Source organism: Bacillus sp. DE0042, from assembly GCF_007680225.1.
In the GTDB taxonomy this organism is placed as follows: Bacteria; Bacillota; Bacilli; order Bacillales; family Bacillaceae_G; genus Bacillus_A; species Bacillus_A wiedmannii.
Genome location: NZ_VEJP01000005.1, coordinates 1 through 57,671, shown reverse-complemented (window position 1 = coordinate 57,671; position 57,671 = coordinate 1). Strand labels below are relative to the sequence as shown.

Genomic DNA, 57,671 nt, shown 5'->3' with positions numbered 1-57,671 from the left:
ATATTTTTTTACTAATCTCTACGCTGCTAATCATCCTATTATTTTTATCCATCCCTATTATTCTCCCTTTTCCTCTGTATATATTTATTAAATTCCTTTTTCATATCTTGATCCGATAGGTGTACGTAAGTATTAAGCGTTGTTTGTACATTGGCATGTCCTAACCTTTTCTGAACATAAGAAACGTCCCAACCACTTCTAATAAGTTCTGTGGCATGTGTGTGTCTAAGTATATGAGCTGTAAATTCTATTCCTGTCTTTTTATTCAATCTACGAATAAGATCTAATACACTTTGATATTTTAATGGTCTTCCAAAAAAATTATCTTTTAGATTAATAAATACATAGTCATGATTCAGGTCATCTCCGTACTCATGTATAAGGTAGTCTGTATATAAAGACATTATTTCTTTGCTAATATGTAAAACTCTTTCCTTTCTTTGCTTTATATAAGAACCATTTTCATTCTCATTTCTTGGTGTTATATGAATCTCATTATCCCAAGTAATTATGTCTTCAATTCGGAGAGAGAGAACTTCTCCAATTCTTAATCCCCCTTCATACATAATCATTATTATTAGTTTATCCCTTCTCGTATTACAAGCATCTACAATTTTTTTGACATCCTCATGTGATAATATTTTTAGTTTCTTCTTTTTTACTTTTAGTTTAAGTATATTATTTTGATAAGGCTTACTTTTATTTATATGGTGTAATATACCCTTGAAATTTCTCCCATTTAATCCCTTATAGGTATTTATTTTTTTGAAATCTTCAGAACGATACAAGTATTCAAGAAAGATAATCGTAGCATTAAGTATCGAATTAACTGTCGTTTCTTCCCTCTTAGCTTCTTTTTCCCTAAGATCAACAACCTTTATATCACCACTTGGATTTCTCAACCACCCTACAAATTCTGCAAGAATTTCAAAGGTTAAATCCTCTAATATTATCCTCCTTTGTCCCATATACTCATAAAATAACTTTAAATGATAACAATATGTTTTGATTGTATTAGGTGCCTTGCCAGTGTTATCTAAATATTTTATAAATCTTAATACCCGCTGTACTACTTCATAATTATTATCTATAAGTATATATAATGGATACTGTTTATTCTCCAACAATACCTTTTGAACCTTCATTCCCCCACCTCTTCGAATACTTTGATTACTATGAATATTAGCATTACTTATTAATTAGTTAAAGGCTTAAAAAAAAGAAATCCTAAACCTTGAATACTTAAAGTACTCTAGTTTAGGATACTATATTTAAGGGGTCTCCTGAAGGGTGGTTATGAAGACATATGATAGAGGCTGCTGCGCGGCGGAACGCTTCTTTAAAAACTTCTCTTGGATGTACAATTGATGTGTTTAAACTTCCAATGAAAATCGTTTGCCTATGTATAACTTGATTTTTTGTGTTCAAATATAAACATACAAAATGCTCCTGCTGCAGGAAGCGCATTTCTTCCATCATATATCTCGCACAATCTTCTGGGCTTCGAATGCTGTATCTATTTTGATATTCTAAACGTACCATTCTTCTACCAAGTTCAAAAGCAGCTATAAGCTGGGCTGCCTTTGCAATCCCAACACCATGTATACTGACAAGCTCTTCTAACGTTGCATCTTTCAACATACGTAAACCATCAAAGTGATGTAAAATTTTATCTGATAACTTTAAAACTGTTTCTTCTTTAGAACCTGTTCTAAGTAACACAGCAAGAAGCTCCCGATTCGATAAACTTCCAGCTCCTTCTAACAATAAACGCTCCCGTGGCTGTTCTTCTTTGACAACATCACGAATACCGTTCATTTCTCCACCCCTTTATTTGTTCTCTCAAAGAAAATCCCATGCAATTTTACGCATGGGTTACATCAATATTAAATTGTTTTAATTCCCGAACAAGACGTGAAATTGGTAACCCGACTACACTATAGTAGTCCCCTTGAATATGTTGAACAAAAATAGATCCTTTACCTTGAATTCCATAACTTCCTGCTTTATCAAGAGGTTCTTTTGATGCAACATATACGTCAATTTCCTCTTCTGTTAATTCCCAAAACGTAACTTCTGTACGCTCGTAAAAAGTGACTGTTTTGTCTTTTGCTATAATTGCAACACCAGTATACACCTCATGTGTTTTCCCTGATAATAATTGCAACATTTCTTTCGCCTCAGCCTCATTAGAAGGCTTTCCAAGAATACGCGATTCATATGTAACAATTGTGTCTGCACCTAACACAATGTAATCACTATTCGTTTCTGCTACCGCAGATGCTTTTTGCAGGGCGAGGGACATAACGATATCAGAAGGTGATGAGTACGCACCAATCGTCTCTTCTACTTCACTTACAATGATTTCAAATGGTACATCCGCTAACTCAAGCAGTTCCTTCCTGCGAGGTGACCCTGATGCTAAAATAATTTTTCTCATATTTTCTCCTTCCTTTCTCACATGAAGCAGAATCATTTACATCAATCGTATCAAAGGAATAGTTTGTCCACAAATGAAAGAAATATTATTTTCTCTAAATAAAATAATACTTTTTACTAAAATACGATTATATTCCTGCCATAGAGAAAGCACTTTGCTCTAAATTCAAAAGAAAAGAAAGAAGTACCTATACTTCTTCCTTCGTCATTTCATTATCCTATTATTTCACCTTTTGGGAAACAATTTTTTCATATGAAAGTATACCATCAATAATAACTTGATTTAATTTCGCCAAAGATTCCTTATCACCTTTTCCATCCTTCACTGTTTGCACAGCTACTGACGTATACATATACAATTTCTTTGCTTCTTCCTGCTTCATACTTTTCCCTTCTTTTTCAATTGCTTTCCACTCTTTTTCAATCGCACCTATATCTTTTGCATTATTTTTTCCACTAGCTTGTACGCTGGAAGCATATTTTGCTAAATGAGTATATAATGGCTGTACTTTTGTTAAAAACGCCCCAACTTCTTTATCATCTTTAAGTAACGCTTTATCTGTTATATCCCAGTTCTTTTTCAATACGGAGACATTATCATTTTTATACTGCGTCATTAATTGATTTATGCCTTGTTCATCGCTAGCAATACCAACAACTAATGCATACTTATCACCGCTCGGTTTTAAAGCTGCAACGCCTCCATTACCTTTCCACTCTTCAAGAGCGGCCTGTCCCTTTTCTTCGGAAGAATAAATCCCTCCTTGCACAAAAAATAATTTCATTGGATCTAATGACGTTCCTGTCTGTGCTTTTTGTTTTTCCTCTTTTGGTGCCGGTGTTTGTTCTGCCGTTCCACCCACCTTTGATTCTTCATTTCGCATCTGCTTCGAAGCTGTTACTTCGCTTCTCCCTGTCGCACCTTGTCCTTTAAGTAACTGTAGCATTCCCATCCCAAACGCCGTACCAATAACAATCGCAGTTGCAACGATTGCAATTAACGTATTGCTCCACTTCTTTCGTTTTTTTTCCTTAGACACCAATTTCGCTTTTTGAAACGGAACAACGTTTTTCGGTCTTTCACTTTCTACTACCATCCATTCAAATTCATCTTTCTTCTTCTCCTCATACTTCGCTTCTGTTCCATTCACTTTCACTGAGATCGTTCGTGATTGCTTGTCCATACACTCACACCTCACCTCTTATCGTTGTCCGCATCATATCATATTCATTTCACAAAAAAACGAGATATTTGTCAGAGGAATTCGCCAAATAACCCTATATATTTATCTTATATGTATGCATTTGACTTCATTTGTAGAACAAAAAAACTAGATAGCAAAGACTATCTAGTTTTTCTCGCGAATATATTTTCGAACTTCCGAAATGAAATAAAGAGAACCTGTTATGATAAAAACATCATTTTCTCCAATCATTTCAACCTTCGTATCAATTGCCTCTTTCCAATTTTCAAAAACTAGTTTTGACTCTTTCTTTGCATACGATGCAAGCTTTTCAGCAGAAATAGCACGATCAAAGGCGAATGTTGTAAAAATAATTTCATCGGCAATGGTTTCTAATTGATCTACCATATTATGCAATTGTTTATCACCTAGGGCAGTAAATAAAACTATTACATTTTTATTTTTGTAATGTGATTCTACTGTTTTCACAAGACTTTCGATACCTTCTGGGTTATGGGCACCATCTATAATAATATCTGGATTGTTTTGCAGTTTTTCAAATCGCCCAATCCAATACGCTTCCTGTAATCCAGTTCTTATTTCTTCTTCCTCAATTAAAAATGATAAGTATGTTTTGACATACATGACTGCCATAAGTGCAAGTGCTGCGTTTCCTACTTGGTGAACACCTTTCATTGAGATTCGCACATCTTCAAAGGTGGCGAAAGGACAAGTGAAATCGAACTGTTCTCCATCTTCGTCAGACTGTTTATGTGACGCTGTAAAATGCTTGCCCATCTCGTATAAGTTTGCATGATTTTCCTTTGCAACTTTTTGAATGACTTGCAATGCTTCCTCATCTCGTACACCAGTAATAACTGGAACACCAGACTTAATAATCCCCGCCTTTTCATATGCAATTTCTCCTAGTGTGTTCCCTAAAATATGCATATGATCGTGGCCGATATTTGTAATAATCGTAAGAACAGGATGAATAACATTCGTAGAATCAAAGCGCCCTCCAAGCCCTGTTTCAAATAAAACAACATCACAGAAATTAACTTTACCGAAATAACAAATTGCCATAACAGTAATAATTTCAAACTCAGTCGCTTCCCCTAAATCCGTCTCATCTAGTTTTTCAACGACTGGCTTTACCATCTTTACAAGTTCAGTAATCTCTTCATCTGCAATTGGTGTCCCGTTCACACTAATACGTTCGTTAAATGTTTCAATATAAGGAGAGGTAAATGTTCCTACCTTATATTTTACATCTTCTAACATGTAGCGCATATATGTTAACGTTGAACCTTTTCCATTTGTACCAGCAAGATGAACACATTTTATGTGACGCTCTGGATTTCCGAGCTCTTCTAGCATCCATCTCATTCTTTCTAATCCTGGTTTAATACCAAACTTCAATCGGCTATGAATCCACCCTATCGCTTCTTCGTATGTATGTATCACGTATGCTTTCCCCTTTCAAAAGACAACCTTCATACTCCTATTATACGCAAAGAAAAGAGACTCACCAATATAGTGAGCCTCTAAAAAACATTTTACTTTTCAAGATCTGCTAGACGTTGGCGAACTGCTTCACGTTTTTCTAGGTAGTCTTGTTCTTTCGCACGCTCTCCGTCAATAACTGCTGCAGGAGCTTTCGCTACGAAACCTTGGTTTGAAAGTTTCTTCTGTACACGTTCTACTTCTTTGTCGAACTTCTCAAATTCTTTCTCAAGACGTGCTCTCTCTTCATCAAGATTGATAAGATCAGCTAACGGTAAGAATAACTCTGCACCTGATACGATTGCAGTCATTGCTTTTTCTGGTGCTTGTAAATCCGTTTGAATTATTAATTCGCTTGGGTTACAGAAACGCTCAATGTAAGAGCTGTTTTTTGTAAGTTGAGCAAGTACAGCCTCATCTTTTGCTTTAATTTGCATTTGAACTTTTTTGCTCATCGGCGTATTAACTTCTGCACGGATGTTACGAACAGAGCGAATGATATCAACTAGAAGGTGCATTTCTGCCGCAGCTTCTGTATCTTGTAAATCTTCGCGAACTGTTGGCCACGCTGCTACTGTAATAGATTCGCCTTCATGCGGTAAATGTTGCCAAATCTTCTCTGTTACGAATGGCATGAATGGGTGTAATAGACGCATTGTTTGGTCTAATACGTAAGCTAAAATAGAACGAGTTGTTTTCTTAGCTGCTTCATCTTCACCGTATAGTGGAAGTTTCGCCATTTCAATGTACCAGTCACAGAAATCGTCCCAAATGAAGTTGTATAATGAACGACCAGCTTCACCGAACTCATATTTATCCATGTTACGCGTTACGCTTTCGATTGTTTCGTTTAAGCGAGTTAAAATCCACTTATCCGCAACTGATTTTTCACCAGTTAAATCGATTTCTTCATACTTCATATCATCCATGTTCATTAATACGAAACGTGATGCGTTCCAAATTTTATTAATGAAGTTCCAAGTAGACTCTACTTTTTCCATACTGAAACGTAAATCTTGACCTGGTGCGCTTCCTGTTGATAAGAAATAGCGCATTGCATCTGCACCGTACTTCTCGATAACATCCATTGGATCAATACCGTTACCAAGAGATTTACTCATTTTACGTCCTTGCTCATCACGAACTAAACCGTGAATTAATACATCTTTAAATGGACGCTCACCAGTAAACTCTAAACCTTGGAAAATCATACGAGATACCCAGAAGAAGATGATGTCATAACCCGTTACTAATGCATCTGTTGAATAATAACGTTTAAAGTCTGCTGAATCTTCATCCGGCCAGCCAAGTGTTGAGAACGGCCATAACGCTGAACTGAACCATGTATCAAGTACGTCGTTATCTTGATTCCAGTTTTCAATATCTGCTGGTGCATCTGTACCTACGTATACTTCACCAGTTTCTTTATGATACCAAGCTGGAATACGGTGTCCCCACCATAATTGACGAGAAATACACCAGTCGTGAATGTTTTCCATCCAGCGTAAGTATGTGTTTTCAAAACGTTCTGGTACGAACGTTACTTTCTCTTCTTCTTTTTGTTGAAGCTCTACTGCCTTCTCAGCAAGTGGAGCCATTTTTACGAACCATTGTGTTGATAAGTAAGGCTCAACAACTGCACCACTACGCTCACTATGACCTACTGAATGCATATGAGGCTCGATTTCTACTAATACGCCCGCTTCTTGTAAGTCCTTCACTAACGCTTTACGGCATTCGAAACGATCCATACCGTTATACTTACCAGCTTTTTCGTTCATTGATCCATCTTCGTTCATTACTAAGATACGTGGTAAGTCATGACGGTTACCTACTTCAAAGTCATTCGGGTCATGAGCTGGTGTAATTTTTACAACGCCTGTTCCGAAATCTTTTTCTACGTACTCATCAGCAATAATTGGAATCTCACGGCCTACGATTGGAAGTGTAACTGTTTTCCCGATTAAATGCTTGTAACGATCGTCTTCTGGATGAACTGCTACTGCTGTATCACCAAGCATCGTTTCTGGACGAGTAGTCGCAAGACGAATATGACCAGAGCCATCTGTTAACGGATAGTTCATATGGTAGAATGCACCTTGAACTTCTTTATGAATTACTTCAATATCAGAAAGAGCTGTGCGTGTTGCTGGGTCCCAGTTGATAATATATTCACCGCGGTAAATCAAGCCTTTTTCGTATAATTGAACGAATACTTTATTAACCGCATCAGATAAACCTTCGTCTAATGTGAAACGTTCACGAGAATAGTCTAGTCCTAAACCAACTTTCCCCCATTGTTGACGAATGTGAGACGCGTATTCCTCTTTCCATTCCCAAGCTTTTTCAAGGAATTTCTCACGGCCAAGATCGTAACGTGAAATACCTTCTTCACGAAGTTTCCCTTCTACTTTCGCTTGTGTTGCGATACCTGCATGGTCCATTCCTGGAAGCCATAATACATCGTAACCTTGCATACGCTTCGTACGAGTTAAAATATCTTGAAGAGTTGTATCCCAAGCATGACCTAAGTGTAACTTACCAGTTACGTTCGGAGGTGGAATTACAATTGTGTATGGTTGTTTCTTCTCATCTCCTGTTGCTTCGAAATATTTGCCTTCAAGCCACCATTGATAAAGGCCTTCTTCAACGGACATATGATCATATTTAGTTGGTAAATTCTTTTCCGTGTTTGACATTATTTTCCCTCCTTAAAATAAAAAATGCCCCTCATCCAAAAAGGACGAGGGACATCGCGGTACCACCTTTATTTACAAACAAATTCAGGAATTTGCTTATACTCTTAATTTGATAACGGACAAATCCGTCTTTTCCTAATGAGAACTATTCCGTTCAGAAAAGATGCTCCAGGGCTACCTTCTAACATAACTATCTAGAGAATCTCCCAGCTAATGATTCTCCTCTCTGAAGACGTTTCTTGTTATACTCTTCCCCTTCAAGGCATTTATATGATTGTTAATTATTATATACAATAGTGTAAAAAACGAAACCCTATTCGTCAAGATAAATTTAATACTACGGCTTTTTGGGCAAAAAAAGAAGATAAGTAGCATCCTCTACTTATCTTCTTTATCCCGCTATTTGCGGGCAGTAAGATCCCCCACTAATTAAAGTTTCACTTTATCCGTTCCCTTGCTGGGCAGCTTGTAATTGCGAAAGGAAATATTCTATATTGCTAACGAGCCAATGCGATTGTTGTAAGCTCTTTACTCCGAGAAGTTCATTTTCCTCATTGCGACTCTCTCTTCTTTTCTTATAAGACTGGATTTGCCGAATAAATTGCGATGGATACGTCATATACGCAAACATGAGTAGTTGCTCTTCTTTCGTAAAAGGGAAATTTTTTTGGTACATTTGATACCATTCAAACCGATCACTTCGCGCAATTGGATACGTGTTTAAAGACCGAGAATAAAAACCAACTATATCTTGCACTGGTGTTGCAAACTTCGATTTTTCTAAACTAATAAAATAGCCATTCCGTTCATAATCAAATAAGAAATGATTAAGCGATACGTTACCATGCACAAAAGTAATACGTGTTTTTTCTTTTTCCTTCATCGCATCGTTCCACTCAGTTAATTGCTTCGTTGCAAACTCACGCGCCCTCATTACATGATGATAGTACGTACAATATTGCAATTCAAACGGAGACATATACCACTTCGCTTCAGATTCTACGAGAAACTCTTCTAACATCTCACCATCATTCTCCCAGCGATCGGATATATTTGTATAATGTTTTTCTAGATCTTCTTCTGTATACGTTTCTTCTTTCACCGTTTTTTGATGTAACGTCCCGAGAGTTTGAAACATTTTATGGTATTGATCATTATCCTCGCCGTTGCCTTCCGCACGTTCTAACCAAGGCATTAAATAATAATTATACGTCCCGTCACTTAAAATATAATTTCCATCCGTCGCATGGTATATAGGTACATAATTTGAAAAACCGTTCTCCTTCAAATATTGAATATGGTGCAAAAAGTTATTCCGCTCTAACTTCCCGTCTTCTATTTTCTTGAGCGCATACGGACCTTGATTCGTGTAAATTTTCGTTACACTTCCGTGCTCTTCCATATGCTGTGTATCCAATCTATATTGCCTTACAATGGGTTCATAGCGATTTCGTAATTCAATATCCATACGAATAACCCTTTCTATTCAAAACATGGCCTTTAGGAAAATAAGTGAGTGAAAACACTCACTTATTTCGCTTTTGCCCTTGAAACAGGAATATAAATAATTTGTCCCGCAGTTAAATATATATCTTCTGTTTGATTGACACGATATAAGTTTTGTACAGACGTTTCATAACGGTCTGCAACAGATTCGATTGTATCCCCTTCTTGCACGAAATACATTCTTAACTTTGTAAATTCTTCTTCCGGTTCTTTCGTAAATATTTTCGTTAAATAAAGTGCATTTTCATCCCGCTGTGAATACGTTTCTTCTTCTTGTTCTTCTTGTTTTTTCGCTTTTTCTTTCTTGAAATCTTTTCTTCCGAACAATTCAAATTGTGGCGTTGATTCTTTCTCCTCTTCACGCTCTACAAATTCATGTTCTTCTATTTCCTCTTCCTCTACTTCCTGCTCTTTTCTTTCCTCTAGTTGAAACGGTTCAAATGCGTAATCTTCCCACTCATCTGATTCCTTATAGACTGGTTCTTCTACGTGCGGCGCAGGTCTATTTTCATCTTCTTGTGCGGAATCAGCCTCTAACTCAGCATACGCTGTTTCTTCCTCTTCATCCTCGATTCTTTCTTCATCACATAAACCAGTGATAGATATATCCGCTAATAATTGTAAGCAACCATTTTCCTTTAATTCATAATCAAATTCCTCAATAGATACATATAGTTCTTCAATTACTTTCACACGGTTTCTCGGAATTGATATTTCAAGCGGAAAGGAATGAACAAGTTCATTAACCCCATCTTCCCTTGTTTCTACATAATCAATTGACTTCGCTGGCGATAAATCTCTTAATGAATAAGCCGAATCATCTTGCCGCGCAACATACTCTCCCGTTAAATCTAATTGCCCTCTCACGATAACTTCATGATCAAGCTCTTCTATCTCAACGTCTGGATCTAACGAAATTGACAAAAGTTCTTCGACTTCCTGTCCTTTTTGGAACCAAACAGATTCTTTTAATGAAAAACGTAATGAATGATCTGTTGCCACTTCTTTTCCCCCTCCCAAACTATATGTCATTACAGATTTATGTATGGAAAGCTGACTTTATGAATAAAAAAAATCGCTCCCCTTATGGAGAGCGATTTTCTTTCAACAATTAAGCTTTTAATTTTGACATTGCAATTTCAGCTGCTGCAATCGTCGCTTCAATATCTGCATCACTATGTGCTGTCGATAAGAATAGACCTTCGAATTGAGATGGTGGCAAGAATACACCTTGTTCTACCATTTCACGATAGTAAGCCGCAAAGAATTCTAAGTTTGAAGATTTTGCTGCATCGTAATTAATAACTTGTTCATCTGTAAAGAAGATACCAATCATAGAACCCGCACGGTTAATATGGTGCGGAATGCCATGTTTTTCAGCCGCTTTACGTAAGCCAGCTTCTAACATTTCAGCTTTACGCTCAAATTCTACATATGATTCTGGCGTTAACTGTACTAACGTTTCATAACCTGCTGCCATTGCAAGTGGGTTACCTGATAAAGTACCTGCTTGGTAAATCGGTCCGCTCGGTGCAACTTGGCGCATAATTTCTGCTTTACCACCGTATGCTCCTACTGGTAAGCCACCACCGATTACTTTACCTAAACAAGTTAAATCAGGTGTTACACCGTAATAACCTTGTCCGCAATTATAAGCAACTCGGAATCCTGTCATGACTTCATCAAAAATAAGCAATGCACCATTTTGCTCTGTTACTTCACGAAGACCTTCTAAAAATCCTGGTTGCGGAGGAACAACACCCATATTTCCTGCTACTGGTTCTACAATTATACAAGCAATATCATCACCAAATTGTTCGAAAGCGTATTTCACACTTTCTAAATCGTTATACGCTACGGTAATCGTATTTTTCGCTACACCTTCTGGTACACCAGGGCTATCTGGTAAACCTAGCGTCGCCACACCAGAACCCGCTTTAATTAATAACGAATCACCATGACCGTGGTAACAACCGATGAATTTCAAAATTTTATTACGTCCTGTATAACCACGAGCTAAACGTAGCGCACTCATTGTCGCTTCTGTTCCAGAGTTAACCATACGTACAATCTCAATTGATGGTACGCGCTCAATAACAAGTTTCGCTAATTTATTCTCAATTTCCGTTGGGGCACCGAAGCTTGTTCCTCTTTCAGCAACAGATTTTAAAGCTTCAACAACACGATCATTCGCATGACCATGAATTAAAGGACCCCATGATAATACGTAATCGATGTATTCATTTCCATCGATATCATATACTTTAGAGCCTTTTCCGCGCTCCATAAACAACGGATTCATACCAACAGACTTAAAAGCACGAACGGGGCTATTTACGCCACCAGGCATTAAATCTTGTGCCTCTTCAAACGCCGCAATCGACTTATCAAACTTTTTCATTATTTAGCGCCTCCTTCTTGTAACCATCTTGCTGCATCTTTTGCATGATACGTAATAATTAAATCTGCTCCTGCACGTTTCATGCTAATTAATTTTTCAAGTACAACTTCTTTTTCATTAATCCAACCATTTTGCACTGCTGCTTTAATCATCGAATATTCACCACTTACGTTATAAGCAACGACTGGTAAATTAAAGTTATTTTTCACATCACGAACGATATCTAAGTAAGAAAGAGCTGGCTTTACAATTAAGAAATCTGCCCCTTCCATTACATCTGATTCTGCTTCACGGAATGCTTCCATACGGTTCGCTGGATCCATTTGATATGTTTTACGATCACCAAATTGCGGGGCACCGTGCGCCGCATCACGGAATGGTCCGTAAAATGCTGATGAATATTTCACAGCGTACGACATTACTGGTACGTGTCCAAAACCATTTTCATCTAATGCATGGCGAATTGCTGTTACGAATCCGTCCATCATGTTTGATGGCGCAATAATGTCCGCTCCTGCTTTCGCTTGGCTTACAGCTGTTTTCGCAAGAACTGCAAGAGACTCGTCATTTAAAATAATACCATCTTCAATTACACCGCAATGACCATGGCTTGTGAATTGACATAAACATGTATCTGCAACTACTACTAGCTCAGGGAATTCACCTTTAATTTGCTTAATTGCACGTTGCACAATTCCATGATCACAATATGCTGATGATCCAACTTCATCTTTTTCAGCAGGTAAACCAAATACAATAACAGAACGAATACCTAAATCAACAACCTCTTGCATTTCAGCTTGCAATAAATCTAAAGACATTTGATATACGCCTGGCATAGAAGGCACTTCATTACGAACATTTTCTCCTTCTAATATAAAAATAGGGTAAATAAAATCTTCCGTATGTAAAAACGTTTCACGCACAAGCGCACGCATATTACCGCTTTGTCTTAAGCGACGATGACGATTAAATTGTAAAGAGTTCATAGATTTCTATCCCCATTCTTTTATTTTATAGATTCACAAATGCATTGTAGTAATGCTTCTACAGTGTACTCTTTCGGCATAATAACATGTGGAAAATAAAGGATCGCCTCTTTTTCCGTAATAGGCCCTATACAAGCAATTGTACAGTTTTTTGTCCATTCTCTCCAGTTTGTACCCTCAAGTAAACGAACAAAACTAGTAACAGTTGAAGGGCTAGTAAATGTAATAATGTCTACTTTCCCTACTTCTAACGCTACTATAAGCTCTTGCCTTTTCTCTATATTCTCTTTCGTACCATATACGATTAGCTCCTCTAGAGAAACACCAATTTCGCGAAGTGCAACTGGAATTACATCTCTTGCTAAATTCCCTTTCGGAAATAAAATGCACTCGTTTCCACTTAGTCTTTTTACAAATTCTTCTGCAAATACTTCTGCAACAAATGAAGTTGGAACGAAGTCCACTTGATAGCCCCGCTTTTCTAACTCTAACCTTGTTTTCACGCCTACTGCAGCAATTTTAGTCTTTGCGGGTAACTTCTTTCTCAAACTATCTAGAAAAAAAGCTACCCCATTTTTACTCGTAAAAATAACCCAGTCATACGAATGCAGCTGCCCTGCTATATGTTGAATTTGCCTATGAGACATACCTTCCATACGCAAAAGCGGAATTTCCAATGGAATTCCGCTCTTTTCTTTCACCGCTACACTCATTTGTTTCGCTTGATGCTGGGCACGTGTAATTAATACCGTTTTGCCAGCGAGAGCGTTCATATTTATTGTTGCCCCTTATTTGCAGCAAGAATGAGTTCTTTTGCGCCTTGTTTAATTAAACGGTCCGCAGCCTCTAATCCTACTTCCTCTGGATTAGTTCCTACTACTGTCTCTTTCAATAAAACAGAACCGTCCATAGAACCGACAAGAGCTGTTAATTCGATTGCATCATTTTCTGTAAGAGTTGCATATCCAGCGATCGGAACTTGGCATCCACCTTCAAGTTTATGAAGAAAGACTCGTTCTGCTGCGACTGTCCTTTCTGTTACTGCATCATTCATATGCGCTAACAACTGTAGTAAATCCTTATCATCCTCACGGCACTCAATCGCTAATGCACCTTGTCCTACAGCAGGTACACATAACGTCTCATCTAAATGTTCTGTAATAACTTCATTATCCCAGCCCATTCTTTGTAATCCAGCTGTTGCTAAAATGATTGCATCGTAATCTTCTTCTTGTAATTTACGTAAACGTGTATCGATATTTCCTCGAATCCACTTCACTTGTAAATCTGGTCTCGCAGCTAATAATTGTGCACTGCGTCTTAAACTACTCGTACCTAAAATAGCGCCTTCTGCTAACTCTTTAAACGATGCTCCGCTTTTTGAGATAAAAGCATCACGAGGGTCAACACGCTTTGGTGTACAACCAATCATTAATCCTTCTGGAAGTACGGCCGGCATATCTTTCATACTATGTACAGCCATATCAATTTCTTTCGTAAGTAACGCATGTTCAATCTCTTTAACAAACAAGCCTTTTCCGCCTACTTTTGAAAGAGTAACATCTAAAATAACATCACCTTTTGTGACGATTTCTTTCACTTCAAATTCATATGGTAAACCTAGTGCTTTTAACTGATCAATAAACCAGTTTGTTTGCGTTAATGCTAATTTACTCTTTCGTGACCCTACAATAATTTTGCGCATAATTCTCTCTCCTCATTATAAATACCAAAAGTGGAAGTTGGATAAACTGCTTAATAGAAAAATATTGATTAGCATTACGAGAAATGCTCCGATGTTCCACTGCACGATTTTCTTCCCTTGCAACACATCTGCCACTCGTAAATATAGGCCAGCACAATATACAAATAGAACGACAAAAGACCCAATCACTTTCGTATCATACCAATGGAAATTGTCCAATTTCGTATATCCCCATATGCATCCTAATAAAATAGCTAGTAAGAAAAATGGAACAGAAAATAAATTTAATCCGTAAGACATCGATTCTAACTTCGGTAAATTCCCTAACCTTCTTAATCTCGCATTCCATTTTTTCTTTTTTAATAGGCGATATTGCAATAAATACATAATAGAAAAAATGAACGATACAGTGAAAGTTGCATAAGAAATAATAGCCATACCGACATGTACATATACAAGTTCTGAAACTAATTGCTCTGCCAGTACCGGCGACATCTTTCCGAGCGGTGTAAAAATAGAAAAAGCGCTTACGCCAAATGCGACAACATTTGTAAAAAAGACTAAAAAGTCAATTCTCATAAATCGATTAATGACTAACGACATCGTAATCAATAGCCAAACATAAAAATAAATCCCTGATAATAAAGTTAATATAGGGTTCGTTTCTGAATCTGTAGCCCTGAGTAACATAAAGATAGACTGCAGAACCCATACAATCGAAAGTAACCAAAAAGCAAATCGGTTCGCCTTTCGGTTACTTTGGAAATAATCTATAAAATATAAACTAATGCTACAAGCATATAAAATAATTGCAATATGATAAATAATACTGTTATTTAAAAAACTCATCCGATCATCCTTCCAAATTATAAAGATGGAACGGATGGTGTCCACGCTCTTTTATGTTCTACTTCTTCCGCACAACTCTCTACATCTTCCATTTCCAAGTCAAAAATCTTTGCAAATAACGCTAATTTTTCGTCTGCTCCCTTTTCAGCGGCTATCTCTTTCGCTACTAAAATTGGGTCTTTCAATAATTGATTAATAATACTTTTCGTATGCTTACTAATTACTTTTCTCTCACGATCACTAAGATTCGGTATTTTTCGTTCCAAGCTTTCCATCGTTTCACTTTGGATAGCAAGTGCCTTATCACGAAGAGCTGCTATTAACGGAACAACACCAAGTGTACTTAACCACGTTTTAAATAAAACAATTTCCTCTTCAATCATAAATTGAATTTTCTCTGCTTCTTTCAAACGCTCAGCACGATTTGCTTCCACTACTCCTTGCAAATCATCAATGTCATATAAGAAAGAACCTTCTAGTTCATCAATCGCTGGATCAATATCACGTGGCACTGCAATATCCACCATAAATAACGGACGACCAGAGCGCATTTTCTCTACCTTTGTCATCATCTCTTTCGTAATAACATATTCAGATGCACCAGTTGAACTAATTAAAATATCTGCTTCTAATAATGCACATTGCAATTCACTTAAAGGCTTTGCATGTCCCATATATTTCTCAGCCATTACTTCCGCTTTCGTAAACGTCCTATTCATGACTGTTACTTTTCGAGCACCGCTTCCATATAAGTTTTGCAGTGCCAGTTCACCCATCTTACCAGCACCAAGAATAAGCACATGACAATCTGTTAACTCACCAAATATTTTCTTTCCGAGCTCAACAGCAGCATAACTAACAGACATCGCACTTTCACCAATCGTCGTTTCTGAGTGCGCACGTTTCGCTAACGTAACCACCTGCTTAAACAACTCATTAAAAATTGTGCCTGTCGCTTTTACTTGTTGCGCTTCTAAAAAGCTATCTTTTATTTGGCCTAAAATCTGTGTTTCTCCAACTACCATAGAATCTAAACCGCACGTCACGCGGAATAAATGATCTATTGCACCGTCTTGTTCAAAAATAGTTAAATATGGTGCGACTTCTTCTATTTCAAACTGAAACCAATCAGCTAAAAACTTCTTAATATAATACCGTCCCGTGTGTAATTGATCGACAACAGCGTAAATCTCAGTGCGATTACAAGTTGATACAATGACATTCTCTAACACGCTCTTTTGATTTTGTAATGTAGTCATTGCTTGCTCTAGCTCTGCTGCCTGAAATGTGAGTTTCTCACGAAATTCTACAGGGGCTGTTCGATAATTTACACTAACAACAAGAATATGCACGCAGCATGTCCCCCTTCACCCGTTTTATCACTTTATCTACTATCATAATACAACTTTCCTCTTATGAATCTGACAATCGTGTGAACAACCGATTATTTTTTATTTATTCTCCGTATGTAATAAAGGAGATTCAGTAAAACTAATAAAGATTTTCTACTTTATAATGATTATAAATTAATAACTCTATTTGTACGTTACCAAAAAAAGCCCTCATAATCAAGTGATGGAAACTATTCCATATGAATTATAACATCATCTTTCCTATCTTCTTTCATCATGAAGGAAAATATGTATGATTGTTCCAAATTGTAGCACAAACTTTCTCAATACAATGTATTTGACATTGTATTTCTTTTTCGTTATATTGGTTTTACAAAATTAAATTGTGCACAACTTAATCAGGGAGGAGTTATGTATGACAGAGAATTCTTTACATCTAGATAACCAACTTTGTTTTTCTATTTACGCCTGTTCTAAAGAAGTTACCCGCTTTTATCGACCATATTTAGAAGAGATGGGTATTACGTATCCCCAGTACATTACTTTACTCGTACTATGGGAGCAAGATGGACTAACAGTAAAAGAAATTGGAGAACGTCTATTTTTAGATTCCGGTACGTTAACACCTATGTTAAAACGAATGGAATCATTAAAACTTGTAAAACGCGTTCGTTCCAAAGAAGATGAGCGCAAAGTTTGTATTAAATTAACAGAACAAGGTAAAGATTTAAAAGAAAAGGCTTGTTCATTGCCGACAACAATGGCAACAAATTTAGGAATTACAGAACAAGAATATCGTTCTTTATTAATTCAATTAAATAAACTAATTGAAACAATGAAAACAATTAATGATAGAAAAGGGGAATAAACATGGATAAATTATATACTGCTTCAGTAACTGCTACAGGTGGAAGAAACGGAAGAGTAATTTCAGATGATGGCATATTAAATCTTGATGTAAAAATGCCGAAAGCACTAGGTGGTGCAGGCGGAGAGGCAACGAATCCAGAACAACTATTTGCTGCTGGTTATGCCGCTTGTTTTGATAGTGCATTACAACTTGTCATTCGTACAAAACGTGTGAAAGTAGAAAGTACAGAAGTAACTGCTCACGTTTCTATCGGAAAAGATACAGATGGTGGTTTCGGCCTATCTGCTGTACTTGATGTACACGTTGCTGGCGTCTCTCATGCCGAAGCACAAGAACTTGTAGAAGCCGCTCACGGTGTATGTCCTTATTCGAAAGCAACAAGAGGTAATATCGAGGTTACATTAAACGTAAGATAAAAAAAATTTAGTAAATAAAAAAAACGCGCGACATTCGTCACGCGTTTTTTGTTTTTGTCATTCTATGAATTGCCTTCCACGCTTCTTCTTTTCCAAGTCCTGTTTCAGACGAGAATAGAACGATTTCATCGCCAATTTCAACAGCAAGCGTTTCTTTTACAACTTTTAAATGCTTTTGCCATTTCCCTTTCGGAATTTTATCGGCTTTCGTCGCAATAATAATTGTTGGGATTTCATAATGTTTTAAGAAATCATACATCATCACGTCATCATTTGTTGGTTGGTGACGTAAATCAACTACTAATACAGCTGCGTCTAATTGCTCACGCGTTGTAAAGTAAGTCTCAATCATCTTGCCCCATGCTGCGCGCTCTGTTTTAGATACTTTCGCATATCCATAACCTGGAACGTCAACAAAATGCATCATCTCATTGATTAAGAAAAAGTTCAACGTTTGCGTTTTCCCTGGTTTAGAAGAAATACGTACTAACTTTTTACGATTTAAAATTTTATTAATAAAGGAAGACTTCCCGACATTTGAACGACCTGCTAATGCAATTTCTGGTAAATCACTGTCTGGATATTGTTCTGGTTTAACAGCACTAATTACAATATCTGCTTTTGTTACTTTCATTGTTTCACTCCTACTAATGCGTGCTCCAATACTTCATCTAAATGAGATGCAAGCACAAACGTAAGGTTTTCTTTTACGCTTTCTGGAATATCATCTAAATCTTTCTCGTTTTCTGCTGGCAAAATAATTTTTGTTAAGCCTGCGCGGTGAGCACTTAATGTTTTTTCTTTTAAACCACCAATTGGTAATACACGACCACGAAGTGTAATTTCACCTGTCATCCCCACTTCTTTACTTACAGGAATACCTGTTAGCGCAGAAATAAGTGCCGTTGCCATCGTAATACCTGCTGACGGTCCATCTTTTGGAACTGCTCCTTCTGGAACATGAATATGAATATCATTTTTCTCATGGAAATTCGGATCAATCTGAAGCTCTTCTGCACGAGAACGAATATAGCTAAACGCTGCTTGTGCGGATTCTTTCATAACATCCCCAAGTTTACCCGTTAAAATTAATTTCCCTTTACCTGGCGCTACAGACACTTCAATCGCAAGTGTATCACCGCCTGCTGCTGTATACGCTAACCCTGTTGCCATACCAACTTGGTCTGTTTTTTCGGCTTGCCCATAACGGAATATGTGCTTACCAAGTAGATCAACAATGTTTTTCTCTGTTACTACAATGCGCTTGCGTTCTGCTGTAACGATAATTTTTGCTGCTTTACGACAAACTTTTGCGATTTGACGCTCTAGTGTACGAACACCAGCCTCACGTGTATAATAACGAATAATTTCAAGAAGTGCTTCATCACGTACTTGTAAATTACCTTTTCGTAAGCCATGCTCTTTTAATTGTTTTGGCAATAAATGTTCACGGGCAATGTGAACTTTTTCAAGTTCTGTATAGCCAGCAATCGAAATAATTTCCATACGGTCAAGCAACGGACCTGGAACACTTGAAAGTGTATTCGCAGTTGCTACAAACATAACTTTCGATAGATCATACGGTTCTTCAATGTAATGATCACTGAAGTTATGGTTTTGTTCTGGGTCTAACACTTCAAGTAATGCCGCTGATGGATCTCCACGGAAGTCGTTAGACATTTTATCAATCTCATCTAATAAAAAGACTGGATTAACTGTTTTCGCCTTTTTCATACCTTGAATAATGCGTCCTGGCATCGCTCCAACGTACGTACGACGGTGACCACGGATTTCCGATTCATCACGTACACCACCAAGGGATACACGGACAAAATTACGATTTAATGATGTTGCAATCGAACGCGCTAACGAAGTTTTCCCGACCCCAGGAGGTCCTACTAAGCAAAGGATAGGTCCTTTTAATGAATTCGTTAACTTCTGTACAGCTAAATATTCGAGTACGCGCTCTTTCACTTTCTCAAGACCGTAATGATCTTTGTTCAAAATCTCTTCAGAATGAGCAAGATCAATCATATCTTCTGTCGCTTCTGTCCATGGAAGTGCTAATAACCAATCCATATAATTGCGAATAACACCGCTCTCCGCAGAACTTGCTGGTAACTTTTCATAACGGTCTAATTCTTTCAGTGCGGCCTTCATTGTTTCTTCAGGCATCCCCGACTGTTCAATTTTCTCACGAAGTTCTTCAACTTCCCCGCCCTTACCTTCTTTATCACCAAGTTCAGTTTGAATCGCCTTCATTTGCTCACGTAAGAAATACTCTTTTTGCGTGCGCTCCATTGAACGTTTCACTTTTTGTCCAATTTTCTTTTCTAAACTAAGTAACTCTTGTTCATCTTGAATAATTGAAATAAGTGTATGTAATCGTTCCTTCACAGATACAATCTCTAAGATTTCTTGTTTCTGCTTCGTTTTAATCGGCAAGTGAGAAGCTATTAAATCAGCTAATCTTCCTGGCTCTTCTACATCAGCTACCGTTGCAAATGTTTCATTTGAAACTTTTTTCGAAACTTTAATATATTGTTCGAAATGCTCGAGTAATGTACGCATAAGAGCTTTCTCTTCTAGATCATCTTCCACTTCTTCAGTTACCGTTTTGATAGAAACCTGCACTACATTCTCTTCTTCGATAAACTCTACTACTTCAGCTCTATGTAAACCTTCTACAAGGACACGAAGCGTACCGTTCGGCAATTTTAACATTTGCTTCACTTTCGCCACTGTACCTACACTATATATGTCATCTTCTTTCGGATCATCGATATTCATTTCTTTTTGCATCGCTAAAAAGATGATATTTTCATCCATTGCCGCCTGCTCTAGTGCTTGTATCGATTTATCACGTCCTACATCAAGATGCAGAACCATCGTTGGATATACGAGAACGCCTCTTAATGGTAGGAGGGGTACGATTCTTTCATTCGTATTCATACTAGACATAGCACCTCCATAATAAATTAAACTCCTGTTCAACTATTTTATATTACAATACATCTAGATGCAATTGCAGAGATTTTCCGCAATTGTAAATCTCTCGTTTTTTCTCCCTTTTAAAAAGGAAAAGAGACTCCGCTTAAGCATACAAACTTAAACGAAGTCTGGCAAATTTTATTATCATTCATTCTCACATTGATTGTGCATCTGTTTCGTCTACAGTAGTATGTATATCAAGGTCTCGATGCATATTTTCCTGCATAAATGTTAGCTCAAATACTTCTTTTAACTTACGAACAGGAATGATTTCAATTCCTTTTATTGTATACAAAAACGGTTGCATGTTTTCAGCAGGAATGATGACTTTCTTAGCACCTGCTTTTTTCGCGGCTTTTATTTTTGCGTACACACCACCAATAGGTTTCACTTCCCCGTGTATACTTATCTCACCGGTCATCGCTACTTCATTACTCACATACGTACGATGCACTGCTGAATATACACCTGTTGCCATAGCAATACCTGCCGAAGGCCCATCAATTGGGATACCACCTGGAAAATTAATATGTATATCGTACCCTTCTGGCAATACATCTAGAGAACGAAGTACTGTTAATACATTATCTACAGAACCTTTCGCCATACTTTTACGGCGAATGGATTTCGTTTGACTACCAATACTTTCCTCTTCCACAATCCCGGTAACATTTACGGATCCTTTATCTTTCGCCTTGATTGCTGTTACTTCAATTTCTAATAACGCGCCTGTATTTGGTCCGTATACAGCAAGTCCATTTACAAGACCGATTCTCGGAATAGGATAAATACGTTTTTCATATTTCGGTGTAAGTTGACTAGAGTGAACAACCCACTCTATATCTTCATCTTTAATGAAAGAACGTTCTTCATTTATTGCCATACCAGCAGAAATTTGTACAAGGTTAATCGCTTCTCGTCCATTTCTTGCATACATCCCGATCATTTCAATACCATTTTTACCTATTTGCATTTCCACTTTATCAGCTGCATTCTTCGCTACTTTTTGAATCTCTTCTGTATCTAACTCACGGAAAAACACTTCTAAACAGCGTGACCGAATAGCAGGAGGAATCTCCTCTGGCGAACGTGTCGTCGCCCCAACTAAGCGAAAATCGGCTGGCAAACCTTTTTGAAAAATATCATGTATATACGTTGGAATCATCGAATTTTCTTCACTATAGTACGCACTTTCCAAAAATACTTTCCGATCTTCTAACACCTTTAACATTTTGTTCATTTGAATTGGATGTAATTCACCAATCTCATCAATGAACAAAATACCACCATGCGCATCTGTTACAGCCCCTTTTTTCGGCTGTGGGATACCCGCTTGCCCCATTGCACCTGCCCCTTGATAAATCGGATCATGGACTGAACCAATTAATGGGTCTGCAATACCACGTTCATCAAATCTTGCTGTCGTCGCATCAAGTTCGATAAATGTTGCATTCGTACGAAATGGAGATTTCGGATTGCGTTTCGCTTCTTCCAATACAAGACGTGCTGCCGCTGTCTTCCCGACACCTGGCGGACCATATATAATTACATGTTGCGGATTCGGACCACAAAGAGCCGCTTTTAACGACTTAATCCCGTCCTCTTGCCCTACAATATCTAAAAAGGATGTAGGACGTACCTTCTCCGCAAGCGGCTCTGTTAAAGAAATCTCACGCATTTTACGAAGCTGTTCTAATTCTTTTTTCGATTCTCGATCAATTGAAACTTTTTGTGTTCGCTGATTTCGAAGTAAATGCCAAAAATACAATCCGACAATTACACCAAAAACAAGTTGAACAAGTAAAAATATATTTGTCCAGCTCATAATTTATTTCCTCCCGCAATGTTTTATCATTTAGTATTTCCGCGGAGGAACATAGCTAAACATAAAGAAAAACAGCAATTATAAAAATTGCTGTTTCTTCTTCGCACTATGCAGATGTTTTTGTATCAAGTACAGTACCGTCTTGTAACACCAATTTCGGCGGTTCATTATCAGCTACTGTTTCTTTCGTCAGAATACACTTCTCGATATCTTTGCGAGATGGAAGTTCGAACATTACATCAAGCATTAAGCCTTCAATAATAGAACGAAGTCCACGAGCACCTGTTTTACGTTCAATTGCTTTTTTCGCAATCTCAACTAGTGCACCTTCTTCAAACTCTAACTCAACATCGTCAAGCTCCAATAATTTTTGGAATTGCTTAACAAGTGCATTTTTCGGTTTCGTTAAAATATCTACAAGAGCATCTTCATCAAGCGGCTCTAGGTTCGCAATAACTGGAAGACGACCGATAAACTCCGGAATTAAACCGAATCTTAAAAGATCCTCTGGTAAAACGTGAGATAAAACATGCTTCTCATTTACATCAGCATTTTTCTTCTCAGCACCAAATCCAATTACTTTCTCACCAAGGCGACGTTTAATAATTGGCTCAATGCCATCAAACGCTCCACCACAAATGAATAGGATGTTCGTTGTATCAATTTGAATGAACTCTTGATGCGGATGCTTACGACCACCTTGAGGTGGAACGCTCGCTACAGTACCTTCTAAAATTTTCAGAAGTGCCTGCTGTACACCTTCACCAGATACATCACGTGTAATTGATGGATTTTCGGACTTACGTGCCACTTTATCAATCTCATCAATATAAATGATTCCTTTTTCCGCTTTCTCTACATCATAATCAGCTGCTTGGATTAATTTTAGTAAGATGTTTTCTACATCTTCCCCTACATATCCAGCTTCTGTTAAAGATGTTGCGTCCGCGATTGCAAATGGAACATTTAAAATACGCGCTAATGTTTGTGCCAATAATGTTTTACCACTACCAGTTGGCCCAATAAGTGAAATATTACTCTTCGCTAATTCTACATCATCAATTTTACTGTTAGAATTAATACGTTTGTAATGGTTATATACCGCTACCGCTAGTGCTTTTTTCGCGTTATCTTGTCCGATGACATACTCATCTAAGATTTCACGAATTTCTACCGGTTTCGGTACATCTTTGAATTCTACTTCTTCGTCCTTCGCAAGCTCCTCTTGTACAATTTCAGTACAAAGTTCGATACACTCGTCACAAATGTAAACACCTGGACCTGCAACTAACTTTCGAACTTGCGTTTGTGTTTTACCACAGAAAGAACATTTTAATTGACCTTTTTCATCATTAAATTTAAACATATTTTCACACCCCTTACAAAGTGCTAACCTCTTGCCTTCGTATGTACACGATAAATGTATCGTATGTAAATACATATTATGTCACTACGTGGCGAGAAATACAAATAATATGACTAGTTATGTACAAATAAAAAAATTTTAAAACTTTTGAAATATGTATATTCGACTTGTAAAGGAAGTTTTCCTTCTTCATCGAAAAGTTTTATAAATATATTTCTATATTTATAAAACAAGGCACGATTAAAATCGCGCCTTGTTATTTTATTATGCAGCGTTGTCTACTAAGAAGTCTACAACTTTACGCACTTTAAGGTCTTCAGATAAAGCGTCTACGCTTCCAAGAGCTTGCTTGATAGCGTCTACTGGCATACCGTACATTTCAGCCATTTTTTCAACTTCTGCAGTTACTTCTTCTTCAGTAACTTCGATGTTTTCAGCTTCAATGATAGCTTCAAGAACAAGATTGATTCTTACGCGTTTTTGAGCGTCTTCTTTCATTTGCTCTTTTAACTTGTCAGCGTCAGTACCTGTGAATTGGTAGTAAAGCTCAAGGTTCATACCTTGTTGGCTTAAACGTTGCTCGAATTCACGAACCATACGATCTAACTCAGTGTCGATCATAGCTTCTGGAATCTCGATTTCAGCGTTAGCAGCAGCTAATTCTACTACTTCGTCACGCACTTTGTGCTCAGCTTCGTGCTTTTTGCCTTCTTCTAAGTTTGTACGAAGTTTTGTTTTTAATTCATCAAGAGTTGCAACTTCTTCGTCAGCTTCTTTAGCGAACTCGTCGTTTAACTCAGGAAGTTCTTTTGTTTTGATTTCGTGAATTGTTACTTTGAATGTAGCTGGTTTACCAGCTAATTCAGCAGCGTGGTACTCTTCTGGGAATGATACTTCAACTTCTTTAGAATCACCAGATTTAAGACCAATTACTTGCTCTTCGAAACCAGGGATGAAAGTACCAGAACCGATTGCAAGAGAATAGTTTTCGCCTTTTCCGCCTTCAAATGCTTCGCCATCAACGAAACCTTCGAAGTCGATTACAGCTGTATCACCGTTTTCAACAGTTCCTTCTTCTTTAACAACTAGTTCAGCTTGACGCTCTTGTAAAGATTTTAATTCGTTCTCTACATCTTCGTCAGTTACAGTTGTTTCAACTTTTTCTACTGCTAAACCTTTGTACTCACCTAATTTAACTTCAGGTTTCACTGTAACTTTTGCAGTGAAGATAAGGTTAGCATTTTTTTCGAACTTCTCGATGTTGATTTCAGGATGATCAACTGGGAAGATACCAGCTTCATCGATCGCTTCACCGTATGCTTTTGGTAAGATGATATCTAAAGCATCTTGGTATAAAGATTCGATACCAAAGCGTTGTTCGAATAACGGACGAGGCATTTTCCCTTTACGGAAACCTGGTACGTTGATTGTTTGTACTACTTTTTTGAACGCAGCGTCGATAGAGTTGTTTACTTCTTTAGCATCAACTTCGATTGTTAAAACGCCTACGTTACCTTCTAATTTTTCCCATTTTGCAGCCATTTATTCTTTCCCTCCAACTATAATAATGTATGCACATACCTCTATAGATTAAAATCTTCATTATCTCTTTTTTGAAATAACAAAAGTACAAATAATCCTCTAGCAAAAGCTTTCAGATATAATGTTCCAATCTACTAATTGTCTAAAAGACAACTACGGTATATTTTGTTCGAGAATAATATGAAACATATTAAGTAAGAGAATTACACTTCTCTTCTCTTACAAACAGGCAGATTTCTGCCTTTTGCAACCCTTACATTATAACATAGAATATGCTCGTTTCAAGAACCGAACGATTCTTTTTCATAATTATACGGGCAAATATCCTTCTCTTTCAACACGTAATAACCATTGATAGGCAATATGAAACTCTTCTAATTCAATATTATACGCTGTCATAAGCTCTTCTTCATCAATAGTCAATCCGAAACGCTTTCTTCCAATTCTCTCTAAAACAGCAGCCCAAATCTCCACTTTATCCATTAATAGAGCGAATGGGAAAACGCTAATTCGCAATTCTTTCCAATATGTAACCATAGCATCAAATATATCGGGATAATTTTGCTCTAATCGGCTTGATAATGTATGTATAATGTTATCGGATTGCTCCTCATTATGACCTGTAAATGCTGGAATCACCTTGATTGTATTCCCAAACTTTTCTACCTCTATCTCTTCTTCTATTTGATTTTCTATCATTTTATATAAAATAGAAGTTTTCAAATAAGGGTGCTGTTTTTCGTCTATTAAAAATTTCTTTAAAATAGGTAATGCAAGATCCAAGTCTTTTAACGAAAGTTGCTGAATCGCTCTTAGCTTTTGTCCAAAGTTTTCTCCAAACATTTCATTAGTAAACTCATCCAATTCAAAATTCGAATCGACTAGTGACGTATCTACTTCACTTAACATACCTTCTGCAAATAAAGCGAGCTGTGCTAATTTTTCCTTTTGCTCAGGCATTACATCTTTCGTTTGCAAAACCTTTTCAACGATTTCAATGACACCTTCATAATCATTTGTTTGAACTAAAATCGTCACATATGTTTCAAGAATATCACCAAATAATACAGCTCCTGTTTCAAGTAACTGTTCACATTTGTCTTTCGCTTCTTCCATATGTTTTAATTCTAACAAACAAATAACAGAAGCGAGTTCCGTTTGTTCCGTTTCTGCATTATACTGACGTAATATTTCAAAGCAGCGCAATGCATCTTCGAATTTCCGCTCTTTCAGTGCTAAAAAACCTTCATCAATATATCGCTCTGATAGTTGTGGAAACAATACGACCGTATTTTCTTTTTTATCCATACGTCCGCCTCTTTTTCTAGATTTTAATTATCTTTAAAGTAAATATATCAAATGAGTAATAAGAACACAACATCCCAAAACCCTTTGTTTGAAATATGAAAATATTTAATTTTTATATTTCAATATAAACAAATCCTTACTAAAAATTTAAAATGTGCAAATAAAAATCCTCAGCAATTAAAGCAGAGGATTCATCATTAATGGAAAGCTTTTATAATAGTGGGGTATATAACAAGGGTAATAATTTGGAGAACAATAATTGCCATAACAATCATGCTAAAATAGAAGATTGGTTTACTTCGCTTCATTAAAAACATAATAATAAGCATCGTACAAGCAAACAAACTTAAGAAGAACAAACTCGTTGTCGAACTAAGTATACCACTCGGGACAAAGAACAATAACACTACACTACAAGTACCTATAATTCCAAATAACCATTCCATTCATTCACTCATTCCCTTTCCCTCTCATGGCAGTTTTTTTACTAAGCGATTAAATGTTTTACAACATCAACTACATATGTTAATTTCTCATACGCTACAAATCCAAAAGCAACTGTTAAACCCGTTACGATTAACCCTTTCATCATTTCTTCCTCCTCGTTTTATCGTTGTTACCTTCATTATAGAGGATTAGCAATTTGTTACCATCGAACTTCCTTACAGTTACCTTACAGAATTGTAAGATTTCAAAATGTATAGAAAAAAACCTCATATTACTTGAGAGGTTTTCACGGAATTTCTCTATAATTATTTGTAAAATTAACTTTTTTCTCTTGATTATTTTTCGGAGAATCCACTCTTAAACTAATAGATTTACTAAATAACTTAGGGTTGAAATAATCATTCGTTACTTTTCTTAACTTACCTTCAAATGTTTTTAATTATATGAAAACACTTTATTGAAATCGTGTTAATATATTTTTATACAATTAAGAATTTAATTTACAAGGGGGATTCTATATGTTTAAGAAAATGGCTGCAGATGTATTAGGACTAAGCGATGTAGGTTCTGTCATCACACCGAAAGATTACGATAAAGTTGATGCTGATGATTACGTGATGCATGAAGATGGGGAGAAAATTTATTTTCTAATTAAATCAAAATCAGATGAATATTGTTTCACAAACAAAGGATTACTCCACCTAGATGGTACAAGTGCGACAAGTAAAAAACGCACACTACGCCGCTTTAGCTATAGTAAATATCAAATTAAAAATGTAGCACTTGAAACTGCGGGAACAATTGATTTAGATGTAGAAATTAAGTTTCAAATGGGAGATGAGCATTATTCAATTGATGTTCATAAAAAACATATTGAAGAATTAAAAGATTTATATAAGGCTTTACTTAAAATAGAAGAAATTTCATACGACAACGATATTACATTGCAGTATGCACATAAAAGTCTAGATATGGCATCTAACGCTTTCAGCCGTATTTCAAACGCACAAGTAAATTTAGCAGAACAATTTAAAGAAATGAACGAGATCGCCTTTAACTGGCTCGTTGATACGAAGAAACAATATAACGTGAAAGATTATGGTTTTGTCTTTGACAAATTTATTAATAACTAATTTAAAACAAACAAAAAACCTTGTTATCAAAAGATATCAAGGTTTTTTTAGCGTCCCAGGAGAGGTTCGAACTCTCGGCCCGCTCATTTTCGTACTATTTTATATATTTTGATCGCAGTCTTAATATATCTTCTCCTTCACGAATGCCTGCCGATCCCTTCCTCACATTTTTTATGACAGTCCAATCTGGGTTAGTTTCATCACCGATGTTCTGTACTGTAAAGTTGCCATCACCATATTTCCGGTGACCTTCTGCCAATTTCTCCGTTAAATCATTCTCATTTGATCTCGCCATCTTTGCGCCATCTCCCTTTTTTATACAACCTTCTTTAAACTGTCCAACCAATCACAAGTCCAGTCAATTGGAGATTCTCGTTTTCCGCTTCTATTAATTGTAACACACTGTCGGGGATAAGTTCCGATAACGGTGCTCATTCTTACTAGAATGGTAAAAAGTTTTATAACATTCTAAGTGAACAATTGGGATAATACAGATATGGATTTAAGTTCCTTCATAAGCCTATTGATTCTTTAAATTAAACAAGAGAAATAGGGCGCATAAATGGCGCTCTTTTCTTAATGCACTTTAATCTGTTGTATATAATAATTATCATATGTTACTTTATATTTTTTACACCTCTTGCGCATACATCAATTTTTAGACAAACAAAAAACCTTGTTATCAAAAGATAACAAGGTTTTTTTAGCGTCCCAGGAGAGATTCGAACTCCCGACCGTACGCTTAGAAGGCGTATGCTCTATCCGGCTGAGCTACTGGGACATGGAGCGGGTGAAGAGAATCGAACTCTCGACCAGAGCTTGGAAGGCTCTTGTTTTACCACTAAACTACACCCGCATATGTTATTTTATTTTTCTTCGTTAGCGCCGTTGCCCTATCGACAATATTTATTATATGTATAACCATACATAAAGTCAACACCTTTTTTAAAAGAGGATAATTTTTCTTATCCTCTTTTAAAAACTGCTTGTTCAACTAGTTGTCCGTCTAATGTTTCAAAACGAACTTCCATTTGATTTTCATCCATTTCTAATAAAGCAAATGTCTTTTCTACACGCTGACGTGGTAATAAAATGCTGCCTGGATTAATAAATAAAACGCCGTCGATTAATTCTGCACCTAATACGTGAGAGTGTCCGAAGCATGCAACTTGCGCCCCTACCTCTTCTGCGTGGTACGCTAATGTTTGTAATGTCATTTTCACGTTATGACGATGTCCGTGCACAACTACGAAACGAATGCCATCTACATCAGTTACAATTTCGTCTTGAAAGTTAGCATAATCACAGTTCCCTTTTACAACATGGAAACCTTGCAGCTCTCCATGAGCAGGCGTTAGCTCTGAATCACCGCAATGAATCATGACATCTACTTTTCCTTCATATTTCTCTTTCAACTGCTGTAATTCCTTCACAGAGCTATGACTATCGCTTACGATTAAAGCTTTCATCAATCTCTCTCCCTTATTCTCCTAAAAACCATTCTGGGATTTTTTCTTCTAATTTACGAAGAGCACGTCCGCGGTGGCTAATGGCATTTTTCTCATCCGAGCTTAGTTCCGCCATCGCTTTTTTATATTCTTCCACATAAAAAATCGGATCATATCCAAAGCCGTTTTCTCCGCGGCGCTGTTCTAAAATATACCCTTCGCACGTCCCGTTTACAATAACAGGCTTTTTATCACCTTCAGGGAAAGCCACTGCTAATGCACAGTAGAAGCGAGCTTTACGCTTATCAAACGCTACATCATTTAATTCTTGTAACACTTTATCAATATTCGCTTGATCATCTTTCGGCTCTCCAGCAAAACGAGCTGAATACACGCCTGGTTTTCCATTTAAAGCATCTACAATAAGACCTGAATCATCCGCGATTACGATCGCATTCAGCTGTCTACTCAGACTATCCGCTTTTAAGATCGCATTTTCTTCAAATGTTTCACCAGTTTCTTCGACTTCTTCAATATGAGGAAAATCGTGTAATGATTTTACTTCTAAATCAAATCGCTCAAATAACTCAGCAAATTCACGTGCTTTCCCCATATTTTTTGTCGCTACAACAACTTGTTTCATACTTTCCACCTCTACTCTATATGAGATACGATGTCACCTAACGCTTCTTTTTGCATGTCAATCAGTTGGAAGATGCCTTGTTCCGCAGCATCAATCAATTCATTTAACTGCGCTCTGCTAAACGTCGCTTCTTCTCCAGTTCCTTGCACTTCAACAAACTGGCCTTTTCCAGTCATAATCACGTTCATATCAACGTCTGCTTTAGAATCTTCTACATAGTTTAAATCTAAAACAACACCTTGCTCTTCAACAATTCCTACTGACGTTGCTGCTAAATAATCTTTTACTGGAATTTTAGATACTTTTTCTGCTTGTAATAACTTCTCGAACGCTAATACCATTGCTACATATGCACCTGTAATAGAAGCAGTTCTCGTTCCACCATCCGCTTGAATAACATCACAATCGATCCAAACTGTTCTTTCACCAAGTGCTTCTAGGTCAACTACCGCACGTAAAGCTCGTCCAATTAAGCGCTGGATTTCCATTGTACGTCCTGTTACTTTCCCTTTACTTGATTCCCTAATTGTACGTTGTTCTGTTGCACGTGGAATCATCGCATATTCAGCTGTTACCCAGCCCTTTCCTTCTCCACGCATAAACGGTGGGACACGCTCTTCAATTGTCGCTGAGCAAATTACCTTTGTATCCCCAACTTCAATTAATACTGACCCTTCTGGATTTTTTAAATAATTCGTATGAATATGTATATGGCGTAATTCTGTTTTCTCTCTACCATCTACTCGCATAAAAATAACCTCCTCATAACTACTTGTTAGTATAGCCAAATTTAAATGTATGATATGTATACAATAAAAGAAGGGGAACCAAAAAAGCAATTCCCCTTTCTTACTTAAGTATATCAAATTATTGAAGATTAAAAACTACCTGTATTCACGTTTTCTGGACGATCGACAGGTTTTATTAACTTTCCGCCCTTTTCATCTATAAGATTCGCTTTACCATTTACTTCAATAGAAACACTTTTCACGCCTTTCTTTTCTGTTAAAGATAAAACTAACGACTTCAATACGTAATTTGAAACCATATTTTTATCTGGGTTTATAAATATATTTTCATTAAAGTTTAATGTAAGATTTCCATCTTGTAACTTCGGATTCGTAATCAACTTAACTCCTGGATTAAAATCATTCAGAAGCGATTGATGAATCGGTCCTTTTACAAGTTCATCTATAATTGCTGCATAATCATTTTCTTTTCCTTCTACAACGCGGCGTGTTACTGGTACGTAGTATTGCTGCTTATTATTATTTTGTGCCATAAAATAAAGTGTAACAGGTTTTGTATTTGTTACATCCGCTACTTGTTCATCATCGAAGTTGATACCATTAGCACGGCTCACCCCTTCACCAAGTGGTGTACCACCAACAGGCATCTTCGCCAATTTCTCACCATTTATTTGGAACTGCACTTGTTTTATTTCTTTAAATTGCGTCAACGTCCAGGCTATTGACTCAACCATCTGACGCTCTTCCTCTTTTGCATAGTTTTTCATTTCTTTAGAGAAATCAATGACTGCCGTCCCATCTTTTTTCAAATCTAGTGTCATCGATGTATTCGCTGGAATGACTGCACGGAACCCATTCGGTAATAGATTCGTTACCGGCCCATCTTTCACAAGGTACTCTAACGTTTGCTGAATGACCTCATTTGCTTTCGGAGTAGGTATCGCTAACGTTTGCGGTACAACATAGCCATTTTTATCAACAAGGTATAGTTCTCTATTTACCGTTTGTCCTTGCTTATCTTTCTTAGCTACTTCTTTCTTTCCACCCTCTGTATACGTAACTTGTTTTGGTGGATCAATTTGTTCCGTTGCTTTCTCCTGATTTATAAAGCCACACCCTGTTAGTAAAACAGCGCTCACAGTAGCACCAACAACCCATTTAAAAGTGGATTTAGGCATGCCATTCCCCCCTAAAATCTAAGTTTGTACTATTATGTATACGAGCTGTTTCACTTTTTAGAACAAGCTGTGCTTCCTATAAACAAAAAAACTCCCGATTTCTCAGGAGCTCACTTATATGGATTCTACTATTATTCTTTTTCTAAATGAATATGTTTCACATTTTCAATCGGTTGACCGAACCATTTTGATGCAATTTCTTTAAATAGGCCTATTTTTCCTGTCGTTAAGAAGAGATGATCACTTTGTTCCTCTCCCTCATTCAACATTTTACTATGGTATAAAATTGTACTTACTTCGCGCGCTGTTTCATCACCTGAACTAATTAGTTGTACTTTATCTCCCATTACTTTTTTAATAACAGGACCTAAAATTGGATAATGTGTACAACCTAAAATAAGTGTATCAATATCAGTATTTTTCAGCGGTTGCAACGTTTCTCGTACAACTTCATACGCCATTTCACTTTCAAAATTTCCACTCTCTACAAGCTCAACGAAAGGCGGACACGCTAAACTTTCTACCATAACACGGTTATTAATAGACTTTAGCGCTTCTTCGTATGCACCACTTTTCACCGTTCCAATCGTTCCAATAATCCCAACATGATACGTGTTTGTCACTTTTAAAGCTGTACGTGATCCTGGGTGAATAACTCCTACCACTGGAATTGGTAATTGTTTCTGCATCTCTTCTAATACAACCGCAGTTGCTGTATTACACGCAATAACTAACATTTTGATATTTAAATCTAGTAAATGCTCCGTCATTTCCCACGTAAATTGATGCACTTCTTCTCGAGAACGTGGACCATAAGGGCAACGTGCCGTATCCCCTAAATATATAATACGCTCTTTCGGCAACTGACGAATTAATTCCTTTGCTACTGTTAAACCGCCAACTCCTGAATCGATAACACCGATTGCTCTATTCAACTTCATCACCCGTTTTCTCATTCATCATCTTATTTTATCATTATATTTTACACACTTTAAGTTCGCTAACTTAAACTGCTTCTGTATGAAAATTTTCATTTGTACCTGTATAGACTAGGACCTTTTTTATTTTGCTCCTTTTTTTCATAATTTGCAAGACAGAAAAATAACCGACCTTCTATATGAAAGTCGGTTTCTTCTATATAAAATGCGTATTTACCACGTTATTTGCCGGGCAGTAAGACCCCCACCTCAAAATTCAGCGAAAGCAAAGAAGTTAGGTGGGGATCGGGCTGCCCGTAAAAGCCCGATTGGTTTAACTAATAATTAGTGGGGGGATGCCCCCACTAATTAAAGTTTCACTTTATTGCTCCATCTTTTTTTGGAAAGAAGACATTCCTATTAATAAGAAGAAATGAGCAGAGATTAAAATGACGATTAAAATAAAATTCAAACGATAACTATTTGTAGATTCCATAATTTTGCTCGCTACAGCTGGTCCAAATGCCATACCGAAAAAATTAATTAAATTATATAAACCAAGACCGACTCCAACTTTAGCTGGATGTAATGTTTTCGGTATAAATGTGTTTAATGATACTTGAATAGCTGAATAACTCATAAATGTTAAAATAATCGCCACTACAATAACGACTATGTTCCCATTCGGAATAAACCCCAAAATTAAAAAGCCAACGATCATAATGACAGACGCTACATAAATCATATTCACATTTCCAAACGAAGGGACAATCTTTCCAGTAATAAAACTAGATACAATACCAAAAAGTGATGCAACAAACAAAGCAATTCCGATAACAAATGGAGACAATCCGTGCTCTCTGCCTAACAGCAATGGTAATAATAATAAACTAGCACATAGCGCCACATTCATTATAAATCCGACCGCTATTAAACGAAGAAATGGTTTATTTGTAAACAACTCAATATCAATAAATGGATGCTCCGCGTTCTTCATACGAACCGTGAATAAAAATAAGAAAGCTACCGATAACATAAATAGCCAACTATTAATATTTACACCTAATAAAACAGTCGTAATGAACGCAAATAATAACACCGCTCCAATGTAATCAAAATGAAACGCTTCATCCGTATGCTGCGCTTCTTCTGGCATAAATTTTATAAGCAAGAAAATCCCAACTACTGAAATAACCATAAATAAAAATAAATATGGCCACCCCAATGTATTTGTAATAGCCCCGCCAACTAAAGGACCAATACCTATCGCTAATGCAATAGAAGAACTAATCATCGCTAATGCACCAGGCTTCTTATCAGGAACAACTAATTTTGCCACTGCAATCATACTAAGCGCAATAAACGCCGCGCCCCCACTCGCCTGCACTAATCTTGCAAGAATGGTAATCGCATAAGATTGATTCATAAATCCAATAATAGAACCCGCTACAAATATGATAATTGAAATAATTAATAGTTTTTTTACACTATAACGATCAGCCAACTTCCCGTAGATCATCGAACCAATACCGACAACTAAGGAATACCCTACTACAACCCAACTTACTTTCGATTGACTAATGGATAAATCGTTCGCCATATCCTCTAACGCTACATTAAATAAAACCGCATTCATCGGTCCTAATAAAACGATAAAACATAATGTGAAAACAAACCATTTTGAATGGTTACTTATATCTCTCCCCATGTGTAACACCTCTCCTGATTGTAGTAACTGTAAATGAAAAATAAAGTGAAACTTTAATTAACGGGGGCTTCATCCACCGCTGATTATTAGCCTTCACCAATCGGGATCTTACTGCCCAGCAAATAGCGGGGTAAGGTGGTTTAGCTCCGCTATCACAACTAAACAACTTCATCAAATGTATAAATTTATCGCGCGACAAACTGAATTCGAAACGAAGCATGTATATTGTTCGATATTCATGGAACTATCATAGTTTCAGCATTACAGTTTGTCAACGAAAAATATACAAAGTAAACTAATTTTGTCTTTTTGGTTTACTTTGTTCAAAGATTGTTATACACTAATTTCGAATCCGATATAAGGAGGACTGACATGGTTATTCAAATTTGCAATTTCTAACTTAATAAAATTAAGTAAATAAAGAACTTTTATATAGAAGAAACATTATAGGAGGATTATGATGAAGAAAAAAATGTTAGTTGTATTAACGAGCGTAGAAAAATATCCAAATTTAAATAGAGCGACTGGGCTTTGGCTTGGTGAAGCTGTCCATTTCGTTAAAAAAGTTGAAGAAGCTGGTTACACAGTAGATTATGTCAGCCCACAAGGTGGCTATACACCGATTGATCCTCATAGTTTAGCAATGGCGGAGAGCGTCGATTGGGAATGGTATCAAAAGAAAGAATTTATGAATCGTCTCGGTTCTACAATGCAACCGAGTGAAGTGAATCCAGCAGACTACGCTGCGATTTATTACGCAGGCGGTCACGGTGTAATTTGGGACTTCCCAGAAAATAAAGAACTTCAAATGATTAGCCGCAACATTTATGAAAATGGCGGAATCGTCTCCTCTGTTTGTCACGGAGCTGCTGGTTTATTTCATATCACATTAAATAATGGGGAACGCTTAATTAGTGGTAAAAAAGTAACAGGATTCTCAAATGAAGAAGAAAAACTAGTTGAATTGGATCAATTCGTTCCATTTTTAACAGAAGATGAACTCATTAAAAATGGAGGGCTTTACGAAAAAGCCGCGCAACCTTGGGAAGCTTACGCTGTAGAAGATAATCGTGTTATAACTGGTCAAAACCCAGCTTCAGGTGGTCCAGTAGCTGAATTAGTATTACAACACATAAAAAATAACATGTAATAAAAAAAGCAGGTTTTCCATTACTATAGGAAAACCTGCTTTTTTACGAAATCATTTGCAAAATAGCAATAACTTCTTTTTCAATTTCCGAATCATCAATTGCTTCTATATACTCTGGTTTAAAAAGTTGGTACTTCTTTAGTTGATAAAAATCAAGTATCGCTTTCTTTAACGTAATATCGTACTGAATACAAAAAGAATGATCTATAATACGTCTTAACATCACATCATCTTGCACCATAAATAATTGTGCGTTCATTTTATTAAAGTAGCCTTGTTCCATACCAGCTTCAAAAAACATTTGCAAATTATGATTACGATTTTGTTGTGCAGCAACTAACCGATCAGATAAGTGCGGATATGCCTCTTTCAAATCTTGTAAAAAGACATCAGAAATATATGTCACACACTTTAAAGAATGGATAAACGTCTTTTGGAAACGTTCTGCAAAAGACATACTTTCATCTTGATTATCCGCATCTCCTTCAAGAAGGTAGTTCATAAAATCTTCTACCACAGCTTCAATAATCTCATCTTTTGAAGAAAAACGTTTATATAAAGTAGCTTTACTAATATCCATATACTTCGCAATTTCATCTATTTTCAATTGGCTAAAACTCGTTTTTCTAATAACGGGCTTTATTTTATTAATATAAGTGTTTGCACACGCAACTTTTCTCATTAAAAGAGCCTCCCCTTTTGTCCATACAAAATAGTATAGCAAATTCACGATTAATTATAAATGAAGTCATTATACTCAATACATCTTTTTAGTTTAAGGTATTTTTCATTTGCACTATATAAAAAATGCCCGCTACCTTTATTAGTAGCGAGCATTTTTTCTATAATTTATTTACAGCTCTTCTTATAGCTTTCCCTATTTCCATACTAGACTGCGGGTTTTGCCCTGTAATTAAATGTCCATCTACTACTACATGCGGTGTGAAATTTGGAGCAACATAAAACAAAGCCCCTTCTTCTTTCAATTTACTTTCTAATAAAAACGGCACTCGCTTTTCTAAATGTACAGCTTTTTCCTCATCATTCGTATAACCTGTTAAACGCTTACCGGCACTAAAAAACGAGCCATCCTTATTTTTCACACCGACTAAAGAACTTACTCCGTGACAAACAGCCGCTACAATTCTGTTATTGTTATACATATTCTCAATTAAATTTGCAACATATGGATTACCCGGAAAATCTACAATCGCCCCGTGCCCACCACCAAATAAAACTGCATCATAATCCGAAAAATGAACATTTGAGATCGGCTTCGTATTTTGCAATAAAGAAGCGACATACTTAAATTCACGAGGTATGCCATTTGGAATAGACACTCTATCAATAGGTACTTTACCGCCCTTTATCGACACAATATCAACATCGAACTTAGCCTTTTTAAATACATTATAAGGAGCTGCGAGCTCTTCCAACCACAAACCAGTCGGGTGTCCATTCATATCATGAGCGCTTGTTGAAACTAACAATATCCTTTTCAACATATCCCCTCCTTACTACCTATTTATGTATGGAGTGTTCTTATCATTCATACAGCAAGCGGAAAAAACGAGAACAACAAGCGGACCTTTTGTATAAAATTCTGCTTGTTGTTCTCGTTTGAATTATTTCGTACAAAGATGTTCACAATCTGATAGCTTTTATCTCCAACGCCACGCAATCGTGTTATCCTCCATATGAATAGCAGGTATATTAATCCCTAAATACCGCTGATCATCCTCATCAAAAATAGACCAATTTTCTTCATATGAAAATTCAGGGTCTATGCTTTCAAAATCAAATACACTATCTTCGTCTACCATCTCACGAAAATATTTTTGGAACGGTTTACTATTCTCGAATAGATGAATTGTTCCATACATCCATGGCATGTCTCCAAAAACATCTTTAATTTCACCTATCTCCATATCCTTAAAATACAACTTCATATTTGCACCTTCTTATTTATAAATGACAAAGATACCTAACCTGAATACCTCATCATGTTCTAAAACAATTATTTTTAACATTTCTGCCTGAAACATACCTTCCCTCTCAAAGTCTGAGATACCTTTTTAAATTCAAAATATAAGCAAAAAAAATAGCCGACTCTTTATATAAGCCGGCTTTCTTTTTATAGTTCGAGCTCTCCCATGCGAAGAAGCTCAACAACTGCTTGTGAACGTCCTTTAACTCCTAGCTTTTGCATTGCGTTTGAGATGTGGTTGCGCACTGTTTTTTCACTGATAAAAAGTTCACCTGCAATTTCTTTCGTTGTTTTATCTTGAACCAGTAATTCAAATACTTCTCTCTCTCTCTTTGTGAGTAACGGTTTAGATTGATACGCTTTTTCCTTCAACTGGTATAACCCTCCTTGCTTAAGCCAGAGCCGTGTATGTGTAAGTTGGGTGTTTATTTAGTCAAGATATTGTATGAACGAAATGTGCGGGTGGTGAATGAAAATGGGCTTTATTTCACATGTTATTTTAGACTTTTATACAGTTCGCACACTCTTTGTATCCACTCACTTTTCAGTACGCCATATTTGTTCTAGTAATATACTGAAAACTGTACCTACGAACAAACCATTCCCGAATATATATTGCATAACAGACGGTAAGGATTGGAGTGCTCCAGACGGTAAAAACATAACACCGCTTCCAAATAATACAGCAACTCCTAAAACCGTTACATTCCTTTCGTTCATTGGCACTTGTTTTATATTATGAAATCCAATTCCAATTAGCTGTACGAACGAAGCCATTAAAACCGCAGATGCGACAGCGGATGGCAACGATGCTAAGTAACGAATAATACTTGGAAACAGTGACATTACGACTAGTAACATACATGCTAGTAAGAATGATCGTATATACTTTTGTTTCGTTAAACGTATAAATCCCGCCGTCGCTGGTAATGGCACGACACCTACAGTTGAAAATACAGAAGAAATGATATGTGAAATCCCTCCAACCCACGTACCATCCTTCAACTGTTTCTGTTCAATAGTCCCTTTTTGAATAGTAGCTTGATTAATTGCTATAATCGCTGCCACTGTATTTGAAACTAAAATACATACCATAACGAAACTCGATACAGCCATACCTGTATTCCACTTTGGAAGTCCCCAAGCAAATATTTGCGGAAGTTGCACAAAATGAGTTACTTGAGCTGGAATCGTCACTTTTCCTGCAATTAGAAAAAGAATCCACCCACTAATTAATCCTATTAAAACCGCATAACTTTTGACAAAACCTTTTCCGAAGTTAGATAGTATAATAACGAAAAGAAATATGCTAAACGCAATTATCGCTGTAAATCCATCGATTTGAGAAACAGTAGCAGTAATTCCTAGCATCCCTTTTAGAAATACACCGCTTAATTGTAAACATAATAAAAGTAAAAATGTTCCTGTCACAAGTGGCGTAAATAAAAATAAAATACGTCCGATAAAACCAGTTACTCCTAATCCTATTAAAATAACACCGGAAATTATCATTCCTAATTCTAAAATTTGCAACGTACTATGTAATTGATCTTGTCCGACAGTTGCGTAAGCAAGTACGGTAAATACGCCAACCCAAGATCCAGCTGGGCCATCCGCAATTGGTAGTCTATGTCCAAACCACCCTTGTAAAAAAGAAGATATACCAACTACAAAAAACGTACGCTGCATTAAATAAAATATTTCTTCCGTCGTAAGATGAAATAATCCGCCAACGACAATTGGTAGTGCGATTGAATTCGCTAATAAAAATATAAACCATTGCAAAGTTCCCATAATATGATTTTGGTTATGTTGATTGTCCAAATTTTTCATCCTTTCTAGCTTCCCTATAAGAAATATATTGCAAGCATAACAAAGAAGGGTTCTACACTCACAATTAGAACCCTCCTCTAAACATTCAAACGATTCTTTTACACAAGATTATTTAATTCCACCTCATTTAAACTACCAACAACAATATTCCCTTTATGCACGACTAAACTTTTCTCTGTTTGACGCGCTACCGCTTCAGCAGTACATGTTGCATTCGTCAAAACAAAACTCGCTTCATCTCCTACATTCGGCCACGCTCGCTTCCCTTCATCGTTTAACGTTTCTTTGCCTCCCGTAATAAAGCGAAGAGCTTTTCCTAAAGACCTTTCGTCACTCCACCCAAAACGTTCCGCCAATCGATTTGCCTTTTGCATCATATCACCTGTGCCAAACGGTGACCAATGATCAGTAATACTATCATTTCCTAACGAGACTTTCACACCTTTTTTATCTAATAACGGAATTGGGATTACTTGTTTCCCAATTGGCACCGTTGAAGTAATATCAATGTTTAAAGCAGCTAGTCTTTCCGCCACTTCTTCAACTTCTTTATCCGTAACACCACCAAGTCCAAGTGCATGACTAATTGTTACGCGACCTTGCCATCCCGCTTCTTCTGTTAAACTTGCCAATCGCTTCATCGTAAACGTCCCAAGATTATTCGCATCATGCAGATGAATATCAACATCTGCATTAAATTCTACTGCGATATCCATAATGGTATGTAATGATTTTTCAATATCATTATCCACTGTAGCTGGATCCACTCCACCGACTAGATGCGCACCCATACGCATCGCATCTTTCACAAGTTGCACAGAATTACTGCGCAATAATCCGTGTTGCGGAAAAGCAACAATTCTACCAGAAACCTGATTTTTATATGTTTCTAACGCCGCTAACGTCGCCTCCAAATTACCAAGTCCAATAATCGGATCAACATTACAATGCGTTCTAATATTCGTTGCACCATTTCGAAGCAATAACGCTAACATATTTTCCGCCCTATCTTGAGCAGTTGCTAATTGCTTCGGCAGAATTTTTTCTTCTTCATGAAAACGCGTAAAAATATTCTCTGCTGGCATACAAGCTTTCCAAGGACCACTATAATACGTCTTATCAATATGAATATGCATCTCTTCAAAAGCAGGCAAAATTAATAAACGCTTAGCATCAAGAATTAATACTCCTTCCTCTTGAACAGCCCCTGCTATCATTTTTTTAATTCGTCCATCTTCAATGAGTAAACTACATAACTCTGTTTCTGTTTGGGAAATTCTCCCCTCTTCATATGTATACCCTGATTCAAGCATTACATTAGTCAACCAATATACTGTCATCTCTATTTCCCCCACCCTTTATTAAAAGTTACCTCTTACTATAATTTTAATATCAACTGAAAATTAAGACAATTAATACGACTGTTCCCTAAAAAAAATGTCATACAACCTCATAGTCTTCTCATAAATTTCCATATAGAATAGAAGTATATAGCTTGGTATAAAGTGAAACTTTGATCAGTAGGGGGGTGTTCATCCCCCCACTGATCATTAGTTAAACCAATCGGGCTTTTACGGGCAGTTAATCCCCACCTAACTTCTTTGCTTTCGCTGAATTTTTAGGTGGAGGTCTTACTGCCCGTCAAAGCGGGATAAAAAGGAGTGGATTGGAAGATGTCAAAAAGATTATGTAAATCCGAAACTGATAAAATGCTATTTGGTATATGCGGTGGTTTAGGGGAATATTTTGATATTAGCTCTACTCTCATTCGCATACTTTGGGTCATTGCTATTTTATGTTTTGGGACGGGGTTTTTAGTTTATTTTATTTGTCTATTACTTATGCCACGCTCTTACTAATAACAGTCTTTCATCTATTTGAGCATAGCGTATAAAAAATCCCCTATAGATTTTTCTATAGGGGATTTTTTCATGAAGAATATTTCATCGTTAAATGTAATACTGCTACTTCATCTTCTTCATTTCTATAACTATGTTTTTTATTCGCTTCAAATTGAATAGAGTCAAACTCATTTAATTCGTATACATCGCTTTCTACTTGAATCGATACTTTCCCTTTCATTACTGTTACAAGCTCAATAGCACCTTCATGATGAGCTTCTGGTTCATATATACTATTCGATCTTAAACAAGCACGATGCATTTCCATCCCCGTTTCTTTCGTATAGCGGAACATCATTTCTAAATGCCATGCTTGTCCTACATCTACTGCAAATCCTTCTCCGCAGCGCGCCACAGCTACAGGTTCTCCAACAACCATCAATCGCGATAAAGGAATCGATAACCCTTTCGTTATTTTCCAAATGACAGCTAACGTCGGATTCGTTTCGCCTCTTTCAATCTTTCCTAATGTTAATTTACTAACCCCAGTTTTTTGGGCTAATTCTTCTAAACTTAATTTTTGTTCATTTCGAATTTGTCTTAACAGCTGACCTACTTGCTGAATGACTTCTTTCGTTTGCATATCTTCATGTTCTTTCATCTATAAAACCACCTTAAAGTATAAAATAGTTTACTTTTATTTTTTTTAAGTATATTATACTATACGTAATCATCAAATTCCGAAAGGAGTGCTATGCTTCATGCGCGCAATTTTATTAGGCCTTTTATCATCAGCCTTTTTTTCCGCAACCTTTATTATTAATCGAGCGATGAATGTATCTGGAACGAGCTGGGCCTGGACAGCTTCCTTCCGTTTTTTATTTGCTCTCCCTATTTTATTCCTTATCGTTTTATTTCGCAAAAACTTAAAGGGTTTATGGGAAGAATTAAAGAAACATCCATTAGCGTGGATCGGATGGGGTTCCGTTGCTGGTATTGGTTTCTATTCTTTATTAAGTTTCGCAGCTGTCTTTTCTCCAGCTTGGCTCGTTGCTGGAACTTGGCAAGTTACTATATTAGCAGGTTTACTTTTATCACCATTATTCTTCGTTAAAATAGAAACGAAATCAGGCACAAAACTTGTACGCGGAAAAATTCCACTTCGTAGTTTATATGTCGCATTATTTATTTTACTTGGTGTAATTTGTATGCAAGTGACTGCAGCAGGTCATATTACAATGACTCAGTTCATTTCAGGTTTTTTACCTGTCGTAGTAGCAGCCTTCTTATATCCATTCGGCAACCGAAAAATGATGGAACTTGTTGGCGGACGTCTTGATACGTTCCAACGTGTATTAGGAATGGCAATAGGAAGTCTACCTATAACAATTTTACTTGGTATATATGGATTTTCTACTACCGGTATTCCAACATCCAGCCAAATGTTGCAAGGATTTTTGTTAGCCTTATGTTCTGGCGTGATTGCGACGATGACATTTTTCTTTGCTACTGACTTAGCCAAAGATAACCTCTCTCTACTTGGAGCTGTTGAAGCAACGCAAGCTGGAACGATGGTCTTTACCGTGCTTGGCGAAATTGTTTTCTTGAATGGTTCATTTCCTGGTGGTCTTTCCCTACTTGGAATGATTATTATTATGTTAGGAATGGTTGCAAATAGCGTTTTAAACCGTTCTGCTCCAGTCGTTAAGCAGAAAAAAACTGCATAAAAAAGAGTATAGTTCTCTAACAAAGAACTATACTCTTTTTTATTGTCCCCCTATTTCGCCTTATCAGAATAGTATTTCATTAGCTGTTTATACTAAAACCTATGTTATAATACGTTTCATGCGCAATATTAGGAGGTAAATTATGTTAAAAAAAGCAATCGCTGAATTTATTGGTACATTTGTACTTGTATTATTCGGAACTGGAGTAGCTGTCATTGGCGGCGGAATTGAAGGAATTGGAACATTAGGAATCGCTATGGCTTTCGGTCTATCTATTGTGGCTATGGCATATAGCATCGGAACAATTTCTGGATGTCACATTAACCCAGCGGTATCAGTAGCTATGTTCATCAACAAAAGAATGAACGCTATGGAACTTTGTTATTATGTATTAGCTCAAATTTTAGGTGGTTTATTAGGAACTGCAACGTTAGTAACGATTTTACGCTCTGCTAAAACACCTTTAGATAATTTAGGACAAAATGGTTTTGGAACTCTTGGTTTATCTGGAGCATTTCTAGTTGAATTTATTTTAACTTTCGTATTCATTTTAGTTATCGTTGCTGTAACAGGTAAAAAAGGAAGTTCTTCTCTAGCAGGATTAGTAATTGGTTTCACATTAGTTTTAGTTCACTTATTAGGTATTCCGTTAACTGGAACTTCTGTTAACCCAGCTCGTAGTATCGCACCAGCTTTATTCGCTGGCGGAGAAGCACTTTCTCAACTATGGGTATTCATCGTAGCACCAATTCTTGGTGGTATCGTAGCAGCTATTGTTGGTAAATTCATTTTAAATACTGAAAAATAGAATTTTCAATATTTCTGAATAAAAAAAGGCGAGCCCTCATTATGAGGTTGCTCGCTTTTTTACTCTTTCATTTTAGACTTTAAGTTTGTAACTAATTGATCTACCGTTACATTTGCAAGTACGTTTTCCATCGCTTCTTGCGCCTGCATTAAAATAATTTCTAATACTGATTGAATATTAGCTCCTACTGGACATTCAATGTTGGGATTTTCATGGAAGGAAAATAGTTGTCCTTCTTCTACAACTTCCACTGCTTTATATACATCAAGTAATGTAATTTCTTCTAAATCACGAGCAAGTGTCGTACCACCTTTACCAGCTTGTACATCAACAAGTCCTGCTCTCTTCAACATTCCTGTAATGCGACGAATCACAACTGGATTTGTATTCACACTACCAGCAATCCATTCAGAGGTACAGCGAGAGTTTCGATCTATCGCAAGTAACGTTAACATATGAACACCTACTGTAAAACGACTACTAATCCCCATCTGCACACCCTCCTTTGTATTCATTCTATTAAAAGACGACTCTTATTATTATATACTATTTTTAATTTATACATAAAGAAAAAGCATGATTTCAATAGGAAATCATGCTTTTCTCTCATTATTGACGCTTTATAAATTTCGCTAAATCTTTAAATTTCACTTTATCTGAGTAATTCATTACGCCGTTTACGTAAATGCGGCTTGCAAGCATATTGATGATAACGATAGTCACCAATAAAATTACTAACGTCACACCAATTTCTACAGCCCCAGCTTCACCAGCTACAAGTCTTGAAAATGTAACCATAGGTGTAAAGAATGGAATATATGAACTAACTACAGCTAATGTACTATTAGGATCAAATAATGATTTAATACTAATGAAAAATGCTGCTATACCTAACATTGTAATTGGGAACGAAAGAGATTGCACATCCTCAATTTTTGATACAACAGCCCCAACTGCTGCATATAGCATTGCATATAGTAAGTAGCCCGTAACAAAATATACAACGAACATACTAATTACTACCGCATCCAATTTAGAAAAGTCTAGTGTAAGTCCTATTAAAGATGCGTTTTCTAAATCTACCCACCCTAATAAATATGGTACAAGAAAACCGAAGGAAGCAATAACTAGTAATAGTAAAGCACTAGAAACAATTGCTAAAATTTTGGCATGTAGCATTGTTAATGGTTTTACTTTCGGAAGCATTAACTCCATAACACGGGATGATTTTTCAGATGCTATCGTCGTTCCAATTGCAGTTCCAAACACAATAATAAACATGTATAAAGCAAACGAGAAAACATAACCAATTCCAAAGGAAGATGCATGATCCTTTACTGCTTCTTGTTTTAACGGAATTTCCATCTGTAACTGTTTTGCTACTTCGGCAGATACATTATTTTTTTCGATCATTACCGCTGTATACTGTTCCTTTAAATAACTTGCCATAAGTGTAGCAGTTGATTGACTCGGAAAACCACTATACATATACGTCACTTCCGGAATACCATTCTTTTCTGTAATATGGAATAAACCGTCTAAATCCCCATCTTCCACTTGCTTACGTAACTCATTAAATTTATCCTTATTTTCTACAGTTACTTTAGCAGACGGAAGTAACTTTGTTACATCACTTTCTTGAACTTTATAAGTATCGCTTTCCGTTACTACCGCAAATTTATCTTTTCCTTTATCGTTATCAGCAGTGAAATGATTAAATGCGAAAAGTCCAAACACAACTAAAAATAAAATCGCACTCGTAATTAATGATTTTTTAGATAAAAATGCTTCCCTGAAATAAAATGAAAATACGTGAGAAAATTTACGCATCGTTATTTCGCCCTCTCTACAAAGATTTCGTTTAACGTCGGCTCTAACATTTTAAATTGTCGTAAGGTAACACCTTGTTCTTGCAATTGTTGTAAAATCTTTAGAGCTTCTGCATCATCTTGTACTTGCACATAAAGAAGGCCTTGTTGTTTTTCATACGATACATGAATAGCTTCTAATCCCTTCGCATTCTCTTCTGTATCTTCAATCGTTAAATTACGGAAACCGTACTCTTTTTTAATATCACTTAACTGGCCTTTTACGACTGCTTCGCCTTTTTTCAAAATACATACATGTTGGCAAAAAGCCTCTACTTGTTCCATACGATGACTAGATAAAATAATGGTCTTTCCGCTCTGTACTTGTTCTTCAATAATGCTAGCTAACATCCCAGCATTAACTGGATCTAGTCCGCTAAATGGTTCATCTAAAATGAGAAGTTCAGGATTATGAAGAAGGGCAGCAATTAATTGGATTTTTTGCTGGTTCCCTTTTGAAAGCTCTCCTGCCGTTTTAAATTTATATTCCGGTATTGCTAATCGTTCTAACCAGTGATCAATAGCAAGATCTACTTCTTTTTTCGACATTCCTTCTAATCTACCAAAATATCGCAACTGGTCTATTACTCTACTTTTTGTATATAAACCTCTTTCTTCTGGTAAATACCCAATCGTTACCCCACTAGTCCCAAATGATTTTCCATCCCATGTAATAGATCCTTCATTAGGCGTTAATAATCCGAGAAGCATTTTGATTGTCGTTGTTTTTCCTGCACCATTTCGTCCAAGTAATCCTAGCACTTCGCCTTTTGGTAACGAAATTTGCAAACCGTTCACTGCTTTTGATTCCCCAAATAGTTTCGTTAAGTTCTGAATTTGTAAACTCAAAGTATAAAGCCTCCCCTTTAATATCATTCATACTCTCTTTCAAAGACTATGTTTATTCAGGATAAAATATAGCACTACACTTCATCCTCTTAGTATGTAACATCTCCTTAATCCATCATTTGTTCCATTTAGTTAAAATTGTAAATAATATCACGTCATTTGTCAATTATAATTGTCATTTCGACAATAAAAATTGACAAAATGATTTCCATCATTTTTCTCATCTTTCTAATATAGGACATACTACTATATATACAAAAGACAATATGCAAATGTTCATAAAAAAATTTTTATATTTTAATATATAATATAAGATGATTTTCTAACATCAAGGAGGATACATATGAAGATGAAGAGGGGTATTACCACTTTATTATCTGTAGCGGTTCTATCTACATCGCTTGTAGCATGTTCAGGAACACCAGAGAAAACAGTGGCAAAAGAAGAAAAAGTAAAATTAACAGAACAGCAATTAATGGCTGATTTATGGTATCAAACAGCCGGTGAAACGAAAGCACTTTACTACCAAGGGTACAATATCGGTCAATTGAAGCTTGATGCAGCTCTTGCAAAAGGGACAGAGAAAAAGCCTGCTATCGTACTTGATTTAGACGAAACCGTTTTAGACAACAGCCCTCATCAAGCAATGAGCGTAAAAACAGGAAAAGGCTATCCTTACAAATGGGATGATTGGATTAATAAGGCTGAAGCTGAAGCCCTTCCAGGCGCAATTGATTTCTTAAAATATACGGAGTCTAAAGGTGTAGATATTTATTACATCTCAAATCGTAAAACGAACCAACTAGATGCAACAATTAAAAATCTTGAGCGTGTAGGTGCTCCTCAAGCAACGAAAGAACATATATTACTACAGGATCCGAAAGAAAAAGGAAAAGAAAAACGCCGTGAACTCGTTTCGCAAACACATGATATCGTCTTATTCTTCGGTGATAACTTATCTGATTTCACTGGTTTTGACGGAAAGTCTGTAAAAGATCGAAATCAAACAGTCGCAGATTCAAAAGAACAATTTGGTGAGAAATTTATTATTTTCCCGAATCCGATGTATGGCGATTGGGAAGGCGCTTTATATGATTATGATTTCAAAAAATCAGATGCAGAAAAAGATAAAATCCGTCGCGACAACTTAAAATCATTTGATGCAAAATAAAAGAGGATGGCATTCGCCATCCTCTTTTATTTTACTTTCTCTGTTAAAGGCAAGATAAATACTTCCACACGTCTATTCTTTGCCTTTCCTTCTTGTGTATCGTTTGGAGCAATCGAACGGTATTCTCCGTAACCAATCGCACTAAATTTTTCTGGTTGTAATTCTTTATTTTGCAGTAATACTTGCATAAAATTAACTGCCCGCTGCGTACTTAATTCCCAGTTCGACGCAAACTGCGCATTGGCAATAGGGACATTATCCGTATGTCCCGATACTGTAATTTCACGAGGTGACGCTGAAACAAGTAAGCTAGACATCTCTTTTGCAATCCCTAAAGATTCTAATTTCACATCTGCTTTCCCCGAATCAAACAGTATATTCTCTAATATTGTCACCATTAATCCCTTTTCAGTTAATTTAGTTTGAAAAGAAGAGGATAATTGTTTTTCATTAATATATTGATCAATCTTTTTTTGTAATGCTTTCAATTCATCCATCTCTTTTTTTTCTTTCGCTCTAGCTTCTTCTTGTTTTTTTGCTTGTTCTGCCTCAAGGCTACTTGCTGATAATTCTTTTTCATCATTTGGCTTTTGATCACTTAAAAATTCTTTGTTACCTGTTCCACCGGCTAATTCACTTCGAAAAGCAACTGCCATCTGTTTAAACTTCGCAGCATCTATACTACTCATTGCGAATAAAACGATGAACAATGCAAATAACAACGTTAACATATCAGAATATGGAATTAACCAAGTTTCGTCGATATGCTCATCATGTTTTTTCTTTTTGCCTCTTCTATTTTTCTTACTCCGCATTTTTTTCTGCTCCTTTTTCTAGCTTTTTACGCTCAGTTGCAGAAAGTGAACCTAAAATGCGGTTCTTCATAATAAACGGATATGTACCTTCTTGTAACATTAATAAACAATCAATGATTAAACGTTTTTTCTCGATTTCAGCTGCAGATTTTTGTTTTAACTTATTTGCAAATGGATGCCATAATACATAACCTGAAAAAATACCAAAAATCGTTGCAATAAACGCACCTGAAATAGCATGTCCTAACTTTTCAATATCAGTTAAATTACCAAGCGCAGCTACAAGACCAATAACAGCACCTAAAACCCCTAATGTCGGTGCATATGTACCAGCTTGAGAAAAAATTGCTGCTCCTTTTGCATGCCTTTCTTCAATTGCTTCTAATTCAGCTTCTAAAATCTGCTCTAAATCTTCTGCGGATACGCCATCAATCACAAATTTCATACCACGCAAAAGAAATTCATCTTGAATTTTGTCTAATTGTTGCTCTAAAGACAAAATACCGTATTTTCTACTTTCTGATGTCCAATGAACAAATAATTCTAGCAACTGTTCATAACTTAAATCCTTTTTATTTGAACCAAAAAGAACTTTAAATAATTTTGGAACCCTTTTTAGTTGATTCATCGGAAATGCTATACATACTGCAGCAAATGTACCGATAAAAATAATTAATGCTGCGGCAGGATTCAATAAGGCATTTACGTCAGCGCCCTTGACGACCATCCCTACTACCACTGCTACAAATCCTAAAATAAGTCCAATAATTGTTGCAAAATCCATTCCCATTCACTCCTAGTCTATACAAGAAGTTCTTTATTCTCGATAATCGCTACATCTTCTTATGTATATATATTACATAAAAAATTCATTTCATGAAAGATAAGAAATGAATTAAATGAAAAAATACTACAATTTCACACATTTTCTGACATTTTCTTTGCATTTCTATTACGTTACGACTCTTATATTTCTTTTTCAGTAAACTAGACTTATAATAAAAAACGATACATATTTTATTAAGAAAGGACTGTGATTACAAGGTATCATGAAAAAGATAATCATTATTTCTGCCACTACTATTGTAATCGGTATCACTTCTTTCGCTTACTTTAGTTCTAAACCACCACTACAAAATGAGGCGAAAGCTGTCGAAAGTCAACAGCATAGTAATCACCAAAAAGAAGAGATTCCTGCTTTTCCAAAAGCTGATCATACTGCAAAGAAGCTAGAAAATGATTTTTCCGTTGTAACAAATCCAGAGTCTAATCTTGTCTTAGTTAATAAACATCGAAAACTACCAGACGGATACACACCTGAAGACTTAACAAGACCAAACGTACCATTTACTAGTCCAAAAGATAAAGAAAAAACGCTACTGCGTAAAGATGCTGCAGATGCGCTTGAAAATATGTTTGAAGCGGCAAAGAAAGAAGGACTTGAACTTACAGCTGTATCTGGTTATCGTTCATACAAACGCCAAAAATCATTACATGATACATACGTTAGACGTCAAGGAAAAGCTGAAGCTGATTCAGTAAGTGCCATTCCTGGTACGAGTGAACATCAAACTGGTTTAGCAATGGATATTAGTTCAAAATCTGCTAAATTCCAATTAGAGCCTATTTTTGGAGAGACAGCCGAAGGAAAATGGGTTGCAAAACATGCCCATGAATTTGGCTTTGTAATTCGTTATTTAGAAGATAAAACAGAAACAACAGAATATTCATATGAACCGTGGCATTTGCGCTACGTTGGTAATCCATACGCTACATACATATATAAACATCATTTAACATTAGAAGAAGCAATGAAAGACAAAAAATAAGAGAGCAAATTGCTCTCTTATTTTTCTTTCACTCTATCATTGTAGTAATTTTTTCTTCCATTCTTCAGGCCACGGTTCGCCTTTTCCCGTTTTTTTCGATGCTTGAACCATCATTCCACGACCGACTAAACAAGCTTCTCCTTCTGCATTCTTCACCATATAATGCAAATCTAAAGAAGAATTCCCAACCGATCCCGCTTTTACATATACCTTCAACTGTTCATCAAAATATATTTGCTTAATAAAATTACATTGTAAATCTGCAACAACGATCATCGTTTCTGAAGATTCATGCGTCCATTCTTGCATAAATCCAAGTTCTTTAAACAATGCGATACGTGCTTCTTCAAAATAGGTAAAGGCAACGACATTATTTACATGCCCAAACATATCTACTTCACCAAAACGAACTTTTACAGGATTGTAAAATGAAAAACCACTTTCCCATCTCTCAAAGTCTTCAATATAAGAAATCCTCTTCATTGTTCCCTCTCCTTTTCGCCTTCAAAATAAACAGAATAAACAGAAAAATAAAGTTATAAATATTGCCTCTTCAACATGAAGAGGCAATATTTATTAATAGTTATTGTCGCTACCAAAGAAATCTTTGAACGATTGAATTGTTGTATCACGGTTTAATGCCGCAATTGAAGTTGTTAATGGAATACCCTTTGGACATGATTGCACACAGTTTTGAGAGTTACCACAGTTTGCAAGTCCTCCATCTCCCATAATTGCACGTAAGCGATCTGCTTTATGCATTTCACCCGTTGGATGTGAGTTGAATAAACGAGCTTGTGATAACGGTGCTGGTCCAATAAAGTCAGATTTACTATTTACGTTTGGACATGATTCTAAGCAAACACCACATGTCATACATTTTGAAAGCTCATAAGCCCATTGACGTTTCTTCTCAGGCATTCTTGGCCCTGGTCCTAAGTCATACGTACCATCAATTGGAATCCAAGCTTTAACGCGTTTTAGAGCGTTAAACATGCGACTACGGTCAACTTGTAAGTCACGTACCACTGGGAATGTCTTCATCGGCTTTAAGCGAATTGGTTGTTCTAACTGATCAATAAGAGCTGTACATGATTGACGTGGTTTTCCGTTAATCACCATCGAACATGCGCCACATACTTCCTCTAAACAGTTCATATCCCATGCAATCGGAGTCGTCTGGTTTCCTTTTGAATCAACAGGATTACGACGAATTTCCATCAGTGCCGAAATAATGTTCATATTTGGACGATATGGAATTTCAAACTCTTGGTCAAACTCTTGTGCATCTGGTCCATCTTGTCTCGTAATGATGAGGCGGATTGTTTTCTCAGACATGTTGCTTATCCCCCTTCTCTTCACCCTTAGCAGCTACATCATGTTTTGAAGAATAGTCACGTTTACGTGGTTTAATTAATGAAACATCCACTTCTTCGTAATGGAATGCTGGTGCATTTCCTTCTCCTTCAAATTTCGCCATCGTAGTTTTTAAGAAGTTTGCATCATCACGATTTGGGAATTCAGGTTTGTAATGCGCCCCGCGGCTCTCATTACGGTTATATGCTCCAATTGTAATAACACGTGCTAATTCAAACATATTTGCAAGTTGGCGTGTAAATGAAGCACCTTGGTTACTCCATCTCGCTGTATCGTTAATGTTAATGCGTTTGTAACGCGCCATTAACTCTTCAATTTTCGCATCAGTTTCTAGTAGCTTTTTATTTTCACGAACTACTGTAACGTTATCTGTCATCCATTCTCCAAGCTCTTTATGAAGAACATATGCATTTTCGTTACCATCAAGCGTTAAAATATTGTTAAATTTCTCTGTTTCGATTAATTCATTTTGCTCATATACAGTAGATGAAACAGCATCAGACGATTTAGAAAGACCTTTCATATACTCAATCGCGTTCGGTCCTGCTACCATACCACCGTAAATTGCTGATAATAGTGAGTTCGCACCAAGGCGGTTACCACCGTGCATAGAATAATCACACTCACCTGCTGCAAATAAACCTGGAATACTTGTCATCTGCTTATAATCAACCCATAGTCCGCCCATTGAATAGTGAACTGCTGGGAAGATTTTCATTGGTAGTTTACGAGGATCATCACCTGTAAACTTCTCATAGATTTCAATAATTCCACCAAGTTTAATATCTAGTTCTTTCGGATCTTTATGAGAAAGATCTAAGTACACCATGTTTTCACCGTTAATACCTAGTTTTTGCTCTACGCAAACGTCAAAGATTTCACGCGTTGCAATATCACGAGGTACAAGGTTTCCGTAAGCCGGATATTTTTCTTCTAGGAAGTACCATGGTTTACCATCTTTATATGTCCAAACACGGCCACCTTCACCACGTGCCGATTCACTCATAAGACGTAATTTATCGTCTCCAGGAATTGCCGTTGGATGAATTTGAATGAACTCGCCGTTTGCATAATATGCGCCTTGTTGATATACAGCAGAAGCTGCTGTACCTGTATTAATAATAGAGTTAGTTGATTTTCCAAAGATGATACCAGGGCCCCCTGTTGCCATAATCACGGCATCAGCTTGGAAACTTTTAATCTCCATTGTTTGTAAGTCTTGTGCAACGATTCCTCGGCACACACCTTCGTCATCAACAACAGCTCGTAAGAAATCCCAACCTTCATATTTCGTTACAAGTCCTGCTACTTCGTGACGACGTACTTGCTCATCTAATGCGTATAGTAATTGCTGTCCAGTTGTTGCACCAGCAAATGCTGTACGGTGATGTTGCGTTCCACCAAAACGACGGAAATCAAGAAGTCCTTCTTCCGTACGGTTGAACATAACACCCATACGGTCCATTAAATGAATGATACCAGGTGCTGCTTCACACATTGCTTTAACTGGCGGTTGGTTCGCTAAGAAGTCCCCACCATAAATTGTATCGTCAAAGTGGATCCATGGAGAATCCCCTTCACCTTTCGTATTTACGGCACCGTTAATTCCACCTTGGGCACATACAGAATGTGAACGTTTTACTGGTACTAAAGAAAATAGTTCAACATTTACTCCTGCTTCTGCCGCTTTAATCGTTGCCATTAAGCCGGCCAAGCCACCGCCGACTACTATAAGTTTCCCTTTCATGCTCTCCCACTCCTTACTGGTTTGCTAGCTGTGGATCGATGAACGCTAATAATGCACTCACACCTACATAAGATAGACCTAAGAAAATAGCTAATGTTACATAAGTAGAGATTCTTTGTGAACGTGGAGATACTGTAATTCCCCAGCTTATGCAGAATGTCCATAGTCCATTTGCAAAGTGGAAAATTGTTGAAACAACACCAACTAAGTAGAATGCAAACATAGCTGGATTGTTTAAAATATCTGCCATCATATCATAGTTTACCTCTTTACCTAACAATGCTTGAATACGAGTTTCCCAGACGTGCCAAGAAATGAAAATCAGCGTAACGATACCTGAAATTCGTTGGAAGACGAACATCCAGTTACGGAAATAACCGTAAGATACCGCATTGTTCTTAGCTGTAAATGCAATATATAAGCCATATATAGCATGGTACAGTATAGGTAAAAAGATGATGAAAATTTCTAGCGCATACCGGAATGGAAGGAGCTCCATAAAGCCTGCAGCTTTGTTAAAAGCCTCTGCTCCTCTTGTTGCAAAGTTGTTTACAATTAGATGTTGCGTCAAAAAGACACCAACCGGGATGACCCCCATTAATGAGTGCCACTTACGAAACGTATACTCGCGGCCTTTCATGTCCCCATTACCCCCTTGAATGTTTGACTGCTGTTTTCAGATTAATTTACAACAATAATGTTTTTTCACTATTGGCATAAGAAAAACTGAAAAAATTATTCGAAATATTTCAGCATAATTTGATAACAAGTTCATTTTACCCCTATTTTTGTCGAAGCGTCAAGAAAACGTATACATAATTTGCATATAATTTGCCAATTCTTTTTCCCTTCTTATATATTCAGATTTCCCCAAAGAAAAATCTGTTTTTATAAACGAGAAATGTTATATAATAATCCCTATAGAAAGAGGGGAATATTGTGAGTAAAAATACAATCGATACAACATCTTTAGAAGATGTTTCATTGAACGCCTTCGCTTATGAATTGCTACGTGAAGAATTACTACCTGATTTAATCGGTAACGATTTAGATGGTATTTTATACTGGTCTGGTAGAAACCTTGCAAGAAAATATCCACTAGAAACAATTGAAGAAGTCATTCAGTTCTTTGAAAAAGCTGGCTGGGGCACTTTAAGCATTATTGAACATAAGCGTCGTGAAATGCAGTTCCAACTTAAAGGCACACTCATCGCTGAACGTCAAAAACAAAACAGACATTCTTCTTATCAATTAGAAGCTGGATTCATCGCTGAACAAATTCAAAAGCAACGAAACGTCGTTGCAGAGTCCTATGAAGAAAAGAAAAAACGTTCAGACTCTATTACATTTCTTGTGAAATGGGATATAAAAGATCTCATTGAAGTGTAGCATTACCTACAGTCAACTAGACATATAAGTTTAGTTGACTTTTTTGTATTTTCATTCAGTTAGATTTATTTTAAATCTTCAGAAATTATACCAAAAAACAGAAGACGTTGTAAACTACAACGTCTTCTTATCTGTTAAATAAGTATAAATCGTCTCTGCGACATTTTTCGGCATACCCGCTTCGACAAATTCAGCTAAAGAAGCTTCTTTCATCTTCTTTAATGAACCAAAATGTTTCAACAATATCTTTTTTCGTTTATCTCCAATTCCAGGAATATCATCCAGTGCCGATTGAATGACAGATTTCCCGTGTAATTGACGATGGAATGTAATCGCAAATCGATGCACTTCATCTTGAATGCGCTGCAATAAATAAAATTCTTGGCTATTTCGCTCAAGTATCACAGGTTCAGGTGGATCTCCAATAATTAAATGGGAGGTTTTATGTTTGTCATCTTTTACAAGCCCTGCCATCGGAATATATAAACCGAGTTCGTTTTCTAGAACATCACTTACAGCTGCCAGATGCCCTTTTCCACCATCAATAATGATTAAATCTGGTAAAGGCAAACTCTCTTTCAGTGCCCTTGTATAACGGCGTCTCACAACTTCTCTCATAGACTCATAATCATCTGGTCCTTGAACCGTTTTAATTTTATATTTCCTATATTCTTTCTTAGCTGGTTTCCCATCGATAAAAGCAATCATTGCAGAAACAGGATTTGTCCCTTGAATATTTGAGTTATCAAACGCCTCAATACGATAAGGTGTTTCAATCCCGAGCTGCTTCCCTAAATGATCTACCGCCTTAATCGTTCGCTCTTCATCACGTTCAATTAAGTAGAATTTCTCTTCAAGAGCAATCTTCGCATTTTTATTTGCTAATTCTACAAGATCTTTTTTCTTACCACGTTTCGGCTGTGTCGCTTCAACTTCTAAAAAGCGCTCTACTAACTCTGAGTCTATACTTCCTGGAACGACAATTTCCTTCGGCTTAAAATGACTGCTGTTCTCATAAAATTGACCGATAAATGTTAAAAATCCCTCTTCTGGTTCATCGTAGATTGGAAACATAGAAACATCACGTTCAATTAGCTTTCCTTTTCGAACGAAGAAAACTTGAACACACATCCATCCTTTATCAACTGCATACCCAAATACATCACGATCCACTAAGTCACTCATAATCATCTTTTGTTTTTCCATAATCGCATCAATATGCGCAATTTGATCCCGCAACTCTTTTGCGCGTTCAAATTCTAGTTTCTCTGAAGCTTCATACATCTTTGTTTCTAATTCTGAACGAACTTCTTTATGCCCACCATTTAGAAACTTAATAATTTCATCTACAATTTCTTTATTTTGTTCTTCCGTCACTTCTTTCACACAAGGTGCTAAACATTGACCCATATGATAATATAAACAAACTTTATCGGGCATATTTGAGCACTTACGAAGCGGATACATACGATCTAGCAGTTTTTTCGTTTCATGAGCTGATTGTGCATTCGGATAAGGGCCAAAATACTTTCCCTTATCCTTTTTTACATTTCGCGTAATAAGTAATCGCGGCTGTTTCTCAGCTGTAATTTTAATAAAAGGATATGTTTTATCATCTTTTAATTGAATATTATATTTTGGATCATGTTTTTTTATTAAGTTTAACTCTAAAATGAGAGCCTCTAGATTTGAGGAGGTTACAATATATTCAAAATCTACAATTTCTCCTACAAGCCGCAGTGTTTTTCCATCATGCGAACCAGTAAAGTACGAGCGCACACGATTTTTAAGCACTTTTGCCTTTCCGACATATATAACCGTTCCTTGCTTATCTTTCATTAAATAACAACCAGGTTGATCTGGTAAAATAGCCAATTTTTCTTTTAAATGTTCGTGCACTCGTTACCCTCCATTTCTACATGCTTAGCATCTTTATTTTCACATGAAAACATACTATGCCAAAACACCCAACATACGTTCCTTTATTGTAACGGAAAGGTGTAAAAAAGGAAAATAAAAAAGGCTACCAAATTGATATGATCCCCTTATAGTAGACAGGAAAAAGAAAGAACACTAACCTGTTTACTATGGAGGGGATTTTTTTATGG

General features: G+C 36.5%; 56 protein-coding genes, 2 tRNA genes and 1 other annotated feature (1 of these 59 running past the window's edge). Of the genes, 10 read left to right on the top strand and 48 right to left on the bottom strand.

All coding sequences use genetic code 11. The annotated features are described in order from the left end of the window. From FS802_RS18945 to hemA, 15 genes are all read right to left on the bottom strand, one after another. Positions 1-58 carry the 5' portion of a tyrosine-type recombinase/integrase gene (locus tag FS802_RS18945; RefSeq protein ID WP_483296241.1) on the bottom strand. Its footprint begins 1,844 nt before the window's first position, so only the first 58 of its 1,902 coding nucleotides appear in the window; it begins with the start codon at positions 56-58; its stop codon lies off the left edge, out of view. Continuing rightward, positions 45-1,145, bottom strand: coding sequence for a tyrosine-type recombinase/integrase (locus FS802_RS18940; RefSeq protein WP_144525368.1), 1,101 nt, complete (start codon positions 1,143-1,145; stop codon positions 45-47). Before FS802_RS18940 ends, FS802_RS18945 begins: the two co-directional genes overlap by 14 nt. Before the next feature lie 112 nt (positions 1,146-1,257). Continuing rightward, complete coding sequence (gene radC / locus FS802_RS18935; protein ID WP_144525366.1) at positions 1,258-1,818, bottom strand: RadC family protein; 561 nt, start codon at positions 1,816-1,818, stop codon at positions 1,258-1,260. Positions 1,819-1,864: 46 nt separating this feature from the next. Next, complete coding sequence (locus FS802_RS18930) at positions 1,865-2,440, bottom strand: Maf family protein (protein ID WP_001226270.1); 576 nt, start codon at positions 2,438-2,440, stop codon at positions 1,865-1,867. 220 nt (positions 2,441-2,660) lie between these two features. After that, entirely contained in the window at positions 2,661-3,623 is a 963-nt protein-coding gene (locus FS802_RS18925; protein ID WP_098654359.1) for a stage II sporulation protein B, read from the bottom strand. Between the two features lie 165 nt (positions 3,624-3,788). Then, positions 3,789-5,090, bottom strand: coding sequence for a bifunctional folylpolyglutamate synthase/dihydrofolate synthase (locus FS802_RS18920; RefSeq protein WP_144525364.1), 1,302 nt, complete (start codon positions 5,088-5,090; stop codon positions 3,789-3,791). Between the two features lie 92 nt (positions 5,091-5,182). Next, a complete protein-coding gene (locus tag FS802_RS18915; RefSeq protein WP_000072220.1) occupies positions 5,183-7,828 on the bottom strand; it encodes a valine--tRNA ligase in 2,646 nt (881 codons plus the stop codon). 37 nt (positions 7,829-7,865) lie between these two features. After that, positions 7,866-8,098: a binding site (T-box leader), on the bottom strand. A 172-nt stretch (positions 8,099-8,270) separates the two neighbouring features. Then, positions 8,271-9,296: a spore coat protein YsxE gene (ysxE, locus tag FS802_RS18910; protein ID WP_000350663.1), complete on the bottom strand. Its 1,026-nt coding sequence runs from the start codon at positions 9,294-9,296 to the stop codon at positions 8,271-8,273. A gap of 62 nt (positions 9,297-9,358) precedes the next feature. After that, positions 9,359-10,336, bottom strand: coding sequence for a stage VI sporulation protein D (gene spoVID, locus FS802_RS18905; protein WP_000179735.1), 978 nt, complete (start codon positions 10,334-10,336; stop codon positions 9,359-9,361). 109 nt (positions 10,337-10,445) lie between these two features. After that, the gene (hemL, locus tag FS802_RS18900) at positions 10,446-11,735 is read right to left on the bottom strand and encodes a glutamate-1-semialdehyde 2,1-aminomutase (RefSeq protein ID WP_048541355.1); all 1,290 of its coding nucleotides are present in this window, start codon (positions 11,733-11,735) and stop codon (positions 10,446-10,448) included. Continuing rightward, complete coding sequence (hemB, locus tag FS802_RS18895) at positions 11,735-12,724, bottom strand: porphobilinogen synthase (protein ID WP_098654357.1); 990 nt, start codon at positions 12,722-12,724, stop codon at positions 11,735-11,737. Before hemB ends, hemL begins: the two co-directional genes overlap by 1 nt. Before the next feature lie 20 nt (positions 12,725-12,744). Next, positions 12,745-13,497, bottom strand: a complete 753-nt coding sequence (hemD, locus tag FS802_RS18890) for a uroporphyrinogen-III synthase (RefSeq protein WP_098654356.1) — start codon at positions 13,495-13,497, stop codon at positions 12,745-12,747. Positions 13,498-13,499: 2 nt separating this feature from the next. Continuing rightward, a complete protein-coding gene (hemC, locus tag FS802_RS18885) occupies positions 13,500-14,429 on the bottom strand; it encodes a hydroxymethylbilane synthase (RefSeq protein ID WP_064474682.1) in 930 nt (309 codons plus the stop codon). Positions 14,430-14,444: 15 nt separating this feature from the next. Further along, positions 14,445-15,278, bottom strand: a complete 834-nt coding sequence (locus FS802_RS18880; RefSeq protein WP_000008998.1) for a cytochrome c biogenesis protein — start codon at positions 15,276-15,278, stop codon at positions 14,445-14,447. A gap of 17 nt (positions 15,279-15,295) precedes the next feature. Continuing rightward, positions 15,296-16,630, bottom strand: a complete 1,335-nt coding sequence (gene hemA / locus FS802_RS18875; protein WP_000547843.1) for a glutamyl-tRNA reductase — start codon at positions 16,628-16,630, stop codon at positions 15,296-15,298. Between the two features lie 415 nt (positions 16,631-17,045). On the opposite strand from hemA, the gene FS802_RS18870 reads away from it, so the two are divergent. Then, positions 17,046-17,498, top strand: coding sequence for a MarR family winged helix-turn-helix transcriptional regulator (locus tag FS802_RS18870; RefSeq protein ID WP_000138543.1), 453 nt, complete (start codon positions 17,046-17,048; stop codon positions 17,496-17,498). Positions 17,499-17,500: 2 nt separating this feature from the next. Beyond that, positions 17,501-17,917 (top strand): organic hydroperoxide resistance protein, encoded by a 417-nt coding sequence (locus FS802_RS18865; RefSeq protein ID WP_000359787.1) that lies wholly within the window; start codon positions 17,501-17,503, stop codon positions 17,915-17,917. 37 nt (positions 17,918-17,954) lie between these two features. Here FS802_RS18865 and ysxC read toward each other — a convergent pair whose 3' ends face one another. The 7 genes from ysxC to FS802_RS18830 form a co-directional block, all read right to left on the bottom strand. Continuing rightward, on the bottom strand, positions 17,955-18,551 hold the full coding sequence (ysxC, locus tag FS802_RS18860) for a ribosome biogenesis GTP-binding protein YsxC (protein WP_000869124.1): 597 nt from the start codon (positions 18,549-18,551) through the stop codon (positions 17,955-17,957). Next, complete coding sequence (gene lon, locus FS802_RS18855; RefSeq protein WP_000097312.1) at positions 18,548-20,878, bottom strand: endopeptidase La; 2,331 nt, start codon at positions 20,876-20,878, stop codon at positions 18,548-18,550. The genes ysxC and lon overlap by 4 nt, the downstream gene beginning before the upstream one ends. Before the next feature lie 184 nt (positions 20,879-21,062). Beyond that, positions 21,063-22,733: an ATP-dependent protease LonB gene (gene lonB / locus FS802_RS18850; protein ID WP_000119165.1), complete on the bottom strand. Its 1,671-nt coding sequence runs from the start codon at positions 22,731-22,733 to the stop codon at positions 21,063-21,065. A gap of 106 nt (positions 22,734-22,839) precedes the next feature. After that, positions 22,840-24,099, bottom strand: coding sequence for an ATP-dependent protease ATP-binding subunit ClpX (clpX, locus tag FS802_RS18845; RefSeq protein ID WP_000472285.1), 1,260 nt, complete (start codon positions 24,097-24,099; stop codon positions 22,840-22,842). A 264-nt stretch (positions 24,100-24,363) separates the two neighbouring features. Continuing rightward, a complete protein-coding gene (gene tig / locus FS802_RS18840) occupies positions 24,364-25,641 on the bottom strand; it encodes a trigger factor (protein WP_098654355.1) in 1,278 nt (425 codons plus the stop codon). Between the two features lie 309 nt (positions 25,642-25,950). Further along, on the bottom strand, positions 25,951-26,949 hold the full coding sequence (locus FS802_RS18835; RefSeq protein WP_000358261.1) for a hypothetical protein: 999 nt from the start codon (positions 26,947-26,949) through the stop codon (positions 25,951-25,953). A gap of 197 nt (positions 26,950-27,146) precedes the next feature. Beyond that, entirely contained in the window at positions 27,147-27,395 is a 249-nt protein-coding gene (locus FS802_RS18830; protein WP_001983650.1) for a hypothetical protein, read from the bottom strand. 519 nt (positions 27,396-27,914) lie between these two features. On the opposite strand from FS802_RS18830, the gene FS802_RS18825 reads away from it, so the two are divergent. Beyond that, positions 27,915-28,529, top strand: coding sequence for a PH domain-containing protein (locus FS802_RS18825; RefSeq protein ID WP_000473874.1), 615 nt, complete (start codon positions 27,915-27,917; stop codon positions 28,527-28,529). 94 nt (positions 28,530-28,623) lie between these two features. On the opposite strand, the gene FS802_RS18820 is transcribed toward FS802_RS18825, so the two are convergent. The 9 genes from FS802_RS18820 to FS802_RS18780 all read right to left on the bottom strand — a co-directional run bounded on the left by FS802_RS18820 (position 28,624) and on the right by FS802_RS18780 (position 35,172). Then, positions 28,624-28,824, bottom strand: a complete 201-nt coding sequence (locus FS802_RS18820; protein WP_000124457.1) for a hypothetical protein — start codon at positions 28,822-28,824, stop codon at positions 28,624-28,626. 412 nt (positions 28,825-29,236) lie between these two features. Beyond that, positions 29,237-29,310 (bottom strand) — tRNA-Arg (locus FS802_RS18815). A gap of 1 nt (position 29,311) precedes the next feature. Continuing rightward, positions 29,312-29,385 (bottom strand) — tRNA-Gly (locus FS802_RS18810). A gap of 109 nt (positions 29,386-29,494) precedes the next feature. After that, on the bottom strand, positions 29,495-29,998 hold the full coding sequence (locus FS802_RS18805; RefSeq protein ID WP_098707240.1) for a metallophosphoesterase: 504 nt from the start codon (positions 29,996-29,998) through the stop codon (positions 29,495-29,497). Between the two features lie 13 nt (positions 29,999-30,011). Continuing rightward, positions 30,012-30,620 (bottom strand): XTP/dITP diphosphatase, encoded by a 609-nt coding sequence (locus FS802_RS18800; protein WP_141545863.1) that lies wholly within the window; start codon positions 30,618-30,620, stop codon positions 30,012-30,014. Positions 30,621-30,631: 11 nt separating this feature from the next. Further along, positions 30,632-31,369 (bottom strand): ribonuclease PH, encoded by a 738-nt coding sequence (gene rph / locus FS802_RS18795; protein WP_098654351.1) that lies wholly within the window; start codon positions 31,367-31,369, stop codon positions 30,632-30,634. A gap of 128 nt (positions 31,370-31,497) precedes the next feature. After that, positions 31,498-32,547 (bottom strand): spore germination protein GerM, encoded by a 1,050-nt coding sequence (gerM, locus tag FS802_RS18790; protein ID WP_001126754.1) that lies wholly within the window; start codon positions 32,545-32,547, stop codon positions 31,498-31,500. A 131-nt stretch (positions 32,548-32,678) separates the two neighbouring features. After that, a complete protein-coding gene (gene racE / locus FS802_RS18785) occupies positions 32,679-33,488 on the bottom strand; it encodes a glutamate racemase (RefSeq protein ID WP_000773993.1) in 810 nt (269 codons plus the stop codon). Positions 33,489-33,846: 358 nt separating this feature from the next. After that, positions 33,847-35,172, bottom strand: a complete 1,326-nt coding sequence (locus FS802_RS18780; protein WP_098654350.1) for an MFS transporter — start codon at positions 35,170-35,172, stop codon at positions 33,847-33,849. Positions 35,173-35,632: 460 nt separating this feature from the next. Here FS802_RS18780 and FS802_RS18770 point away from each other — a divergent pair, with 460 nt between their 5' ends. Further along, complete coding sequence (locus FS802_RS18770) at positions 35,633-36,322, top strand: type 1 glutamine amidotransferase domain-containing protein (protein ID WP_000728524.1); 690 nt, start codon at positions 35,633-35,635, stop codon at positions 36,320-36,322. 43 nt (positions 36,323-36,365) lie between these two features. Here the strand turns inward: FS802_RS18770 and FS802_RS18765 are convergent, their stop codons facing one another. The 6 genes from FS802_RS18765 to FS802_RS18740 form a co-directional block, all read right to left on the bottom strand. Then, positions 36,366-37,004 carry a TetR/AcrR family transcriptional regulator gene (locus FS802_RS18765; RefSeq protein ID WP_001233026.1) on the bottom strand — a complete coding sequence of 213 codons (639 nt, stop codon included), beginning with the start codon at positions 37,002-37,004 and terminating at the stop codon, positions 36,366-36,368. A gap of 160 nt (positions 37,005-37,164) precedes the next feature. Then, positions 37,165-37,827: a type 1 glutamine amidotransferase domain-containing protein gene (locus tag FS802_RS18760; protein WP_088048054.1), complete on the bottom strand. Its 663-nt coding sequence runs from the start codon at positions 37,825-37,827 to the stop codon at positions 37,165-37,167. Between the two features lie 156 nt (positions 37,828-37,983). Continuing rightward, positions 37,984-38,271 carry a hypothetical protein gene (locus FS802_RS18755; RefSeq protein WP_098654349.1) on the bottom strand — a complete coding sequence of 96 codons (288 nt, stop codon included), beginning with the start codon at positions 38,269-38,271 and terminating at the stop codon, positions 37,984-37,986. Between the two features lie 185 nt (positions 38,272-38,456). Continuing rightward, positions 38,457-38,681: a spore germination transcription factor GerE gene (gerE, locus tag FS802_RS18750; protein ID WP_000659484.1), complete on the bottom strand. Its 225-nt coding sequence runs from the start codon at positions 38,679-38,681 to the stop codon at positions 38,457-38,459. Positions 38,682-38,846: 165 nt separating this feature from the next. Continuing rightward, entirely contained in the window at positions 38,847-40,142 is a 1,296-nt protein-coding gene (locus FS802_RS18745; protein ID WP_098654348.1) for a purine/pyrimidine permease, read from the bottom strand. Positions 40,143-40,240: 98 nt separating this feature from the next. Then, positions 40,241-41,482, bottom strand: coding sequence for an amidohydrolase family protein (locus tag FS802_RS18740; RefSeq protein ID WP_048562188.1), 1,242 nt, complete (start codon positions 41,480-41,482; stop codon positions 40,241-40,243). A gap of 333 nt (positions 41,483-41,815) precedes the next feature. Between FS802_RS18740 and FS802_RS18735 the strand changes: the two genes are divergently transcribed. After that, positions 41,816-42,001, top strand: coding sequence for a PspC domain-containing protein (locus tag FS802_RS18735; RefSeq protein WP_000044335.1), 186 nt, complete (start codon positions 41,816-41,818; stop codon positions 41,999-42,001). A gap of 70 nt (positions 42,002-42,071) precedes the next feature. Here FS802_RS18735 and FS802_RS18730 read toward each other — a convergent pair whose 3' ends face one another. Continuing rightward, complete coding sequence (locus FS802_RS18730; protein WP_098654346.1) at positions 42,072-42,644, bottom strand: helix-turn-helix domain-containing protein; 573 nt, start codon at positions 42,642-42,644, stop codon at positions 42,072-42,074. A gap of 100 nt (positions 42,645-42,744) precedes the next feature. Here FS802_RS18730 and FS802_RS18725 point away from each other — a divergent pair, with 100 nt between their 5' ends. Together FS802_RS18725 and FS802_RS18720 are read left to right on the top strand one after the other, a co-directional pair. Further along, positions 42,745-43,710 (top strand): DMT family transporter, encoded by a 966-nt coding sequence (locus tag FS802_RS18725; protein WP_001201647.1) that lies wholly within the window; start codon positions 42,745-42,747, stop codon positions 43,708-43,710. 142 nt (positions 43,711-43,852) lie between these two features. Further along, the gene (locus tag FS802_RS18720) at positions 43,853-44,518 is read left to right on the top strand and encodes an MIP/aquaporin family protein (RefSeq protein ID WP_000913204.1); all 666 of its coding nucleotides are present in this window, start codon (positions 43,853-43,855) and stop codon (positions 44,516-44,518) included. A gap of 59 nt (positions 44,519-44,577) precedes the next feature. Here FS802_RS18720 and FS802_RS18715 read toward each other — a convergent pair whose 3' ends face one another. The 3 genes from FS802_RS18715 to FS802_RS18705 form a co-directional block, all read right to left on the bottom strand. Further along, complete coding sequence (locus FS802_RS18715) at positions 44,578-45,009, bottom strand: Rrf2 family transcriptional regulator (protein WP_000512998.1); 432 nt, start codon at positions 45,007-45,009, stop codon at positions 44,578-44,580. A 118-nt stretch (positions 45,010-45,127) separates the two neighbouring features. After that, positions 45,128-46,348, bottom strand: a complete 1,221-nt coding sequence (locus FS802_RS18710) for an ABC transporter permease (RefSeq protein WP_048562186.1) — start codon at positions 46,346-46,348, stop codon at positions 45,128-45,130. 2 nt (positions 46,349-46,350) lie between these two features. Next, positions 46,351-47,235: an ABC transporter ATP-binding protein gene (locus FS802_RS18705; protein WP_137014411.1), complete on the bottom strand. Its 885-nt coding sequence runs from the start codon at positions 47,233-47,235 to the stop codon at positions 46,351-46,353. Positions 47,236-47,578: 343 nt separating this feature from the next. On the opposite strand from FS802_RS18705, the gene FS802_RS18700 reads away from it, so the two are divergent. After that, positions 47,579-48,406 (top strand): 5'-nucleotidase, lipoprotein e(P4) family, encoded by an 828-nt coding sequence (locus FS802_RS18700; RefSeq protein WP_000782761.1) that lies wholly within the window; start codon positions 47,579-47,581, stop codon positions 48,404-48,406. 26 nt (positions 48,407-48,432) lie between these two features. Here the strand turns inward: FS802_RS18700 and motB are convergent, their stop codons facing one another. Beyond that, positions 48,433-49,221: a flagellar motor protein MotB gene (motB, locus tag FS802_RS18695; protein WP_001256734.1), complete on the bottom strand. Its 789-nt coding sequence runs from the start codon at positions 49,219-49,221 to the stop codon at positions 48,433-48,435. Then, positions 49,211-50,005 carry a flagellar motor stator protein MotA gene (motA, locus tag FS802_RS18690; RefSeq protein ID WP_000344854.1) on the bottom strand — a complete coding sequence of 265 codons (795 nt, stop codon included), beginning with the start codon at positions 50,003-50,005 and terminating at the stop codon, positions 49,211-49,213. The genes motB and motA overlap by 11 nt, the downstream gene beginning before the upstream one ends. 265 nt (positions 50,006-50,270) lie before the next feature. On the opposite strand from motA, the gene FS802_RS18685 reads away from it, so the two are divergent. Next, the gene (locus tag FS802_RS18685) at positions 50,271-51,050 is read left to right on the top strand and encodes a M15 family metallopeptidase (RefSeq protein WP_000720204.1); all 780 of its coding nucleotides are present in this window, start codon (positions 50,271-50,273) and stop codon (positions 51,048-51,050) included. 36 nt (positions 51,051-51,086) lie between these two features. Here the strand turns inward: FS802_RS18685 and FS802_RS18680 are convergent, their stop codons facing one another. The 4 genes from FS802_RS18680 to sdhC form a co-directional block, all read right to left on the bottom strand. Beyond that, positions 51,087-51,533 (bottom strand): acyl-CoA thioesterase, encoded by a 447-nt coding sequence (locus FS802_RS18680; protein WP_000822749.1) that lies wholly within the window; start codon positions 51,531-51,533, stop codon positions 51,087-51,089. A 93-nt stretch (positions 51,534-51,626) separates the two neighbouring features. Continuing rightward, entirely contained in the window at positions 51,627-52,388 is a 762-nt protein-coding gene (sdhB, locus tag FS802_RS18675; protein ID WP_001291830.1) for a succinate dehydrogenase iron-sulfur subunit, read from the bottom strand. After that, entirely contained in the window at positions 52,381-54,174 is a 1,794-nt protein-coding gene (gene sdhA, locus FS802_RS18670; RefSeq protein WP_000676749.1) for a succinate dehydrogenase flavoprotein subunit, read from the bottom strand. The genes sdhB and sdhA overlap by 8 nt, the downstream gene beginning before the upstream one ends. Before the next feature lie 13 nt (positions 54,175-54,187). Further along, the gene (sdhC, locus tag FS802_RS18665; RefSeq protein ID WP_000678353.1) at positions 54,188-54,814 is read right to left on the bottom strand and encodes a succinate dehydrogenase cytochrome B558; all 627 of its coding nucleotides are present in this window, start codon (positions 54,812-54,814) and stop codon (positions 54,188-54,190) included. A 299-nt stretch (positions 54,815-55,113) separates the two neighbouring features. On the opposite strand from sdhC, the gene FS802_RS18660 reads away from it, so the two are divergent. Continuing rightward, positions 55,114-55,563, top strand: a complete 450-nt coding sequence (locus FS802_RS18660) for a YslB family protein (RefSeq protein ID WP_000042225.1) — start codon at positions 55,114-55,116, stop codon at positions 55,561-55,563. A gap of 114 nt (positions 55,564-55,677) precedes the next feature. On the opposite strand, the gene uvrC is transcribed toward FS802_RS18660, so the two are convergent. Then, positions 55,678-57,462 (bottom strand): excinuclease ABC subunit C, encoded by a 1,785-nt coding sequence (uvrC, locus tag FS802_RS18655; RefSeq protein WP_098654345.1) that lies wholly within the window; start codon positions 57,460-57,462, stop codon positions 55,678-55,680. Between the last annotated feature and the right edge of the window lie 209 nt (positions 57,463-57,671).

Coding starts and splice junctions, on each gene's coding strand:
- FS802_RS18730 (WP_098654346.1), bottom strand. CDS start 42,644: ATGAAAGAACATGAAGATATGCAAACGAAAGAAGTCATTCAGCAAGTA.
- sdhC (WP_000678353.1), bottom strand. CDS start 54,814: ATGAAAGGCCGCGAGTATACGTTTCGTAAGTGGCACTCATTAATGGGG.
- sdhB (WP_001291830.1), bottom strand. CDS start 52,388: ATGTCTGAGAAAACAATCCGCCTCATCATTACGAGACAAGATGGACCA.
- FS802_RS18760 (WP_088048054.1), bottom strand. CDS start 37,827: ATGTTGAAAAGGATATTGTTAGTTTCAACAAGCGCTCATGATATGAAT.
- hemD (WP_098654356.1), bottom strand. CDS start 13,497: ATGAACGCTCTCGCTGGCAAAACGGTATTAATTACACGTGCCCAGCAT.
- FS802_RS18780 (WP_098654350.1), bottom strand. CDS start 35,172: ATGGGGAGAGATATAAGTAACCATTCAAAATGGTTTGTTTTCACATTA.
- lonB (WP_000119165.1), bottom strand. CDS start 22,733: ATGAGCTGGACAAATATATTTTTACTTGTTCAACTTGTTTTTGGTGTA.
- FS802_RS18825 (WP_000473874.1), top strand. CDS start 27,915: ATGTTTAAGAAAATGGCTGCAGATGTATTAGGACTAAGCGATGTAGGT.
- FS802_RS18725 (WP_001201647.1), top strand. CDS start 42,745: ATGCGCGCAATTTTATTAGGCCTTTTATCATCAGCCTTTTTTTCCGCA.
- hemL (WP_048541355.1), bottom strand. CDS start 11,735: ATGAAAAAGTTTGATAAGTCGATTGCGGCGTTTGAAGAGGCACAAGAT.
- FS802_RS18800 (WP_141545863.1), bottom strand. CDS start 30,620: ATGAAACAAGTTGTTGTAGCGACAAAAAATATGGGGAAAGCACGTGAA.
- rph (WP_098654351.1), bottom strand. CDS start 31,369: ATGCGAGTAGATGGTAGAGAGAAAACAGAATTACGCCATATACATATT.
- racE (WP_000773993.1), bottom strand. CDS start 33,488: ATGAAGTTGAATAGAGCAATCGGTGTTATCGATTCAGGAGTTGGCGGT.
- FS802_RS18925 (WP_098654359.1), bottom strand. CDS start 3,623: ATGGACAAGCAATCACGAACGATCTCAGTGAAAGTGAATGGAACAGAA.
- hemC (WP_064474682.1), bottom strand. CDS start 14,429: ATGCGCAAAATTATTGTAGGGTCACGAAAGAGTAAATTAGCATTAACG.
- motB (WP_001256734.1), bottom strand. CDS start 49,221: ATGCGGAGTAAGAAAAATAGAAGAGGCAAAAAGAAAAAACATGATGAG.
- radC (WP_144525366.1), bottom strand. CDS start 1,818: ATGAACGGTATTCGTGATGTTGTCAAAGAAGAACAGCCACGGGAGCGT.
- FS802_RS18700 (WP_000782761.1), top strand. CDS start 47,579: ATGAAGATGAAGAGGGGTATTACCACTTTATTATCTGTAGCGGTTCTA.
- lon (WP_000097312.1), bottom strand. CDS start 20,878: ATGTCTAGTATGAATACGAATGAAAGAATCGTACCCCTCCTACCATTA.
- FS802_RS18755 (WP_098654349.1), bottom strand. CDS start 38,271: ATGAAGTTGTATTTTAAGGATATGGAGATAGGTGAAATTAAAGATGTT.
- FS802_RS18740 (WP_048562188.1), bottom strand. CDS start 41,482: ATGACAGTATATTGGTTGACTAATGTAATGCTTGAATCAGGGTATACA.
- FS802_RS18870 (WP_000138543.1), top strand. CDS start 17,046: ATGACAGAGAATTCTTTACATCTAGATAACCAACTTTGTTTTTCTATT.
- FS802_RS18830 (WP_001983650.1), bottom strand. CDS start 27,395: ATGGAATGGTTATTTGGAATTATAGGTACTTGTAGTGTAGTGTTATTG.
- FS802_RS18880 (WP_000008998.1), bottom strand. CDS start 15,278: ATGAGTTTTTTAAATAACAGTATTATTTATCATATTGCAATTATTTTA.
- FS802_RS18735 (WP_000044335.1), top strand. CDS start 41,816: ATGTCAAAAAGATTATGTAAATCCGAAACTGATAAAATGCTATTTGGT.
- clpX (WP_000472285.1), bottom strand. CDS start 24,099: ATGTTTAAATTTAATGATGAAAAAGGTCAATTAAAATGTTCTTTCTGT.
- FS802_RS18940 (WP_144525368.1), bottom strand. CDS start 1,145: ATGAAGGTTCAAAAGGTATTGTTGGAGAATAAACAGTATCCATTATAT.
- FS802_RS18770 (WP_000728524.1), top strand. CDS start 35,633: ATGAAGAAAAAAATGTTAGTTGTATTAACGAGCGTAGAAAAATATCCA.
- motA (WP_000344854.1), bottom strand. CDS start 50,005: ATGGATTTTGCAACAATTATTGGACTTATTTTAGGATTTGTAGCAGTG.
- sdhA (WP_000676749.1), bottom strand. CDS start 54,174: ATGAAAGGGAAACTTATAGTAGTCGGCGGTGGCTTGGCCGGCTTAATG.
- FS802_RS18765 (WP_001233026.1), bottom strand. CDS start 37,004: ATGAGAAAAGTTGCGTGTGCAAACACTTATATTAATAAAATAAAGCCC.
- FS802_RS18820 (WP_000124457.1), bottom strand. CDS start 28,824: ATGGCGAGATCAAATGAGAATGATTTAACGGAGAAATTGGCAGAAGGT.
- FS802_RS18805 (WP_098707240.1), bottom strand. CDS start 29,998: ATGAAAGCTTTAATCGTAAGCGATAGTCATAGCTCTGTGAAGGAATTA.
- FS802_RS18745 (WP_098654348.1), bottom strand. CDS start 40,142: ATGAAAAATTTGGACAATCAACATAACCAAAATCATATTATGGGAACT.
- hemB (WP_098654357.1), bottom strand. CDS start 12,724: ATGAACTCTTTACAATTTAATCGTCATCGTCGCTTAAGACAAAGCGGT.
- ysxE (WP_000350663.1), bottom strand. CDS start 9,296: ATGGATATTGAATTACGAAATCGCTATGAACCCATTGTAAGGCAATAT.
- gerM (WP_001126754.1), bottom strand. CDS start 32,547: ATGCCTAAATCCACTTTTAAATGGGTTGTTGGTGCTACTGTGAGCGCT.
- FS802_RS18865 (WP_000359787.1), top strand. CDS start 17,501: ATGGATAAATTATATACTGCTTCAGTAACTGCTACAGGTGGAAGAAAC.
- FS802_RS18715 (WP_000512998.1), bottom strand. CDS start 45,009: ATGGGGATTAGTAGTCGTTTTACAGTAGGTGTTCATATGTTAACGTTA.
- FS802_RS18680 (WP_000822749.1), bottom strand. CDS start 51,533: ATGAAGAGGATTTCTTATATTGAAGACTTTGAGAGATGGGAAAGTGGT.
- FS802_RS18720 (WP_000913204.1), top strand. CDS start 43,853: ATGTTAAAAAAAGCAATCGCTGAATTTATTGGTACATTTGTACTTGTA.
- FS802_RS18835 (WP_000358261.1), bottom strand. CDS start 26,949: ATGGATAAAAAAGAAAATACGGTCGTATTGTTTCCACAACTATCAGAG.
- ysxC (WP_000869124.1), bottom strand. CDS start 18,551: ATGAAAGTAACAAAAGCAGATATTGTAATTAGTGCTGTTAAACCAGAA.
- FS802_RS18685 (WP_000720204.1), top strand. CDS start 50,271: ATGAAAAAGATAATCATTATTTCTGCCACTACTATTGTAATCGGTATC.
- FS802_RS18710 (WP_048562186.1), bottom strand. CDS start 46,348: ATGCGTAAATTTTCTCACGTATTTTCATTTTATTTCAGGGAAGCATTT.
- tig (WP_098654355.1), bottom strand. CDS start 25,641: ATGGCTGCAAAATGGGAAAAATTAGAAGGTAACGTAGGCGTTTTAACA.
- FS802_RS18930 (WP_001226270.1), bottom strand. CDS start 2,440: ATGAGAAAAATTATTTTAGCATCAGGGTCACCTCGCAGGAAGGAACTG.
- FS802_RS18915 (WP_000072220.1), bottom strand. CDS start 7,828: ATGTCAAACACGGAAAAGAATTTACCAACTAAATATGATCATATGTCC.